Source organism: Morganella sp. GD04133, assembly GCF_029835375.1.
In the GTDB taxonomy this organism is placed as follows: Bacteria; Pseudomonadota; Gammaproteobacteria; order Enterobacterales; family Enterobacteriaceae; genus Morganella; species Morganella morganii_B.
In genome coordinates, this window is the sequence record NZ_JAODZS010000003.1 from 1 (window position 1) to 57,671 (window position 57,671).

49 protein-coding genes and 1 pseudogene (1 of these 50 running past the window's edge) are annotated in these 57,671 nt (G+C 52.2%); 38 read left to right on the forward strand and 12 right to left on the reverse strand.

The window, feature by feature from the left end; translation table 11 throughout:
• The 3 genes and pseudogenes from N7387_RS01635 to N7387_RS01645 all read right to left on the reverse strand — a co-directional run.
• Window positions 1-2,789, reverse strand: a pseudogene (locus N7387_RS01635) (hypothetical protein); the annotation flags it as partial.
• Window positions 2,756-4,549 (reverse strand): hypothetical protein, encoded by a 1,794-nt coding sequence (locus N7387_RS01640; RefSeq protein WP_279796279.1) that lies wholly within the window; start codon window positions 4,547-4,549, stop codon window positions 2,756-2,758. The pseudogene N7387_RS01635 and the gene N7387_RS01640, both read right to left, overlap by 34 nt.
• A 414-nt stretch (window positions 4,550-4,963) precedes the next feature.
• Window positions 4,964-5,893 carry an EamA family transporter gene (locus tag N7387_RS01645; RefSeq protein WP_279796281.1) on the reverse strand — a complete coding sequence of 310 codons (930 nt, stop codon included), beginning with the start codon at window positions 5,891-5,893 and terminating at the stop codon, window positions 4,964-4,966.
• A gap of 101 nt (window positions 5,894-5,994) precedes the next feature.
• Between N7387_RS01645 and N7387_RS01650 the strand changes: the two genes are divergently transcribed.
• The 11 genes from N7387_RS01650 to N7387_RS01700 all read left to right on the forward strand — a co-directional run bounded on the left by N7387_RS01650 (window position 5,995) and on the right by N7387_RS01700 (window position 16,504).
• Window positions 5,995-6,771, forward strand: a complete 777-nt coding sequence (locus tag N7387_RS01650) for a helix-turn-helix transcriptional regulator (RefSeq protein WP_262860033.1) — start codon at window positions 5,995-5,997, stop codon at window positions 6,769-6,771.
• Window positions 6,772-6,915: 144 nt separating this feature from the next.
• Window positions 6,916-8,046 (forward strand): 4-phosphoerythronate dehydrogenase PdxB, encoded by a 1,131-nt coding sequence (gene pdxB / locus N7387_RS01655; protein ID WP_279796287.1) that lies wholly within the window; start codon window positions 6,916-6,918, stop codon window positions 8,044-8,046.
• 72 nt (window positions 8,047-8,118) lie between these two features.
• The gene (locus N7387_RS01660; protein WP_279796289.1) at window positions 8,119-9,129 is read left to right on the forward strand and encodes an aspartate-semialdehyde dehydrogenase; all 1,011 of its coding nucleotides are present in this window, start codon (window positions 8,119-8,121) and stop codon (window positions 9,127-9,129) included.
• Window positions 9,129-9,950 carry a tRNA pseudouridine(38-40) synthase TruA gene (gene truA / locus N7387_RS01665; RefSeq protein ID WP_262881922.1) on the forward strand — a complete coding sequence of 274 codons (822 nt, stop codon included), beginning with the start codon at window positions 9,129-9,131 and terminating at the stop codon, window positions 9,948-9,950. The genes N7387_RS01660 and truA overlap by 1 nt, the downstream gene beginning before the upstream one ends.
• Before the next feature lie 45 nt (window positions 9,951-9,995).
• Window positions 9,996-10,667, forward strand: a complete 672-nt coding sequence (locus tag N7387_RS01670; RefSeq protein WP_025154932.1) for a DedA family protein — start codon at window positions 9,996-9,998, stop codon at window positions 10,665-10,667.
• A gap of 101 nt (window positions 10,668-10,768) precedes the next feature.
• Entirely contained in the window at window positions 10,769-11,719 is a 951-nt protein-coding gene (accD, locus tag N7387_RS01675; RefSeq protein ID WP_025154933.1) for an acetyl-CoA carboxylase, carboxyltransferase subunit beta, read from the forward strand.
• Complete coding sequence (gene folC, locus N7387_RS01680) at window positions 11,712-13,010, forward strand: bifunctional tetrahydrofolate synthase/dihydrofolate synthase (protein ID WP_279796298.1); 1,299 nt, start codon at window positions 11,712-11,714, stop codon at window positions 13,008-13,010. The genes accD and folC overlap by 8 nt, the downstream gene beginning before the upstream one ends.
• Complete coding sequence (gene dedD, locus N7387_RS01685; protein ID WP_274369809.1) at window positions 13,000-13,668, forward strand: cell division protein DedD; 669 nt, start codon at window positions 13,000-13,002, stop codon at window positions 13,666-13,668. The genes folC and dedD overlap by 11 nt, the downstream gene beginning before the upstream one ends.
• Window positions 13,669-13,847: 179 nt before the next feature.
• Window positions 13,848-14,354: a colicin V production protein gene (gene cvpA, locus N7387_RS01690; protein WP_025154936.1), complete on the forward strand. Its 507-nt coding sequence runs from the start codon at window positions 13,848-13,850 to the stop codon at window positions 14,352-14,354.
• Between the two features lie 15 nt (window positions 14,355-14,369).
• Complete coding sequence (gene purF / locus N7387_RS01695; RefSeq protein WP_262860026.1) at window positions 14,370-15,887, forward strand: amidophosphoribosyltransferase; 1,518 nt, start codon at window positions 14,370-14,372, stop codon at window positions 15,885-15,887.
• Window positions 15,888-15,910: 23 nt separating this feature from the next.
• Window positions 15,911-16,504 (forward strand): UbiX family flavin prenyltransferase, encoded by a 594-nt coding sequence (locus tag N7387_RS01700; protein WP_279796307.1) that lies wholly within the window; start codon window positions 15,911-15,913, stop codon window positions 16,502-16,504.
• A gap of 41 nt (window positions 16,505-16,545) precedes the next feature.
• Here N7387_RS01700 and N7387_RS01705 read toward each other — a convergent pair whose 3' ends face one another.
• A complete protein-coding gene (locus tag N7387_RS01705; RefSeq protein WP_274369807.1) occupies window positions 16,546-17,457 on the reverse strand; it encodes a TIGR01777 family oxidoreductase in 912 nt (303 codons plus the stop codon).
• Between the two features lie 257 nt (window positions 17,458-17,714).
• On the opposite strand from N7387_RS01705, the gene yfcD reads away from it, so the two are divergent.
• The 6 genes from yfcD (at window position 17,715) to N7387_RS01735 (ending at window position 22,723) form a co-directional block, all read left to right on the forward strand.
• Window positions 17,715-18,290, forward strand: a complete 576-nt coding sequence (gene yfcD, locus N7387_RS01710; RefSeq protein WP_274369806.1) for an NUDIX hydrolase YfcD — start codon at window positions 17,715-17,717, stop codon at window positions 18,288-18,290.
• A gap of 371 nt (window positions 18,291-18,661) precedes the next feature.
• Window positions 18,662-20,740, forward strand: coding sequence for a M48 family metallopeptidase (locus N7387_RS01715; protein WP_279796310.1), 2,079 nt, complete (start codon window positions 18,662-18,664; stop codon window positions 20,738-20,740).
• A 143-nt stretch (window positions 20,741-20,883) separates the two neighbouring features.
• Window positions 20,884-21,579: an RraA family protein gene (locus N7387_RS01720; protein ID WP_279796312.1), complete on the forward strand. Its 696-nt coding sequence runs from the start codon at window positions 20,884-20,886 to the stop codon at window positions 21,577-21,579.
• 19 nt (window positions 21,580-21,598) lie between these two features.
• Window positions 21,599-22,123, forward strand: a complete 525-nt coding sequence (locus tag N7387_RS01725) for a hypothetical protein (RefSeq protein ID WP_279796314.1) — start codon at window positions 21,599-21,601, stop codon at window positions 22,121-22,123.
• A 22-nt stretch (window positions 22,124-22,145) separates the two neighbouring features.
• A complete protein-coding gene (locus N7387_RS01730) occupies window positions 22,146-22,412 on the forward strand; it encodes a cupin domain-containing protein (protein WP_279796316.1) in 267 nt (88 codons plus the stop codon).
• A gap of 8 nt (window positions 22,413-22,420) precedes the next feature.
• Window positions 22,421-22,723 carry a 3-deoxy-7-phosphoheptulonate synthase gene (locus tag N7387_RS01735; protein ID WP_279796318.1) on the forward strand — a complete coding sequence of 101 codons (303 nt, stop codon included), beginning with the start codon at window positions 22,421-22,423 and terminating at the stop codon, window positions 22,721-22,723.
• Between the two features lie 61 nt (window positions 22,724-22,784).
• Here N7387_RS01735 and pta read toward each other — a convergent pair whose 3' ends face one another.
• Together pta and N7387_RS01745 are read right to left on the reverse strand one after the other, a co-directional pair.
• Window positions 22,785-24,932 (reverse strand): phosphate acetyltransferase, encoded by a 2,148-nt coding sequence (gene pta / locus N7387_RS01740; RefSeq protein ID WP_004239858.1) that lies wholly within the window; start codon window positions 24,930-24,932, stop codon window positions 22,785-22,787.
• A 72-nt stretch (window positions 24,933-25,004) separates the two neighbouring features.
• Window positions 25,005-26,207 (reverse strand): acetate kinase, encoded by a 1,203-nt coding sequence (locus N7387_RS01745; RefSeq protein WP_025154943.1) that lies wholly within the window; start codon window positions 26,205-26,207, stop codon window positions 25,005-25,007.
• A gap of 367 nt (window positions 26,208-26,574) precedes the next feature.
• Here N7387_RS01745 and yfbV point away from each other — a divergent pair, with 367 nt between their 5' ends.
• The 4 genes from yfbV to N7387_RS01765 all read left to right on the forward strand — a co-directional run bounded on the left by yfbV (window position 26,575) and on the right by N7387_RS01765 (window position 30,384).
• Window positions 26,575-27,030, forward strand: coding sequence for a terminus macrodomain insulation protein YfbV (yfbV, locus tag N7387_RS01750; protein WP_004239859.1), 456 nt, complete (start codon window positions 26,575-26,577; stop codon window positions 27,028-27,030).
• A gap of 214 nt (window positions 27,031-27,244) precedes the next feature.
• Window positions 27,245-27,739 carry a YfbU family protein gene (locus N7387_RS01755; RefSeq protein WP_025154944.1) on the forward strand — a complete coding sequence of 165 codons (495 nt, stop codon included), beginning with the start codon at window positions 27,245-27,247 and terminating at the stop codon, window positions 27,737-27,739.
• Window positions 27,740-27,769: 30 nt separating this feature from the next.
• Window positions 27,770-28,438, forward strand: a complete 669-nt coding sequence (locus N7387_RS01760; protein WP_279796356.1) for a sugar phosphatase — start codon at window positions 27,770-27,772, stop codon at window positions 28,436-28,438.
• 116 nt (window positions 28,439-28,554) lie between these two features.
• A complete protein-coding gene (locus N7387_RS01765; RefSeq protein ID WP_025154946.1) occupies window positions 28,555-30,384 on the forward strand; it encodes an SLC13 family permease in 1,830 nt (609 codons plus the stop codon).
• Window positions 30,385-30,638: 254 nt separating this feature from the next.
• On the opposite strand, the gene N7387_RS01770 is transcribed toward N7387_RS01765, so the two are convergent.
• The 4 genes from N7387_RS01770 to N7387_RS01785 form a co-directional block, all read right to left on the reverse strand.
• On the reverse strand, window positions 30,639-30,947 hold the full coding sequence (locus tag N7387_RS01770) for a hypothetical protein (RefSeq protein ID WP_279796360.1): 309 nt from the start codon (window positions 30,945-30,947) through the stop codon (window positions 30,639-30,641).
• 557 nt (window positions 30,948-31,504) lie between these two features.
• Window positions 31,505-32,086, reverse strand: a complete 582-nt coding sequence (gene yfbR, locus N7387_RS01775; protein WP_004235147.1) for a 5'-deoxynucleotidase — start codon at window positions 32,084-32,086, stop codon at window positions 31,505-31,507.
• 121 nt (window positions 32,087-32,207) lie between these two features.
• A complete protein-coding gene (locus N7387_RS01780; protein ID WP_279796362.1) occupies window positions 32,208-32,642 on the reverse strand; it encodes a hypothetical protein in 435 nt (144 codons plus the stop codon).
• A gap of 651 nt (window positions 32,643-33,293) precedes the next feature.
• Window positions 33,294-34,508 carry a pyridoxal phosphate-dependent aminotransferase gene (locus N7387_RS01785; RefSeq protein WP_025154949.1) on the reverse strand — a complete coding sequence of 405 codons (1,215 nt, stop codon included), beginning with the start codon at window positions 34,506-34,508 and terminating at the stop codon, window positions 33,294-33,296.
• Between the two features lie 741 nt (window positions 34,509-35,249).
• Here N7387_RS01785 and N7387_RS01790 point away from each other — a divergent pair.
• The 14 genes from N7387_RS01790 (at window position 35,250) to nuoN (ending at window position 51,756) form a co-directional block, all read left to right on the forward strand.
• On the forward strand, window positions 35,250-36,161 hold the full coding sequence (locus N7387_RS01790) for a LysR family transcriptional regulator (RefSeq protein WP_025154950.1): 912 nt from the start codon (window positions 35,250-35,252) through the stop codon (window positions 36,159-36,161).
• 676 nt (window positions 36,162-36,837) lie between these two features.
• Window positions 36,838-37,284: an NADH-quinone oxidoreductase subunit A gene (locus N7387_RS01795; protein WP_004235150.1), complete on the forward strand. Its 447-nt coding sequence runs from the start codon at window positions 36,838-36,840 to the stop codon at window positions 37,282-37,284.
• Window positions 37,285-37,302: 18 nt separating this feature from the next.
• Window positions 37,303-37,977, forward strand: coding sequence for an NADH-quinone oxidoreductase subunit B (locus tag N7387_RS01800; protein ID WP_004235152.1), 675 nt, complete (start codon window positions 37,303-37,305; stop codon window positions 37,975-37,977).
• Window positions 37,978-38,055: 78 nt separating this feature from the next.
• The gene (nuoC, locus tag N7387_RS01805; RefSeq protein ID WP_279796531.1) at window positions 38,056-39,852 is read left to right on the forward strand and encodes an NADH-quinone oxidoreductase subunit C/D; all 1,797 of its coding nucleotides are present in this window, start codon (window positions 38,056-38,058) and stop codon (window positions 39,850-39,852) included.
• 2 nt (window positions 39,853-39,854) lie between these two features.
• Window positions 39,855-40,403, forward strand: a complete 549-nt coding sequence (gene nuoE / locus N7387_RS01810; protein WP_004235157.1) for an NADH-quinone oxidoreductase subunit NuoE — start codon at window positions 39,855-39,857, stop codon at window positions 40,401-40,403.
• Window positions 40,400-41,752 (forward strand): NADH-quinone oxidoreductase subunit NuoF, encoded by a 1,353-nt coding sequence (nuoF, locus tag N7387_RS01815; protein WP_004239866.1) that lies wholly within the window; start codon window positions 40,400-40,402, stop codon window positions 41,750-41,752. Before nuoE ends, nuoF begins: the two co-directional genes overlap by 4 nt.
• A 49-nt stretch (window positions 41,753-41,801) precedes the next feature.
• Complete coding sequence (gene nuoG / locus N7387_RS01820) at window positions 41,802-44,534, forward strand: NADH-quinone oxidoreductase subunit NuoG (RefSeq protein WP_279796373.1); 2,733 nt, start codon at window positions 41,802-41,804, stop codon at window positions 44,532-44,534.
• Entirely contained in the window at window positions 44,531-45,508 is a 978-nt protein-coding gene (gene nuoH / locus N7387_RS01825; protein WP_004235162.1) for an NADH-quinone oxidoreductase subunit NuoH, read from the forward strand. The genes nuoG and nuoH overlap by 4 nt, the downstream gene beginning before the upstream one ends.
• Window positions 45,509-45,522: 14 nt before the next feature.
• Window positions 45,523-46,065 (forward strand): NADH-quinone oxidoreductase subunit NuoI, encoded by a 543-nt coding sequence (nuoI, locus tag N7387_RS01830; RefSeq protein WP_004235164.1) that lies wholly within the window; start codon window positions 45,523-45,525, stop codon window positions 46,063-46,065.
• Between the two features lie 13 nt (window positions 46,066-46,078).
• Window positions 46,079-46,615, forward strand: coding sequence for an NADH-quinone oxidoreductase subunit J (gene nuoJ, locus N7387_RS01835; RefSeq protein ID WP_072868616.1), 537 nt, complete (start codon window positions 46,079-46,081; stop codon window positions 46,613-46,615).
• On the forward strand, window positions 46,612-46,914 hold the full coding sequence (nuoK, locus tag N7387_RS01840; protein WP_004235168.1) for an NADH-quinone oxidoreductase subunit NuoK: 303 nt from the start codon (window positions 46,612-46,614) through the stop codon (window positions 46,912-46,914). Before nuoJ ends, nuoK begins: the two co-directional genes overlap by 4 nt.
• Entirely contained in the window at window positions 46,911-48,752 is a 1,842-nt protein-coding gene (gene nuoL, locus N7387_RS01845) for an NADH-quinone oxidoreductase subunit L (RefSeq protein WP_262861475.1), read from the forward strand. The genes nuoK and nuoL overlap by 4 nt, the downstream gene beginning before the upstream one ends.
• 19 nt (window positions 48,753-48,771) lie before the next feature.
• Window positions 48,772-50,292, forward strand: a complete 1,521-nt coding sequence (gene nuoM, locus N7387_RS01850) for an NADH-quinone oxidoreductase subunit M (RefSeq protein ID WP_279796380.1) — start codon at window positions 48,772-48,774, stop codon at window positions 50,290-50,292.
• Between the two features lie 6 nt (window positions 50,293-50,298).
• The gene (gene nuoN / locus N7387_RS01855; protein WP_279796382.1) at window positions 50,299-51,756 is read left to right on the forward strand and encodes an NADH-quinone oxidoreductase subunit NuoN; all 1,458 of its coding nucleotides are present in this window, start codon (window positions 50,299-50,301) and stop codon (window positions 51,754-51,756) included.
• 43 nt (window positions 51,757-51,799) lie between these two features.
• On the opposite strand, the gene N7387_RS01860 is transcribed toward nuoN, so the two are convergent.
• Together N7387_RS01860 and N7387_RS01865 are read right to left on the reverse strand one after the other, a co-directional pair.
• Window positions 51,800-52,786, reverse strand: coding sequence for an alpha-xenorhabdolysin family binary toxin subunit B (locus N7387_RS01860; protein WP_279796385.1), 987 nt, complete (start codon window positions 52,784-52,786; stop codon window positions 51,800-51,802).
• A 13-nt stretch (window positions 52,787-52,799) separates the two neighbouring features.
• Window positions 52,800-53,999, reverse strand: coding sequence for an alpha-xenorhabdolysin family binary toxin subunit A (locus tag N7387_RS01865; RefSeq protein ID WP_279796388.1), 1,200 nt, complete (start codon window positions 53,997-53,999; stop codon window positions 52,800-52,802).
• A gap of 184 nt (window positions 54,000-54,183) precedes the next feature.
• On the opposite strand from N7387_RS01865, the gene N7387_RS01870 reads away from it, so the two are divergent.
• The 3 genes from N7387_RS01870 to menH all read left to right on the forward strand — a co-directional run.
• Window positions 54,184-55,515, forward strand: coding sequence for an isochorismate synthase (locus N7387_RS01870; RefSeq protein WP_279796390.1), 1,332 nt, complete (start codon window positions 54,184-54,186; stop codon window positions 55,513-55,515).
• Window positions 55,516-55,641: 126 nt separating this feature from the next.
• Window positions 55,642-57,312: a 2-succinyl-5-enolpyruvyl-6-hydroxy-3-cyclohexene-1-carboxylic-acid synthase gene (gene menD, locus N7387_RS01875; RefSeq protein WP_279796392.1), complete on the forward strand. Its 1,671-nt coding sequence runs from the start codon at window positions 55,642-55,644 to the stop codon at window positions 57,310-57,312.
• Window positions 57,309-57,671, forward strand: partial view of a 2-succinyl-6-hydroxy-2,4-cyclohexadiene-1-carboxylate synthase gene (gene menH, locus N7387_RS01880; protein WP_279796394.1) — the 5' end (the start) only. 411 nt of this gene lie beyond the right edge of the window; 363 of the gene's 774 nt are visible here — the first part of the coding sequence; it begins with the start codon at window positions 57,309-57,311; its stop codon lies off the right edge, out of view. Before menD ends, menH begins: the two co-directional genes overlap by 4 nt.

Below are 57,671 nucleotides of genomic sequence, written 5' to 3' on the forward strand. Positions count from 1 at the left end.
CTTATATCATTGGCGCCAGCAATCCTGCTAAGTAAGACTTGCTGTTCTTGCGCCGTCAAAGGACCTCTGCCAGATCCCTTCATAAGCTCGACTGTTCCATCCGGATGAACAGTAACACCATGAGATCCCGCAATTTCCACAGAAACGCCATTTGTATTGAAAAGATCAAGTATAGGCTGCTCATTGTTGTTATTGTGTTGGCTTATAGTCATATCCAGCGCTGTGTTAGTCTGGCTATTTACGCCTCCAACCCAGATTACTTTTCCACCATTGACTAACTCATCTTTAAGATCTGAAATTAATTCGTCTGCATCAATGCCGTTTTTCAACCCGAACTTCAAGCTACTTCCGGCTAAGTGCATCAAAGTGCGAGTCTCATAGATTTCCCCGTTCCAATCCGATAATACAGCCAGTGCAGAACAATCCGTCAGCCCACTCGTGGACAATACAGAAATAGGATCATTGACAGTTTTTACCTCTGACATTTCCACTTCAATAAAAGTAACTACGTTGTTTATAGCATGGTTTTCTATTGCAGTATTTTCATTCCTTTGCTGTGCTTTGAGTACATCGTCCGGCGGGGCAAAATTATTCAAAACGTTGCGTTGCTCAAGCTTCAAATTATCAAATTCCCCGGATAACGCGCTAATGCCAACCCTCCGCTTATTATCACTCATTTGTTGGTCCGGTGTTCGCTCCGATTTTTTCTTGCTTTCTTGCTTCCTGATTTCCTGGCTCGTTCCTGGTCCGGAGCACAGATTAGGATTATTTCCTCCTCTCTTTACTCTGTTAGACGTTTTTTCAGGCAAACTATGTTTTCCGGGTACGGATGAAAAAAGTTCAAGATTTCCATTTGTGGAACAAAAATATTTAGTACCTCCTGCAACGCCTGTTTCCGGATTTACACGCACGTAAATATCTCTTCCTCTTTGCTTTCCTATAACTTTCACCGGCACTTGCAGCCGTGTTTCCGGTAATATCCCCATAACCTTTGCATCTGCCGGTACACGGGGGAGCCGGTCCAGTACACGCGATGAGACAATCTTCTTAGCCAGCTCTGCCGTTTTTTTATTACCGGACATCCGGACCACCATTTTGTTACCAAACTTCCTGCTTATACCTGCTATCAGCTCAAAACCCGGATCAATTGCCCTGAGTGCGCCTTTCCCGAGCGAAGCCAGCTCAGCGGTTGTTGGCAGGCTGATTTCCCGGAGCAGACTTTTACCGGCTGATTGAATTTCTCCCTTGCCTACGATAACAGCGCCACTGCGAAGTCCCCGCGCCAGCCCCATACCAAACTTTGCGCCCAGGCTGGCTGCCTGCCCGAAAACAGGAATGAGTGCTACGGCATCTATAAGGCATGAAGGAATAGCCTGTACCGGGTCGTTATTTATAGTACCTTCAACACAGTCATAAAAAGGAATGATATGCTTGATCACACTCCATGTTTTCTGGAGGCCAGATTGGTCATTACCTAACTGATAGAGTGTGTCGTATAAGGTGTCACGATGCTTTTTACCGAGAAGATTAACAAGATAATTTATATTATTACTGTTATTATTACTGTTATCTGAAGTTTTATTACCCTCAACAAAAATTGAATACCTGAAACGATCGCCGGCAGATATCACTACTGAGCCATCAACCTCATATTTACCATGAAAATTATGGTTAAGAATACCGCTGTCGATGTATTTACGGATGTCACGATCTACGCGAATCAGCCTGTAACCTTCCCGGCCACCCTGTATTGCCTTTAAGGCGTATATTCTTTCCTGTTCTCCCAAGCGAACGGAAACAAGATCTGTGCAGTCGAGGGAAACGTTTATATCGGTATCATGAGCGTATCCATATGCGAACAGTGGCACGCGATTAGTTCCCATATGCACGCTCGCCGGGTGTATTATCGCACCGGGTGAAGAAATAAAAATCCGCTCTTCTTCGGGCAGACCTCCGATTGCTGAAAGAATAAGATACTTATCAATTTCCCGAAAACTGTCAGCAAAGTCAGAAGTCAGTTTTTTATATTCATCATCCAGACTCCCGGGTGCATTATCGCAGGGTTTTAAAAAACCATTCAGGTAATTTTCCTTTGCAAATTTCTCTGCTTTTTCTCTCCTCTGCTTTGGAGTACGAATAGCATCGGCCCGGCTGAAGAGGCCGGGAAGAAGATCGGGGCACTGTGATATAATATCATCGGCCAGAGCCCCCTTGCTGAGCCATTTCTTTGTTGCTGAAAGATAGTTATCGTATTTCTGTTCTATATCTTTCTTTACGTCACTGGTTTCCTTCCTGTACCGGAGATACCTGTTAATAGCATCAAGATCGTTCACCAGGCCCTGTCTGGTGTTTCCGGATGAAACAGAGGCAGCGAAAAACAGGGCAGGGGCCAGGTGGTAAGCCAGTTTATCTTCTGTGACTCCCTCGTGGACAGCTAAATCCCACATTATCCCGCCCGTCGCCATGGCTTCCCCGGCGGTAAAAGCGTTATCTGAAACTGTTTTCAGAAAACGTGAGCCGGAATAAAGGTTGGCAAAGTCATCACTGCTGAGTTGCATCGTTTTTACTGATTCCTCATTAATATTGAGAAAAGGCATTTCCTCCGTCAGGAATGATTTCCACATTGTTAACAGCATTGTATTCTCAAAAAGAGTCATGCTGTCAGAGTGAATCCGGCTGCCTGCAGGCAATTTATCCACAGGTAAAAGGTGTTGAACGCTACCGATGGTAAAGTAATTCGGATAAGCATCCCTCTTCATCTTTCTTTCAACATATTTATCAGGAGCCATCCAAGAATATTGTCGAATACCCAACGGCGGACTGTAAATTTAGCCTGCTCAGTGGAAAGTGGTTCATTGCCTCTTCCGCCATACAGTCCGCTTGCAGAAAGTATTTTTCCGGCCAAAATCTTCACTTTATTTTCGAGCCCTGCAATGCCATTATTTCCGTAAAAAAGGTAAGCTGATACAGCATAAAGCAGTTTTTCCTTTCTGATTTTTCCCTTTGGTAGCAAAGACTTACTTCGGAACAGCGTTATAACTCTGTGATTTTCCTTTCTCACAGGATTACGGTGCAGTTTCCGCTGACCATGCCTGGCCTTTCTGGTATCTTTACGCATATTGTCATTTTGCTTTTCTTTTATCGGTAAAGCATTTGCTTCAGGGAATCTAAAGGGGTCATGGCGGGATATTAATTTTCCTGTTTCATATAGGGCATTTACAAGCGGACTTAGCATGGTGCTGAAAATATTTCCACCGGTTATTGTATGGACTGTATTTCCGGAAGCTGAAGGAAATAAGTCTCTGCCGGACACGAAGGCAGAGTTGCCGGATGTTGCCAAAAGCGGACTATCGGGGACTTCGCCACTCAGGCTTGTTGCTACTGATGATACCTGCGTTTCCGGTATGTCCGTGTTCTCTGCAAATTTCCTGAGCGATTCCGGATAAACAGTTGCGTCACATTTCGTATTGAAATACGTGTTGGTGATAACCTTTTCGTTTGCCTGCCGGCGGGTTTCAGTTTTGCGGGTGGCACAGTACTGCAGATCTGAGAGCTCACTTTTTTGCCTGAATTTTTCCACTGCCAGGGAATGTATCTGTTCGGGAACAGAGAGACGGTCATTTTCCCCAGGCACAGACGCGGGTCTGTTCTGTACCATAGCCCGGGTGTAAGCCTCAGAGGTAGCGGTTGAATTTGACGAAAATGAGGTAATCCGTGGTTCGGAGGGGAAGCAGGAAACAGCCGCATCGCAGACCTCCCCGGTCATCTCCACACTGGTATCTACTTCAAAAGCCGGAGCTCGCCGGAATGATTCGGTTTTTTCCCGCGTTTCCCTGCCGGACGGGGGAGCACTGCGTGTCATGTTTTCCAGCGCATGCCTGTAATGACTGGCGCGGATGAAAATATTAGCCACAAAGACCGGGACCTTCAGCAGACCACGCTGCGGAGTCCCCTCGTCTTTCATCCGGCGTCCGGCAACAATGGCCGTAACGGCCAGGGCGGTAAACAGGCAGGTGGAAGTGTGATTTTCCTCGCTGCCCAGAAACGTCTGCAAGAACGTTTCATCAGTCCAGCCGGTAACGGTATCCCGGATAAAGGTTGCCAGTCGGGAAACAATATTAATGTTATCAGGAAGGCACCATGATGCCAGTCCGAGAGCATGCAGCACTGCGGAATCGATATTTCGGTGTTCTGTGATAGCGGAATACAGGCTGCCGGCAGCCATAACCAGGCTGCCCGGAGTGCCGGGGAGCATTTTTGACAGGCAGACAGAAAACAGTCTGCTCTCCTCATATTTTCCCAGGGTACGGATGAGCTGTTGAACACCGCGGCGACAGTCTGTAGTAAACGGAACCCGGGAATCTGCGGTTTCTCCGGCAAATACCGGGTCAGCATGATGACTGTCGCAGGCGTCAAACCAGGTTTCGTCCATTTCAACGTGATCGATAGCGTCGAACCAGGCATCCCGATCTTCCGGATTTGAAATATCAGAGGCTCCCGCCGTTCTGCTGCCTGATGAGGAGACTGTAGTTGAGTTGATAAATGGCATGTTTTTTTACGGGTAATGGATGGTTGTCTCCTTTTATACCCAATGGAAGCGTTTCTCTATCAAACAAATACCTTAAAGGGGGTTGAGAACCAATGGAACGAAAACGTACACTAAGAAGATAATCCATTGTTTATATTAAAATTTAATGGTCTCACTTCTCCCTTTAAAATATCCTCCGGAAGCGTAAACGTATAATGCCCCGGCACATATGTTGAATATAATATTGTTTTGTCACTTTGTGACGGATATGAAAAATTGCAAAGATGCTAAAAAATAGCAAATTACAAATAACGTATTGATAAAGCTATTAAAAAAGGGATAACAACAAAAGAAAATTATATGATCCATCAATGAATTAATGCTTTTCATTTTTGTTGGTTATCCCTGAATACCGGGCTCTGATTTTGTTTTTATCTATTCCCCGGCCTTACACCGCTGTGGCTGCGGTTTCCTGTTTTTGCGGCGGATAATCTGCGTCAGCGGTGTGCGCAGACGCTGCGCCATAATGACCCCGATCAGTACCACGCCGCCGCCGATAATATGGTAGCTGTGCAGTTCTTCTTTCAGGAAGACCGCGGCGATAATGGCAGTCAGTACCGGCGCCAGGTTCATAAAGATGGAGGCGGCGTTTGCACCCAAACGGGTGACGCCCAGGATCCACAGCAGCGGCGCAAAAATAGAGGCCGCAATTCCCGCATACAATACCAGCCCGATATTATCGCGGTTCAGTGTCACATCCCCGGCACTGAGGAATACCGGGATCAGCAGCAGCACGCCAAACACAATCTGCATATACAGCGAGTGAATGCTGGACAGCGGGATCGCCCAGCGTTTGGTCAGCACGCCGTAGAAAGCATAAGCCAGACCGGCGATAAACATCAGCATTTCACCCTGTCCCAGTCCCTGATGCAGTAAATCTGCCGGATGTCCCTTGCTGATAAGCCAGGTCAGGCCGCTCAGGGAGAGGATCGTTCCCAGCACAATACCGATGGTCGGCGCGATCCGCAGTACCGGAATACTTAACACCACGGTCAGCAGCGGGATCAGCGAGGTGATGATTCCCATAAAGGTGGCGCTGACAGTATACGCCGCGTAATACGCCAGGCTCTGATACAGCCCCATGCCGAGAAAACCGAGGATAAACAGTTTCCATGCGTGTTGTTTGATCACCGCGCGCTGCTGCCAGACGGGTATGATCAGGAACGGTGTCATCACGGCGAGCGCCAGTGCCCAGCGGTAAAAGGAAATCGCGCCGGGGGCGATGGCGCCGGCAGCCAGTTTATTCACCACGGCATTTACAGACCAGATTAATACAGCCCCGAGGGGCAAAAGCAGGTTTTTCATTCTTAAACTCATTTTCATTATCAGGCAGGTGATGTAGTGTAATATGTCTTAATTATTCTATATAACGATATCCCGCCAATTTATAGAGAGGATCTGACAAGATGGCCCGCAAGTCAGATATTTCATCACTGGGCGTGAAAGACCCGGTGACATTAATCTGCCGTCATGAACAGTTTTATTCGGAAACAGAATTTGCCCTTCATCATCATCCCTTTGGTCAGCTGTTGTATGTTGCCAGCGGTGTGATGGAGATGACCGTTGAGGGACAGCGCTATCTGGCCCCGGCCGGGTTTTGTATCTGGATCCCGCCGGGGACGGAACATGCCAGTTATAACAAAGCCTGCGCCTCTTTCAAAATTATTGATATTTCGCCGCAGTGGGCACCGCAGTTACCGCAGATGGCCTGTGTGATAGAACTGACGCCGGTGTTCAGTGCCGTGATGCAGGATTTGTTCGGGCGCAAAGTCCGGGAGCCGGAAACAGAGGCGGACAGACGGCTGGCGCTGGTGCTGACTGACCAGCTGCTGTTGTCACGTTGTCAGCCGACCTATCTGCCGGTCACGGACGATAAACTGCTGGCACCGGTGCTCAGTGCGCTGGAGAATGATCCGTCCGATAATACGTCACTGGCGGAGTGGGCGGCAAGGCGCTTTACCTCGGAGCGGACATTATCCCGCCGTTGTCAGCAGAAACTGGGGATGTCCTTCAGTGAATGGCGTCAGCGCCTGCGTTTTTTGCGGGCGGTGGCATTATTACAGGAGGGCCGCAGTGTGCAGAATGTCGCGCTGGACGTGGGGTACAGTTCATCATCCGCCTTCATTGCCATGTTTTCCCAGCTGGCGGGTGTCACGCCGGAACGTTTCCGTCATCAGCCTTAATTGCTCTCTTTAGCAACAATCGGTGTTCCGGGCGTAGGTTTTATCCCGCAGAAGTGGCAAAATAGCGGCCATCCGTTTCAATTCCGGTTGTGCCGCCGCACCGACAGGTCTCCGCCGGCCGCCGACAGTATGAAGGTGAAGCCCGTGAAAATCGTTGTAGATGAGAATATGCCTTACGCCGAAACCCTGTTTTCCCGTCTCGGGGACGTGGTGGCGGTGCCGGGACGTCCGTTGCCGGACGGGGTGCTGGATGCTGCTGATGCACTGATGGTGCGTTCTGTCACGAAAGTGAATGCACAGCTGCTGGAAAATACCCCGGTGAAATTCACTGGTACGGCAACCGCCGGTTTTGACCATGTGGATAAAGCCTGGCTGGCAGAGCAGGGAATTGGTTTCTCCTCAGCGCCGGGTTGTAACGCGATTGCGGTGGTGGAATATGTCTTTTCCGCCCTGATGCTGCTGGCGGAACGTGACAGTTTTCAGCTGACGGATAAAACCGTCGGGATTATCGGGGCCGGGAATGTCGGCGGGCGTCTGGCGAAGCGGCTGGAGGCACTGGGTATTAATATTCTCATCTGCGACCCGCCGCGCGCGGATAACGGTGATGCCGGGGCATTTTATGATATCGATACCCTGGTGGCACAGGCAGATATCCTGACATTCCATACCCCGCTGAATAAGTCCGGGCCGTACACCACACTGCATCTGATGGATGAAACCCGTCTCAATGCCATGAAAGATAACGGCATTCTGATCAACGCCAGCCGTGGCGCAGTGGTGGATAATCAGGCTCTGCTGTCGGTACTGGCCGGCGGCAAGCCGCTGAGTGTGGTGCTGGATGTGTGGGAGCCGGAGCCGGATCTGTCAACTGAACTGCTTTCACTGGCGGATATCGGTACGCCGCATATTGCCGGTTATACTCTGGAAGGCAAGGCGCGCGGCACTACGCAGGTCTTTGAAGCCTTTGCGGAATTTACCGGACAACCGCAGCAGGTTGCGCTGGCGGAACTGTTACCGGCACCGGAATTCGGCGGTATCACACTGTCAGGTAAAGTAACGCAAAGTATTCTCAAACGTTTAATGCATCTGGTTTATGATGTCCGCCGTGATGATGCGGCATTACGCGCGGTGGCTGGTGTGCCGGGTGAGTTTGATAAACTGCGCAAGTTTTACCCTGATCGCCGCGAGTGGTCATCACTGACTGTTATTTGTGATGATGCGCAGAGTGCGGCGCTGTTGTCTGACCTGGGTTTCACGGCAGAATACCGCGCATAAAATCATTTTTTCATCATTCTTTTTCTGGCTGTACCGCGCTGACGCGGTGTAGTCTTTGTTCCGGAGATAACTATGTCAGAAGGCTGGAATATTGCCGTATTGGGTGCGACCGGTGCTGTCGGCAGCGCCGTGGTGTCATTACTGGAAGAGCGTGAATTTCCGGTGGGAGAGTTGTATTTACTGGCCGGAGAGCGCAGCGCGGGAGAATCGGTTCGCATGAACGGCAAAAGCTATCTGGTTACCGAAGCCCGTGATTTCGACTGGTCACAGGTACAGCTGGCCTTTTTCATGGCCGGTGCGGACGCCACCGCCGCGTATTATGAAGCGGCGACTGACAGCGGCTGTATTGTCATTGACAGCAGCGGCCTGTTTGCACTGGAGCCGGATGTGCCGTTGGTGGTGCCGTCGGTGAACCCGCAGGCACTGAGCGAGTACCGCAACCGTAATCTGATTGCGCTGGCAGACAGCACCGTCAGTCAGTTACTGACGGCTATCCGCCCGCTGACGGAAAACGCCGGGTTATCGCGTATCAATCTGACCAACCTGTTCTCTGTTTCCCGTTTCGGGAAAAGTGCGGTGGAAGAGCTGGCCGGTGAGTGCGGAAAACTTCTCAACGGTATTCCGCCGGAAGCCGGACGCTTCAGCAAACAACTGGCATTTAACCTGCTGCCGCTGCTGGCTGATGAACAGGGCAGTGTGTCAGAAGAGCGCCGTATCGCGGAAGAAACCCGCAAAGTTCTGCAGGATGCCGGTCTGCCGATCAGCGTGAGTTGTGTGCAGTCCCCGGTGTTCTACGGCAACGCGCAGATCGTGCAACTGGAAACGCTGCGCCCGCTTGGTAGTGAGGAAGCCCGTGATGAACTGGAACGGGCAGAGGATATTGAGCTCTCTGACGAGCAGGAGTTCCCGACTCAGGTCACGGATGCTTCCGGCAATCATCTGCTGAATATTGGTTGTCTGCGCAATGATTACGGTATCCCGGAAATTCTGCATTTCTGGTCAGTGGCGGATAACGTGCAGTTCGGCGGCGCACTGATGGCTGTCGAAATTGCCGAACGTCTGACGCAGGAGCAGTTTTACTGATGTCAGCGGTGATTTTACCGGCGGAAGAGGGTAAAACCACGGTCGCGCTGGGCATTGAGTATGACGGCAGCCGCTATTACGGCTGGCAGCGTCAGTCAGACGTCGCGAGTGTACAGGGTTGTCTGGAAAAAGCCCTGTCAAAAGTGGCTGCAGAGCCGGTCTCGGTCTTCTGCGCCGGGCGAACCGATGCGGGGGTGCATGCTACCGGCCAGGTGGTGCATTTTCATACGGCAGCTGTCCGTAAAGATGCCGCCTGGACGATGGGTGTGAATACTCACCTGCCGCCGGATATCGCGGTGCGCTGGGTCAAAACCGTGCCGGAAAATTTCCACGCACGGTTCAGCGCCACAGCGCGGCGTTACCGCTATGTGATTTTCAATCACCGCTTTCGTCCGGCTATCCTCAGTAAAGGTGTGACTCACTTTCATTATCCGCTGGATGAAAAGCGAATGCATGAAGCGGCACAGAGCCTGCTGGGGGAGAATGATTTTTCCTCTTTCCGTGCGGCGCAGTGTCAGTCCAGAAGCCCGTGGCGTAATGTAATGCATGTGAACGTCACCCGTCAGGGGCAGTATGTGATTGTGGACATCAAAGCCAATGCTTTTGTGCATCATATGGTGCGCAATATCACCGGCGCTTTGCTGGAAGTCGGCTGCGGTAATTTACCGGTCAGCCGGATGGCAGAACTGCTGGCACTGAAAGACCGGACACAGGCACCGGCGACAGCACCGGCGGAAGGCTTGTATCTGGTTTCAGTGGATTACCCGGAAGAATTTGCCCTGCCGTCACCGGCAATGGGGCCGCTTTTCCTGGCAGATTAATTTATTAGCCGGATAAGCAGAAGCCTGCATCCGGCGGGGTGAAATATGGAATATATTAAATTTCTGATTGATTTTATTCTGCACATTGATTTGCATATGCAGGAGATGGTCGCGGCATACGGTATCTGGGTTTATGCGATTTTATTCCTGATCCTGTTTTGTGAGACCGGGCTTGTGGTCACGCCGTTCCTGCCGGGCGATTCGTTGTTGTTTGTGGCAGGGGCACTGGCGGCACTGCCGACTAACGACCTGAATATTCATATCATGGTACTGCTGATGATTACAGCGGCAATTATCGGTGATGCGGTTAACTACACTATCGGGCACTTTTTCGGGGAGCGGCTTTTCCGCAATCCGGATTCAAAAATCTTCCGTCAGAGCTATCTGCGCAAGACCCATGCGTTCTTTGAAACCCATGGCGGTAAAGCGATTATTCTGGCGCGATTTGTTCCGATCGTGCGGACATTTGCCCCGTTTGTTGCCGGTATGAGTAAAATGTCCTACCGCCACTTTGCGATGTTTAACGTTATCGGTGCGATTGTATGGGTGGTATTATTTGCCTATGCAGGGTATATCTTCGGGGAAACGAAGATTGTACAGGAAAACTTGAAATTACTTATCGTGGCGATTATTTTCATCTCCATATTACCCGGTATTATCGAGGTATGGCGTCACCGCCGTGCGGCGAAAAAAGCACAGAAACGTGATGACGCCTGAGTGGTTTGAGTAGTTTTTTGTCCACAGTGCATAAGCAATGTGGTTTAATGGCAGATAATAATTACACTGGCTGAGCCAGATTTCAGACGGAAAGGTCATTAATGAGCTGGATTGAAAAAATTCTGAATAAGACCCCAATGAACCAGACACGCAAGGCGAGCATTCCTGAAGGTGTCTGGACGAAGTGCGACAGTTGTGGTCAGGTACTGTACCGCCAGGAGGTGGAACGTAATCTTGAGGTGTGTCCGAAATGTGATCATCACATGCGGATCCCTGCACGTGCGCGCCTGCTGACGTTTCTGGATGAAGGCAGCACCACGGAACTGGGCACTGATCTGGAACCTAAAGACGTCCTGAAATTCCGTGATTCCAAAAAATACAAAGACAGACTGGTGTCCGCCCAGAAAACCACCGGGGAAAAAGAAGCCCTGATTGCGATGAAAGGCACTCTGAAAACCATGCCGGTTGTCGCGGCGGCGTTTGAATTTGCCTTTATCGGCGGTTCAATGTCTTCTGTGGTCGGCGCACGGTTTGTCCGCGCGGTTGAACAGGCACTGGAAGATAACTGCCCGCTGGTCTGCTTCTCCGCAAGCGGCGGTGCCCGTATGCAGGAAGCGCTGATGTCGCTGATGCAGATGGCCAAAACCAGTGCGGCGCTGGCCAAAATGCAGGAGCGCGGTCTGCCGTATATCTCTGTGCTGACTGACCCGACCATGGGCGGTGTCTCCGCGAGTCTGGCTATGCTGGGTGATATCAATATCGCCGAGCCGAAAGCCCTGATCGGCTTTGCCGGTCCGCGTGTTATCGAGCAGACTGTCCGTGAGAAGTTACCGCCGGGATTCCAGCGCAGTGAGTTTCTGATTGAAAAAGGGGCGATCGATATGATTGTCCGCCGCCCGGAAATGCGTGATACCGTTGCGGAAATTCTGTCAAAACTGACGAACTATCAGTTCCCGCAGGAAGATGAAACCATTGAAATCCTGACTGCGGATGAACCTGATACCGACTTATCTTCCGAAACAGAGACTGATGTCAAAAAACACGATGTCTGATAAGCGAGAAAGACCGACAGCCGCGTCATCGATGATGACGTGGCTTTCTTATCTGGGTGATCTGCATACGCAGGTTATTGATATGGGACTGGAGCGTGTCGGTGCGGTGGCGGATATCATGAATCTGCGCTATCCCGCCCCGAAAGTCATTACCGTTTCCGGGACCAACGGCAAAGGCACCACCTGTCACACACTCGAATCCATCCTGCTGGCTGCGGGGCTGCGGGTGGGGGTGTACAGTTCCCCGCATCTGGTGAATTACACCGAACGGGTGCGGATTCAGGGACAAAACCCATCGGAAGCCGATTTTTGCCGTGTCTTTGCGGATATTGACGCGCAGCGCGGCGATATCACGCTGACCTATTTTGAAGCGGGCACACTGGCGGCACTGCAGCTGTTCCGCGAAGCCAGCCTTGATGTGGTGATTCTGGAAGTCGGCCTCGGCGGGCGTCTGGATGCCACCAATATCGTCGATTCTCATATCACCGCGATTACCAGTATCGCGCTGGATCACACCGACTGGCTCGGGGCTGACCGCGAGCATATCGCCCGCGAGAAAGCCGGGATCTTCCGCCCGCACTGTGTGGCGGTGATCGGTGAACCGGATGCCCCTTATACCATCGCGGATGTGGCAAACAAGCTGGAAACCCCGTTGTTCTGCCGCGCCGATGACTGGTCTTATAAAGAGCAGGGCGACCACTGGACGTGGCAGTGTGAGGATGAAACGCTCGATAATCTGCCGCTGCCGAATGTGCCGCTGGCAAATGCCGCGACCGCTCTTGCGGTGATCCACAATCTGCGTCAGGTGAAAGACAAAACCGGCCGCGCCATCACCCGTGAGGCGATTGATACCGGGCTGCGTCAGGCACAACTGCCGGGCCGTTTCCAGATTGTCTCGCAACAACCGCTGACCGTGCTGGATGTGGCGCATAACCCGCATGCCGCCGGTTATCTGGTCTCGAAACTGGCACAACTGCCGCGCACTGCGCACAGCCGTGTCCGGGCGGTGATCGGTATGCTGGGTGACAAAGATATCAAAGGCACTCTGGCGGTGCTGGATGAGCAGGTGACGGACTGGTATGTCGCGCCGCTGACGGAACTGCGCGGCGCTCCGGCAGAACAGCTGGCGGAGCACCTGACTGACCCGCAACAGTTTACGGATGTGGAAAGTGCCTGGGAACAGGCGTGCCGTGATGCGTCACCGGAGGATATCGTGGTGGTGTGCGGGTCATTCCACACCGTGGCGCATGTTATGGACGTTTTAGCGAAGGAAGGTGCGGGTGGCCAGTAAATTTCAGAATCGCTTAGTCGGAACCATTATCCTGGTGGCGGTGGGGGTGATTGTCCTGCCGGTGCTTTTGGACGGCGATAAGAAATATAACGAAGACCAGTTCGCAGCCATCCCGCTCATCCCGAAAGAAGGGGAGCAGGATGAGATTGATGCGGTGAATCCGATCAATCAGACCATGCCGACGATGCCGTCAGAAGGGGCATCCAGTGCCATGATTAGCGAAGCGGCACAAACCGGAACGGAAGACGCACCGGAAGAAGCGTCTGCGGGCGGCAGCACAACCTCTAATGTGCCGCCGGGTGCGGATCCGCTGCCACCGGTGGTGGTGCCGGATAAACAACCGCCGCCGAAACCGGAACCTAAGCCGGAGCCTAAGCCGGAACCAAAACCTGAGCCGAAACCGGAACCCAAACCGGAAAAAGCGCCTCAGGGACAGGCTTATGTTGTGCAGCTGGGGGCGTTATCCAATGCCCGTAAGGTGGAGGAAATTGTTGCCACCCTGCGGTTATCCGGTTATCAGGTGTATACCGTGCCGCGCGGCAAACTGACGCTGATTATGGTCGGGCCGTCAGCCTCTCAGGCAGAGCTGAAATCCTCGCTGGGGGAACTGAGACAGCTTACCGGGCTGGATGGCCGGGTGCAGTCTTATAAACCGTAGCGAATTTAAGGAATTAGCAATATCTGTTAATAAAATCAGTTAACTCTTTGCGGCGATTATAAATTTTTATTTCGCCGCAATTTATTTTCAGACAGAGCAAAAATCCGTTACGCAAACGTTTTCGTTTTCTGTTAGAATGCGCCCGTCACTGATGCCGGGGCATCAATTTGGATAGTGATATGGTTTGGATTGATTACGCAATTATTGCAATTATTGCTTTCTCGGCATTAGTCAGCCTGGTTCGTGGTTTCGTTCGCGAAGCCTTATCGTTAGTGACCTGGGTCTGCGCGTTTTATGTGGCCAGCGAGTTTTTCCCGCTGCTGGCGGATTATTTTACGCGCTTTGATGACCCGCTGGTCCGCAACGGGATCGCCATTGCGATTTTATTTGTTGCGACACTGATTGTCGGCTCGGTGATTAACCATGTTATCGGTTCACTGGTTCAGCGGACAGGCTTATCAGGCACAGATCGTGTTCTCGGGGTTTGTTTTGGTGCTCTGCGCGGGGTGCTGATCGTGGCGGCAATATTGTTCTTCCTCGACAGCTTCACGCAGATGAATCAGAGCAGCGACTGGCAGCAGTCACAACTCATCCCCCAATTCAGTCATGTTATCAGGTGGTTCTTTGACTACCTCCAGAATGCGTCAAGTTTCCTGCCGGAGAATTTTCCTTCTCCGCCCGGCTGATGAGGAAAAAACTACATGTGTGGTATTGTTGGTATCGTTGGTTTTACGCAAGTCAATCAATCAATCTATGATGCGCTCACGGTGTTACAGCACCGGGGTCAGGATGCAGCCGGTATCGCAACCATTGACAGTAATAATGGTTTCCGGCTCCGTAAAGCCAACGGACTGGTGAAAGATGTTTTCGAAACCCGCCATATGCTGCGTTTGCAGGGCACACTCGGGATTGGCCATGTCCGCTACCCGACCGCAGGCAGCTCCAGTGCATCGGAAGCACAGCCGTTTTATGTCAATTCACCGTTCGGTATCACCCTTGCGCATAACGGCAATCTGACCAATGCGCACACGCTGAAACATCAGCTGTTTGAAACAGCACGGCGTCATGTCAATACCACCTCTGATTCTGAAATCCTGCTCAACGTGCTGGCGTATGAGCTGGATCGCTTTGATGCGCACCCGCTGGAGCCGGACAATATTTTTGCTGCGGTCAGCGCGATGCACACCAAAATCCGCGGCGCGTATGCCTGCGTGGCGCTGATTATCGGTCACGGCCTGCTGGCGTTCCGTGATCCGAACGGTATCCGTCCGCTGGTGCTCGGCAAGCGTGCCCTGGATGATGGCCGCGAAGAGTATATGGTGGCGTCTGAAAGTGTCGCACTGGATACCCTCGGTTTTGACTATCTGCGTGATGTGGCGCCGGGTGAAGCGGTGTATATCACGGAAACCGGGCAGCTCTACACCCGTCAGTGTGCGGCAAATCCGTCACTGACACCGTGCCTGTTTGAGTTTGTCTATTTCGCCCGTCCGGATTCCGTTATCGATAAAGTCTCTGTTTATAACGCCCGGCTGCGCATGGGGCAGAAACTCGGCGCGAAAATTGCCCGCGAGTGGGAAGATCTGGATATTGATGTGGTGATCCCGATTCCGGAAACCTCGATGGACAGCGCACTGGAAATCGCCCATATGCTGAATAAGCCATACCGCCAGGGGTTTGTGAAAAACCGCTATGTGGGACGTACCTTTATCATGCCGGGCCAGCAGGAGCGCAAAAAATCCGTCCGCCGTAAACTTAATGCCAACCGTACTGAGTTCCGGGGCAAAAACGTGCTGCTGGTGGATGACTCCATTGTGCGCGGCACCACCTCGGAGCAGATTGTGGAGCTGGCACGGGAAGCCGGGGCGAAGAAAGTCTATTTTGCCTCTGCGGCACCGGAAGTGCGTTTTCCGAACGTCTACGGCATCGATATGCCGAATGCTAACGAGTTAATTGCTCACGGTCGCGAAGCGGATGAAATCTGCCGTCTGATTGGCGCGGATGCCCTGATTTTCCAGGATCTGAGTGACCTTATCGATGCGGTGCGTGAAGAGAACCCGGATATCCGTGGTCTTGAGGCATCGGTGTTTGATGGTATCTATGTCACCAAAGATATCGACCAGGATTATCTCGATTATGTGGAAAACCTGAGAAAGGATGATGAATTAAAGTTGCGGGATCATAACGAAATTGAGAACCTTGAGATATATAATGAGGGTTAATCTCTTTTTTGTCAGGTGATGTTATGAAAAAACTGATTGTGGGACTGACCGGCGCAAGTGGTGCTGTCTATGGTGTGCGGTTGCTGGAGGTCCTGCAAACGGTGCCGGAAGTGGAAACCCATCTGATTGTCAGTCAGGCGGCCCGGCAGACACTGGCGCTGGAAACGGCATACAGCCTGCGGGACGTGCAGGCACTGGCGGATGTGGTACATGATGAGCGTGATATCGCCGCCTGTATCTCTTCCGGCTCTGTCAGAACCCTGGGGATGGTTATCCTGCCGTGTTCGGTGAAAACCCTGTCGGGGATTGTTCACAGCTACACGGACACCCTGGTGACCCGCGCGGCGGATGTGGTGCTGAAGGAAGGGCGCAAACTGGTGTTGGGTGTTCGCGAAACACCGCTGCATCTGGGACATCTGCGGCTGATGACACAAGCGGCGGAAATCGGCGCGGTCATTATGCCGCCGATGCCCGCGTTTTATCACCAGCCGGAAACCGTGCAGGATATTATTGACCAGACGGTTAACCGTGTACTTGATCAGTTTGATATTGCATTACCGGAAGATTTATTTACCCGCTGGCGCGGGGCGAAAAATTCCCGTTCCGGGCAGCCGTAATCCGCAATCACCCGGTCGTTTGTTTCCGGCCGGGTGCTGCCTTAATACTCCGCGGGACTATCCAGCAGATCCCGCAGTGCTTCTTCCAGATTGATAAACCGGCAGCCGAACCCGGCTTCCTCCAGCCGTTTCGGCAGGGCATTCTGACCACCCAGCACCAGCACTGCCGCTTCTCCCATCAGTGTCTTTACCACAAACGCCGGTACACGCAGCAGATGCGGACGGTGCAGGATCTGCGCCAGTACCGCCGCAAACTGCTCATTATGGGACGGATAAGGCGCGGTCATATTGAACGGGCCGTTCTGCGCGGGGTCATCGAGCAGAAACAGAATGGCGCTGACCATATCATTGATGTGGATCCACGGCATATACTGACGACCGTTACCAACAGGGCCACCGAGACCGGCGCGGTAAGCCGGCAGCAATTTTGCCAGTACCCCGCCTTCCGGGGAGAGTACAATCCCGGTGCGCAGCAGACAGACGCGGGTTTTCTCACTCTGTGCCTTCATCGCCAGAGACTCCCAGCGGTCGCACAGAGTATGGGTAAATTCCGGGTGCGGCTCGTCATCCTCCGTCACCACGGTTTGCCCCTGATCACCATACCAGCCCACGGCAGAGCCGGAGAGAAATACCGCCGGTGGCGTTTCACTGGCATTGATAAGCTCACTGAGCCGTTCGGTTATCTGCCAGCGGCTCTCACACAGCAGCTTTTTCTGCTCTTCACTCCAGCGTTTATCCGCGATAGGCTCACCGGCGAGGTTAATCACCGCATCGATGTCGTTCAGATGTGTTATATCATTGAGTGAATTAAGGTTTTCTGCGGCTGAGCAAAAACGGGAATAGACTTTCTGCGGTGAGCGGCTCAGAACCACCACCTGATATTTCCGGGCAATCAGTGCCTGCACCAGCGGGGTGCCGATAAGCCCGGTGCCGCCTGTGATCAGAATACGCATAGATGCTCCTTCTGCCGGTAGGTTTCTCTGACTATAGCAGTTTTTGCTGCCGGTGGATGTGATCAGCAAGAAAGAAAAACAATCATAGAACCGCTATCAATTCTTGATATACTGATTCAAAGACCATAATGACCACTATCATTATTAGTTTGGTATATAAAGCGGTATAAAGCAGGGGCCCGCGGATTAACTGCGTGTGCCCCTGAAAAAAACAGAAACAGTATCCGTAATACTGATAAAAAAGAAAAGGTTAGAGGATGGAACAAGATAGCGCTATCGAGTGGGTGGACGTGGTCGATGAGAATAATGATGTTATCGGCCAGGCGACCCGCGAGCAGATGCGGGCGGAAAACCTGCGTCACCGGGCAACCTACATCGTTGTGCATGACGGCATGGGAAAAATTCTTGTCCAGCGCAGAACTGAGCATAAAGACTTCTGTCCGGGCCTGCTGGATGCCACCGCCGGTGGTGTGGTGCAGCAGGGCGAACTGATGCTGGATTCTGCGCGGCGCGAAGCAGAGGAAGAACTCGGGATCGCCGGTGTGCCGTTTGCCGAGCATGGCCTGTTTTATTATGAAGAACCTATCTGCCGTGTCTGGGGCGGGTTATTCAGTTGTGTGACACACGGTCCGTTTGCGCTTCAGGAAAGCGAAGTATCGGAAGCCACCTGGCTGACCCCGGCTGAAATCACCGCCCGCTGTGATGAATTTACGGCAGATTCACTGAAGGCCCTTTCACTCTGGCTGACGCGGAATAATCAGAATTATACGCCGGCAGAGCGACAGAAGCCGGTTACAGCGACTGAAGCTGAAATAAGCAGCGACAGCGAATAAAAACCGGATAAGCCTGCAAATATGCGGGCTTTTTTATATTTAAAAACCGGTAAGATAAAACGCAGACAGTAAATATTCCGGCAGAAGGAATATCATTGGATATAAGCCGGTATTATTTCCGTTATTCCGGTTTTGGTATTGACTTTTTTCCTGCAGACTCTTCGTTTATCTGGTATTGTTTCTGCCGTTTTTCCGGAAACGGCCCGTTTATACAGTAAAAATTAAAAAAGACCAATACATTGAAATAGGGTCATTTTATCTATTTACACGAATGGGTTGTTAACGGAGGCTGTAATATAGGGCCGCAGGATAATAAGAATTATCCTGAAATGAACGGAAGATAATAAAATAAAACCTGAACGAGAATAATAATGAGAAATAAATTAGCAGGATGGCTGTTATTATTACCGCTGATTCTCACCACCTGGGGTGCTATTCAGTATTGGCGGGTCAGTGATGCATATCAGTCTTACCAATCTGTCATGGCAGAGAAAGCGGATCTTCAGCATCTGATCGCCAAAAACCCGGATACTCAGATTATCTATGATGACGGGCAAACGGTATCTGCCGGTCAGCAGCTGGGAATGATCAACCGTGAGCTGAATAAATACAGCAGCGAAATTACGATGATTCTGGCCAGGGTGGGTATCAGTCAGGGGACTGTCGCCACCGGGATTTTATCATTGCTGTCCGGTGCCGGGGCGATTTACCTCTGTATCAGCAGCGGCCGTGCTGCCCGGCGCTCCCGCGACACACTGCTGAAGGTCTTTGCCCGCTGCCGCAAAATGCTGCCGTTTATCCTGACCGGGCAGATGACGCTGGTCGGCCTGAGCATCATTTGTGTGATGGCCTATGAAGCGTTGTGGTTCGCCGGTAATTTCGCCATGAGCGGCGGCGGTGCAAAAATCATGGTTTTTATCCTGATCAGTATTGTGCTGATTATCTGGTACATCATCAAAGGGCTGTTTAAGCTGCGTAAGAGTTTTACAATGTTCCGCAGCGAACCGTCTGATGTGGCAGGGCATGCTGTCAGCCGTGAGGAAGCACCGGGGTTGTGGCAGTGGGTGGATGAGATTGCCGCGAAAGTCGGCACAACGCCGCCGGACCATATTATTGCCGGTATGATGGAATGCTTCTATGTGACATCTCACCGCATAATGCTGAATGAAAATCAGCTGATTGAAGGGAAAACCCTGTACTTCCCGCTGCTCTATTCCGCACTGCTCAACCGTGAGGAAGCCAGTGCGGTTATCGGGCATGAACTGGGGCACTTCACCGGCGAAGATACCACCTACAGCCTGAACTTTGCGCCGATCTATGCCGGTATGAGCCACAGTATTTCGCTGGTGGCGAATGAGGTGGAAGATTACTACAGTAAAGTGATCATGAGCCCGTCGGTGTATCTCGGGATCTTTTTCCTTGAGCAGTTTGATTTCGCGGTCAGTCACTGGAGCCGTATCCGTGAACTGGAAGCGGACAACGCCGGGGCATCGGTCAGTTCAGCGGCGGCGGTGGCGTCATCACTGCTGCGAATCTCCGCTGTCAGTGAGGTGATTTCGGAAACGCTGGGTGAGTTGTATGAAGGCATGCTGAAAACGGATGATTTATTACCGGTGGTGATGGCGCGCCTGCGCGAGCGTGGTGTACCGGAAGCCGGTCAGTTTCTGAATGAGGCAACCAGCCACCCGAGCGACAGTCACCCGCAGACCCGGGCCCGTATTGAAGCGTTGTCTCAGGATATCAGTGATGAGTTGCTGGCAGCTGCTTCCCGTGAGGTACAGTCGGATGATTACGCCAATATTGCGGATCTGTTTACGGATGCCAAAGCACTCTCGATGATGCTGACAGCGTCACTCTCCGGCATTGTTACCGAGTGCATCACACAGCGGACAGAAGCACTGGAAACCCTGCTGCATGAATCTGTGGTGGCAGATGAGGTGGTTATCAGTGAGGGGCGGAGAACATTCCGCGTGATGTTCACCCTGGGTCTGGTGGTCGTGGCCGGGATGGGGATTGCCGCCGTGAAACTCGGTGCGGAAAACCTGATAAGCTCCGGTGCGGTTCACGGCTTGTGGCTGCTGTTGTTGTTCTGGGGGGCGGCGTTTATGTACCGTGACAGAGGAAAAGCACCGCTGTTTGCTTTTCGTCACGGGCAGCTGGTCAGTGATAAGCTGGTACAGGCGTATCCGCTGCACTACATTGTTGATTATGACATCACGGATGTCTCCGGTATGGCGACGCTCACACTGCATGTGGCTGACGGGGCACCTGCACCGGACATGGCAGTAAAAAAACGTTTCTTTAAATACGATGCCAAAAAGCAGAAGCTGATGATTATGATAGCGGGTGTCCGCATCTGGCAGGGAAAATCGTTATCGCCGCAGGATTTATCGGAGCTGGTGCATGGGCAGTTGCAGATGGCACATGTGAAGCACGAGTTGCGGCAGTAATTTTCTGCTGAAATACAGGGAACCGCCGTAAGGCGGTTTTTTTTCGTTTATATTCTGATTAATTATCTTTTAAATATAGCGTAATAATTAATAGCAATTACAACTGTCTCTGTATTTCTTATGGTGTATTCCGGAGGTAAGGAATGAATAAGATAAATACAGATTTATCAGAGAAATTAAAATTGCTGAAAATAAGTACATCAACGTTTGTTGATATTATGGATGGACTTAAAACCGGCAGTGTATTAAGCCATAAATTACAATCACAGAATCTGACAGATTATTACTTTGCCGGACAGGCTTACACCGTACAGTGGAAAATTGTCCGCAAGAGTAACAATATTCTTGAACCGTTTCCATCAACCTGGGAACAGGTAAAGGATTTTCTGGTGCCTGAATTACATACAGCAGAAAGCCTGGTGTATGTTGCCGGCAGCGGGGAGTGCATTTGTGACGCGGCATTAGCCGGCGGGATGAGCTGTACCTATTTTGAAAAGCTCGGTTTTGCCGGTGTGATAACCGGCGGCGCAGTCAGGGACGGACAGGATCTTAATGCATTATCCATGCCGGTTATTGCCACGAATTTAACGCCGACGGATACACAAGGTGCATATTATGTGTCTGAAACCGGGGGCAGTTGCCGGATAGAACAGACGACCATTCACACCGGTGACCTTATTGTGGCGGATATTAATGGTGTGGTGGTGATCCCTTACCGGGATATTGATGCTGTCATCAGTAAAGCGATTGAAATAACAGAGGTTGAAAATAACATGCTGGATAAAATACGGCGCGGGGAGCGGTTGCCGGATTTAATCAGTGTTACCGGAAGAATATAAACTGAGAAGGAAATGAAACGTGTTAACCATTCATACACTCGGCCCGAACGGAACGAACTGCGAAAAAGCAGCATATCACTGGTTGAGTGAAAATAATATTAAAGGCAATGTGAAATTATACCCGACATTAGAAACAGCGATTGAACATGTCAAAAAGGATAATGACGGCGTTCTGCTCGGCTGTATTGTATATCCTGATCTGCACAATATTGTTTTTCAGAATTTAACCTGGCTGGAATTAAAAGCCTGTTTTGTTCTGGACACACACAATATGTTATTTGCCTCGCGCCATACGGATTATAACAATATCCGCCATGTGGGGTCACATCCTGCTCCGCAGCATTTATTTGATGAACTGCCATTGCTGAATAAAAATGTGCGGAAGACCTTATTTACCTCTAACAGTGAATCCGGTGTGCAGTGTGCGCACGGTGCGGTGGATGGCTGCATTACCACACTCAGCACGGCACAAAAATATCATCTGCATATTCTGCATGATTTTGGCCCGGTACCGATGGGCTTTTCCATTCATGCCCCTAAATAATCTGTTAACACAGGAGTGTATTATGAGTTTAATTCCGGGAAATGAACTGCTTTCTTATGATATGGATTTAACCCGCAATGAAGGGGAAGAGAGTAAGGCGCAGGCTAAATTTATTCACGGCACTGCTTTTACCATGACGTTCTGGTCGTTTAAACCGGGTGCGGTGATCCCGCAGCACCAGCATGAACACGAAACCCTGACAACGGTGCTGTCCGGCTCTCTGCGCCTGACGGTGGACGGTAAAATATCCGCGAAGTTTCCGCGCGGCAAAGCCCGGTTGTCTGGCTGACCGACCCGATGCACGGTAATACCCGCAGTACTGCAGAGGGACTGAAAACCCGCGATTTCCCGGTCATTTGTGAGGAGATCAGGTTGTTTGTGCAGCTTCTCAGGGAAGCGGATCTGTATCCCGGCGGTCTGCATCTGGAAATGACGGGGCAGGCGGTGACGGAATGCACCGGCGGGCCGCAGGCACTGACTGATAAGGACATCGGGCAGTGTTATGAATCGCTCTGTGATCCGCGGCTGAACCGGGAGCAGTCAGTTGCCCTGGCGCGGGTGGCGGCAGGATACCGGCAGAGTGATAAACAGGAAGGATAAAAAAATCCCGGCGGGGAAACCCGGCCGGGATTATTGTCTGTCACTTTTCAGTCAGCAGAACTTATTTTTTCTTCGCTTCGTCCTGCGCTGCCTGAATAGCAGTCAGTGCGATGGTGTACGCGATATCATCAACTAACGCACCACGGGACAGGTCGTTAACCGGCTTGCGCATACCCTGCAGCATTGGTCCGATAGAGACCAGGTCTGCTGAACGCTGAACCGCTTTGTAAGTGGTGTTACCGGTGTTCAGGTCAGGGAAGATGAAGACGTTTGCTTTACCTGCAACCGGCGAGTTAGGTGCTTTGGTTTTCGCAACGTCAGCCATCACAGCGGCGTCGTACTGTAACGGACCGTCGATGCACAGGTCAGGACGTTTTTCCTGAGCAATGCGGGTCGCTTCGCGGACTTTCTCAACATCGTCACCCTGGCCGGAGGTCCCGGTAGAGTAAGAGATCATCGCAACGCGCGGGTCGATACCGAATGCTTTCACAGAGTCAGCAGACTGAATTGCGATTTCTGCCAGCTGTTCAGGGTTCGGATCCGGGTTGATTGCGCAGTCACCGTAGACCAGCACTTCTTCAGGCATCAGCATGAAGAACACGGAAGATACCAGTGAGCTGCCCGGTGCGGTTTTGATTAACTGTAACGGCGGACGAATGGTGTTCGCGGTAGTGTGAACCGCACCGGAAACCAGACCGTCAACTTTATCCTGCTCCAGCATCATTGTACCCAGTACAACGTTGTCCTGTAACTGCTCGCGGGCAACGACTTCGGTCATGCCTTTGTTTTTACGCAGTTCAACCAGACGCGGAACATACAGCTCGCGGATATCAGCCGGGTTAACCAGCTCGATACCGGTGCCCAGCGTCACGCCCTGTGCAGCAGCCACGCGGCGGATTTCTTCCGGATCGCCTAACAGTACGCAGGTCGCCAGACCACGTTCAGCACAGATAGCCGCTGCTTTGATAGTACGCGGCTCATCACCTTCAGGCAGTACAACGCGTTTTTTCGCTTTGCGTGCCAGTTCGGTTAACAGGTAACGGAATGCCGGTGGTGACAGACGGTTCGGACGCTCGGAATCCGCAACCAGAGAATCGATCCATTTGGTATCGATGTGGCTTGCCACGTAGTTCTGAACCAGTTCGATGCGCTCACGGTCATCAGCAGGGACTTCCAGGCTGAAGCTTTGCAGGTTCAGCGAGGTCTGCCAGGTGTTGGTGTTCACCGTGAAGATTGGCAGGCCGGTTTCGAACGCACGTTCGCACAGCTTGGCAATGCTGTCGTCGATTTCATAACCGCCGGTCAGCAGGATCGCACCGATTTCCACGCCGTTCATCGCTGCCAGGCAGGCAGAAACCAGCACGTCAGGACGGTCAGCTGAAGTGACCAGCAGAGAACCCGGACGGAAGTGCTCCAGCATATGCGGAATGCTGCGTGCACAGAACGTCACCGATTTCACGCGGCGGGTTTTGATGTCGCCTTCGTTGATGATTTTTGCACCGAGGTGGTTCGCCATGTCGATTGCACGGGTGGCAATCAGTTCGAAGTTCCACGGTACACTGCCGACAACCGGCAGAGGCAGGGATTTCAGATCATCCGCGCTCAGGTGAGCGATAGTCGCTTTGGATGAGTCATCAAAGATTTCAGACAGGTCAGGACGGGTACGGCCCTGCTCATCAACCGGTGCGTTAACTTTGTTAACGATCACGCCGGCGATGTTGGTGTTCTTGTGACCACCGAATTCATTGCGGATCAGTTCCAGACGCTCTTTGATTTCCGCTGCGGTGTCATTGCCCGGTGCTGTCACGAATACGATTTCCGCACCCAGAGTCTGGGCGATATCGTAGTTCAGGGACTGCGCATGCGGGTAGTTGCGGGTCGGTACCAGACCTTCGATCAGGATCACTTCCGCACCCTGAGTATGCTCGTGGTAACGGGCAACGATTTCTTCCATCAGAATATCTTTCTGATTGGTGGTCAGCATGGTTTCGACATAATCCATATCCAGCGGCTCTGCCATCTTCAGGGAAGAGTGAGCGCGTAAGATCTGGGTGGTCTGATCTTCAATACCTGCACGGCGCGGCTGTGCAACCGGTTTGAAGAAACTCAGGCTGACGCCTTTTTGTTCCATTGAGCGGACAACCCCGAGGCTGACGCTGCTTAAGCCGACACTGGTGCCGGTAGGAATGAGGATAATAGTACGGGACACATGAACCTCTTATTTTTTCACAATTCGGTGTTCAAAATAAATCCGCCGGCGGGGGCCGGCGGAGAGCAAAGATTATGCAGTCAGACGGGCTGCATCCTGTGCGATGACTAATTCTTCGTTAGTCGGGATCACCAGGGCAATGCTGCTGTCGTCAGTGGTGATTTTGCCTGCGTTACCGAAACGGGCAGCTAGGTTACGTTCGTGATCCAGTTTGAAGCCCAGCAGAGCCAGTTTTTCCAGAGTATGTTCACGAACCATTGCTGCGTTCTCACCGATACCGCCGGTGAAGATGATAGCATCCAGACGGCCTTCCATCAGTGTCGCGTAACCACCGACGTATTTCGCCAGACGGTGGCAGAATACATCCATTGCACGGGTCGCGTCAGCTTGTTTACCGTAGTTTTCTTCAACATAGCGGCAGTCGCTGGTGACTTCAGTCAGACCCTGCAGACCGGATTCTTTGGTCAGCATTTTGTTGATGTCTTCAACGCTCATGCCCATTGAATCATGCAGGTGGAAAATGATAGCCGGATCGATATCACCGGAACGGGTACCCATGACCAGACCTTCCAGCGGAGTCAGACCCATAGAGGTGTCCACACACTCGCCGTTAACGATAGCGGCAACAGAACCACCGTTGCCTAAGTGGCAGGTGATCACGTTCAGTTCTTCAACCGGTTTGTTCAGCATTTTAGCGGCTTCACGGCTGACGAAGTAGTGGCTTGTACCGTGGAAACCATAGCGGCGGATACCGTGGTCTTTGTACAGGCTGTACGGCAGGGCATACAGGTAAGCTTCTTCAGGCATGGTCTGATGGAAAGCGGTATCGAAAACACCGACGTTTTTATCAGCCAGGTGAGGGAAGGCTTTCAGTGCTTCTTCCACGCCTAACAGGTTAGCCGGGTTGTGCAGAGGAGCAAAGGCAGAGCACTCTTCCATTGCTTTGATAACTTCGTCAGTGACGATAACAGAGTGAGCAAATTTCTCACCGCCGTGAACCAGGCGGTGGCCGATGCAGCCGATCTGTGCGGACAGCTCAGGTTTTGCACCCATGATATCTTTCACGATGAAACGCAGTGCTTCGCTGTGAGCAGCGCCCGCGCCTAATTGTGCTTCGTGTTTAGCACCATCCATTTTCCACTTGATACGTGCTTCCGGCAGGTTAAAGCATTCTGCCAGACCCGTCAGATATTCATCACCAGTTGTAGGGTCAATGATCGCAAATTTCAGTGAAGAACTACCGCAGTTAAGTACCAGTACCAGCTTACTTGACATGGAATTACCTATAATCTTGTTGTGGATAAGTCTTATGTATTAAGACAGTGGTTAAAACGTAATCTAACTAAGCGTAGCGCAATATTTCAGCGCCGTTCATGATTAACATCATGCAATTTTTATATTGAACGATAAATCATCGCTGCAATCTGTTGTCTGAGGCGTGATGGCGTAAAAACACACATTTTGCCCTTGAAAAAGGCCGCACCAGACAAAATAATTAACTCAGGATTATTTCACCGTGATTAAACGGGCGTAGCATACCCGCAGATGACAGCAATTTCAAAATATACTTAATCCTACAAAAATATTTTGACTGAATGTAGCCATATTTTAATTATTATGTTTTTTATTGATTGAGGTCATAATGCCTGATAACACACCGGCAAAACCGGGTTTGTTCCGCGCACTGCGTCTCGGTAAACGTTACGCCGCCACCTGGCCGGCCGTGAAACAACTCGCCCCGGTTTTCCCGGAGAATCGTGTCATAAAATCGACACAGTTCGGTATCCGTTTTATGCCGCCGCTGTCGGTGTTTACCCTGACATGGCAGATAGCCCTCGGCGGGGCACTCGGTCCCGCAGTCGCCACCGCACTGTTTGCCTGCTCGCTGCCGCTGCAGGGGTTATGGTGGCTCGGACGGCGAGCCGCCACGCCTTTACCGGCCGGGCTGCTCAGCTGGTTTTATGAAATCCGCGCTAAGTTTGCCGAAGCCGGGATTGCGATTGCACCGGTTGAAGGCACACCGGATTATATGGCACTGGCGGAGTTACTGAAACGTGCTTTTAAGCAACTGGACAACTCTTTCCTGGATGACCTGTAAGTACCGCTGTTTTCCGCCCGTTTCTGCGGGCGGTATAAATCCTTCTTTTATTAATCGATTCAGCTTTTGTAACCCCCTGTTTTTCCTTTCCGTAAAATTACCGGTACGAAATTCCCCGCTGAGATCAAAAAAGGTGTGTATTTCACTATCTTATAGATTTGAGTAATGCGATGATTCTGACCATACCTCGGATTACTTTTTCAGGAGATACACCATGGAAATGACCAACGCACAACGCCTTATCCTCTCTAACCAGTATAAAATGATGGCTATGCTGGATCCGGATAATGCCGAGCGCTACCGCCGCCAGCAAACCATTATTGAGCGCGGCTTCGGGCTGCAGATGCGCGAACTGGATCGCGATTTCGGCGAGCTGCCGGAAGAAATCTGCCGCCGTGTGATTGATATGATGGAAATGTACCACGCACTGCGTATCTCCTTCGATAATCTGAAAGAAGCAAAAGATATCGACGCGCGCCGTATCCACTTCTTAGGTTTTGATGCGGCGACCGAAGCACGTTATTTAAGTTATGTGCGTTTTCTGGTAAACACAGAAGGGCGTTATACTCACTTTGACAGCGGCAGCCACGGCTTTAACTCCCAGACGCCGATGTGGGATAAATATGTCCGTATGCTGGGTGCATGGCATAACTGCCCGCGCCAGTATCACCTGAGTGAAGTGGAAATTAATCAGATCCTTAACGCATAATATTCCGGTATCCGCAACGGCGAGGCACGCATGACACTGACTGCAAAAGGTTTTTTGTTTGATCTGGACGGCACACTGGCTGATTCTCTGCATGTGGTGGAGCGTGCCTGGCTGGCGTTTGCCCGCCGTATCGGGGCGGATGAGGATGAAGTAAAACATTTTATTCACGGCAAACCGGCGGTTGAGTCCATCCGCCATTTTCTGCCGGATGCGGATGAAACTGAAATCGCCGCGCAGCTGGCGTGGGTGACAGAGCAGGAAATCAGGGAGAGTGACCAGGTCACCGATCTGCCCGGTGCGCAGGCACTGCTGGCGCGTCTGGTTTCTCTTGAAATTCCGTGGGCGATAGTCACCTCCGGTTCTGTGGCGATAGCCCGTCCGCGTCACCGTGCGGCAAATCTGCCGGAGCCGGATGCCTGGGTGACGGCGGATACTATCACCCGCGGTAAACCCGACCCGCAGCCTTATCTGCTGGGTGCGGAAAAGCTGGGGCTGGCTCCCCGCGACTGTTTTGTGTTTGAGGATGCCACCGCCGGTCTGCTTTCCGGGCTGGATGCCGGTTGTCAGGTGATTGCCGTGCATGTTCCTGCCGGAACACCGCGCACGGATGAACTGGCCATGCGGGTGGATTCACTGACAGACATTGAGGTTGAGAAAGCGGCGGACGGTACGGTAACACTGACCCGCCGTCCCGGCTGACAGCCGGAACACCGCTGCACAGCACCGGTCAGACAATGAGGGAAAACGGGCTGTGCGTTAACAAAAACGATGAGACAGGATGTTCACTGTCCGGGCATTGACGAAAGAGGACGTTGGTGAATACGGAACTCGTGTGGGTGCTGACCCTGCTGTTTATCGCCATTGTTTTATTTACCACCAACAAAGTCCGGATGGATGTTGTGGCGTTGCTGGTGATAACCGCCTTTGTACTGAGCGGCACGCTGACCGTTAATGAAGCCGTTGCCGGGTTCAGTGATCCCAATATTCTGCTGATTGCCGCCCTGTTTGTGATCGGGGAAGGGCTGGTACGTACCGGGGTTGCCTATCAGATGGGGGACTGGCTGGTGCGGGTGGCCGGTTCCGGCGAAACCCGTCTGCTGGTCTTCCTGATGGTCAGTGTTGCCGGGCTCGGCGCGTTTATGAGCTCGACCGGCGTGGTGGCCATTTTTATCCCTGTCGTGCTCAGTGTCTCCGCACGTATGAAAATCTCCCCTTCGCGGCTGATGATGCCGCTCGGCTTCGCCGGGCTTATCAGCGGCATGATGACGCTGGTGGCGACACCGCCGAACATGGTGGTGAACAGTGTCCTGGAAATGGAAGGCATCAAAGGCTTTCATTTCTTCTCGGTTACCCCAATCGGATTATTGATCCTGCTGGCCGGTGTCGGCTATATGCTGATTGCCCGCCACTGGCTGGGCAGCAAACAGCCGGAGAAAGCAGGGGATAATGTACAGCGTACCTTTCGTGATCTTATCCGCGACTACAAGCTGAGCGGCCGTGCGCGGCGTCTCGCTGTCCGTAACGGCTCACCGCTGATCGGCAAAACGCTGGATGAACTGCATCTGCGCACCCGTTATGGTGCCAATGTGGTGGGGATTGAGCGCTGGCGGCGTTTCCGGCGGGTAATGGTCGGTGCGACCGGCGGTATGGAACTGCGTGACCGCGATGTGCTGCTGATCGATATGTCTGCCAGCGATATGGATTTACGCGAGTTTTGTGCCGAGCAGATGCTGGAACCGATGATCCTGCGCGGCGAATATTTCTCTGAACACTCCCGCAACGTGGGAATGGCGGAAGTCTCCCTGAACCCGGAAAGTGAGCTTATCGGCAAAAGTCTGCGGGATATCGGTTTCCGTACCCGCTACGGGCTGAATGTGCTGGGTCTGCGCCGGGGCGGGGCCGCGCTTGACGGTAATATTGTCGATGAACCGCTGCAACTCGGGGATATTCTGCTGGTGGTCGGGGACTGGAAAATTATCCGCGTGCTGGCGACCAAACGGCGTCACTTTATTGTGCTGAATCTGGCGGCGGAAGCGGAAGCCGTGGTGCCGGCGGCCTCCCAGGCACCGCATGCGCTGTTTTGTCTGGCGCTGATGGTGGCGATGATGGTCACCAACGAAATCCCGAATTTTATCGCGGCACTGATTGCCTGCCTGCTGATGGGGAAATTCCGCTGCATCGATATGGAAAGTGCTTACCGGTCGATCCACTGGCCGAGCATCATTCTGATTGTCGGGATGATGCCGTTTGCCCTGGCGTTACAGAAAACCGGCGGGATCACGCTGATTGTCAGCGGGCTGATGGATGTCGCCGGTGATCTGGGCCCGCATGTGATGCTGACCGCCCTGTTTGTGCTGTGTGCGACTATCGGGCTGTTTATCTCGAATACCGCGACAGCGGTGCTGATGGCACCGATTGCCATCCAGGCGGCACATGAAATGCAGGTTTCGCCGCTGCCGTTTGCGATGGTGGTGGGCGTGGCGGCATCGGCGGCCTTTATGACGCCGGTGTCATCACCGGTCAATACGCTGGTGCTCGGGCCGGGAAATTACACCTTCGGGGATTTCGTCAAAATCGGCGTGCCGTTTACGCTGGTGGTGATGGCAATCAGTATCGCGGTGATCCCGCTACTCTTTCCGTTCTGATGTTACTGGTATGGCAGATGATAGTAAATATTCCGATCACTAAATTTTGTACTATTTGATAAATGAATTGTATTTTTTGGTGATATCTAATTTTTAGTGTTTGTTTGAAGTAAACTTTTATTACTATAGATGTACCTTAATAAAGGTAATATCACAGAGGTAATATTCTAAATAAAAAATATGAAATGGCACTTACTAAGTAATAACTTAATTCATGCCAGAAAAAGGATATGGTTGAGATGTGATTAGTTATATCATTGTCTTTTAGACTTTATCTGAGAAAACGATATCAGTGTTTGGCAAAATGCAACAACATCACCCATTGATCTCAGTGAGTGTAATGCCGGACCCCAGTTTTCAGGTTCACCTTCATAATGATGAACTTGTAGCCATTTTCCCTCTTGTGCAGATGGATGTGTTGAATGCCTTATTTGAAAGGCAATACCATGCTTTTCTCTCTTGAAATATACATCGAAAACTGTATCTTCAGCATTTCCTGAGACTGTATACTCGTATTCTTCACCTATTGTTCGGATTAGTTTTTTTGCTAAGCTACGGTTCATTTATATAATACCATGTGTGTGAATATGTCAGTTAATTGTCCGGTAATTTTTTGAGTGATATCAGAGGGTAATGTTAGATAGGTAAACATCACTTTCCTGAACCTCAAAAATTACATACAATGATATTAACACAAAAACACATGGTTATTATATTATTTATATGGTAATGCATCACCAGTGTTATTACATCATTCATAGCGTAAGGCACAAAAGGAATTATTGAATAATATATTGATATTATCACTATTTTATCGCAGCAGGGATATGGATGTTTGAACATGGATACCCTCTGGAGATGGAAAAGCAAAATTTATTAGCAATAATCCAAAGTTTACTTGTAACTAGTGTAAGTCATATAGCTATAATGGTACGTCGTCTATTGGAGCAAAATGATAATTTGCGGAGGTACGGGAATGACAAAGTTTGAAAAATACAGGGTGAAGCAGGATTGAGCGCGTCTGATAATCCCCTCTGTACCACGGACGGTGCAACTGTTTCTCCTGACGAATCAGCTTTCTGAATAATTCTGTTTCATGCATAAACAGGTATCCCGTTCGTTACTGACTGATTTCATCCAGTGACAGACTGAATCCGGGAATAAAGACGTCGCGGAAATAGTCCATTTCCGGGCTGCGGCGTTCTTCGAGGGTTTTTTCCAGCCGCGCTTTTGCCAGATGGAACTCGGTATTACCCGCCCCAATTTCTTCCAGACACTTGAGATAGGCACACAGGGCATCGGCCTGTTTGACGATTGCCGCGTCTTCCGGCGAATGGGCGTCTTCATCAATCAGCGGAGCAAAATCCGCCTGTAACTCTTCAGGGATCATGGCAATCAGTTTCTTTTGCGCCATGCGTTCGATTTTTTTGTACTCATGGGCTATCTGCGGATTGTAATACTTGATAGGTGTCGGCAGGTCACCGGTGATCACTTCACTGGCGTCATGGTACATCGCCAGCAGGGCAATTTTTTCCGGATTGAGTGTGCCGCCGAATTTGCGGTTTTTAATCACCGCCAGCGCATGCGCCACAAACGCCACCTGAAGGCTGTGTTCAGAGACGTTTTCCTGAATCACATTGCGCATCAGCGGCCAGCGGGTGATCAGTTTCAGACGGGAAAGGTGGGCAAAAAAGTAACTCATAGACAACATTCCTGACAGCAATTTGTTGATAATAAGGGGCTTGTCGCAACAAGCTCCTTTGACATAGGTTTCACCGGGCTGCCGGGAGGAAACAACCCGAATGATGGACAGGCCCGGATCCTCAAAAATGCTCTGCAAAAAAAGCAACCGCGCCTTTTTTGTCAGCACAATCCAGACCGCCTTCAGCCGTAATTTTAGCAGCATAGTAAGCTGCAAAACGACCACAATCATTCCCGTTTAACAGAGATTGATCCCCGCGATGCTCGACAGTGACAGAAAAATCATCCCCGATTAAATTTTCCTTCCGCAAGATCGCTGTTAAACGTCCCGCGCCGCCATAGAACATATCAACAAAGCCACCTTTAGGATCATGAAGAACTGCGCTTTGTATAATGCCATTATCGATGTCTGCTTCTAATAAGGTAAAATGTCCGCGCGGGCCAAATGGACCATAAGTATTGCTCTGAGCGACAGGAATCAGCGCCTTTGCCGGACCTTGCTGATACGCGTCAGCTAACGCTGTAAATGTCTGGAGAAGCGATCGGCCCCCCGCCATATGTGCGGCGACAGAATCAGACTCCGGCAGGTCATGTGTAGTGGCACAAACGATATAGGCAATCCCGGCAGATTCTTTTACTCTGAAGACAGTCTGTTCTACTCCCCACGCATTGGCGTCTCTGTTTTGCCGCCACCCCTTATCTTCTGAAAAAATGCTATCCAGGCTCTGATTTAATTGACCCGGAGACAGCTTTTCACCAAAAATACCCAGGAGCCTGTTGATGAATGAATGCAGCCATGAACAAAAACCTGCGCTTTCCGGGGCGCTGATGATGTCAGCAAACTGCTCATGATCCTGTGGCTGGAGAGGTCTGTTTCACTATAAGAGATCTCTGTAAAATAACACAGTGCTGACATCTCTGCTGCTGATGGAATCCGCATAATAAACTCCGCTGATAGCACTCCCGGAACCGTATATCTGATCGGTATTGCCGGAATACATAAAACAACCAGTCCGCAGGAGGGTCTCCCGGAACCAGCATGAAGTGATTGATGCTATTATCTGTCCCTGACCTTTAATTTTGCAATAAGGCTATCGGCTGATTCATCATTTGCAACAACCCCATAATAAGAGCGGATATTCTGTGGTGTTCCGGGGGGATGTAAATGAAAACGGCTTCCCGGGGGAAGCCGCTGACAGCAGTAACGATTACTGGCGGTAATGGGAGAGGAAGCGCCCGAAGCGGTTAATCGCCATCTCCAGCTCGTCCTCACGCGGCAGTGTCACGATACGGAAGTGGTTCGGTTCCGGCCAGTTAAAGGCAGTCCCCTGTACCAGCAGTACTTTTTCCTGTAACAGCAGGTCGAGGATCATTTTCTGGTCATCGTGAATATTGAAGCGTTTGGCATCAAATTTCGGGAACATATAGAGTGCGCCCATCGGTTTGACACAGGAGCAGCCCGGTATCTGGTTAATCAGTTCCCAGGCTTTGTTGCGCTGTTCATACAGGCGACCGCCGGGATGAATAAACTCATTAATGCTCTGATATCCGCCGATAGCGGTCTGGATAGCATGCTGCATCGGCACGTTGGCACACAGACGCATGGACGCGAGCATTTCCAGCCCTTCAATATAGCCTTTGGCATGTTTCTTCGGCCCGTTCAGAACCATCCAGCCCTGACGGAAACCGGCGATACGGTAGGTCTTTGACAGGCCGTTGAAGGTCACGGTCAGCAGATCCGGTGCCATCGCGGCGATAGAGTGGTGGACAGCATCGTCGTACAGAATTTTGTCGTAGATTTCGTCAGCAAAAATGATCAGGTCATTCTGACGGGCGAGTTCGACAATTTCCTGTAACAGATCTTTACTGTAAACAGCGCCTGTCGGGTTGTTCGGGTTAATCACCACGATACCGCGGGTACGCGGGGTGATTTTCTTTTTGATGTCTTCAATATCCGGCATCCAGCCCTGTTCTTCGTCACACATATAGTGGACGGCAGTACCGCCGGAGAGGGAGACCGCACCGGTCCATAACGGGTAATCCGGTGCCGGTACCAGCATTTCATCCCCGTTATTCAGCAGCGCCTGCATGGACTGCACAATCAGTTCAGACACCCCGTTACCGATATAGACATCTTCCACCGTCATATCGCGCATGCCGCGTTCCTGATAGAACTGGACAATGGCTTTACGGGCAGAATAGAGGCCTTTTGAATCGCTGTAACCCTGGGAGCTTGGTAAATTACGGATAACATCAACCAGAATTTCGTCCGGGGCATCAAAACCAAACGGCGCCGGGTTACCGATATTCAGCTTGAGAACTTTCTGGCCTTCCTCTTCGAGACGTTTAGCCTCTTTGAGTACCGGCCCGCGAATGTCATAACAGACATTATCGAGTTTGCCGGATTTCTTTATTATATTCATCTGTTCAGGACCTTAGCGCGTTAATCTTATACTTTATCAGGTAAAACCCGTTATAACCCACTCTACTCTTACCGTCCGGGGTTTTGAAGACAGTAAACGTCTTTTGGTTAAAAACAACAGGATTTGTTTTAGAAAGGATCAGGAGTACCGGTTTATTATGGATATGCCGGATTATCATGCTTAATGTTGTGTTTAATCCGGAACTTATGACTGACAAGGGGGAGGTGTGCTGAATTTTGTAAAGTTATCTATCGGAAGATCATAATTGGTAAAGTAATACCGTGTTTTTACTAAATAGCAAGCAGTTGTTGAAATTGTATAATCTTTTCTTATATATTAAACCCTGAAGTTGGTAATTATTAGTAGTATAACTAATAAAAATTTACGGCATAATGTGATTTTCAGAGTATTTAACCTTAAAGTTGCAAAATAATCAGGTTTATCTTGCAGCAGGACGTATTCACAGCATGCATTTTCGTTATTTTACAATCTGTATTATTTCGTCATATCCGGAAAACAGTGCGGCAAGATACGTAAAATTTGTGTGTTTGTATAGCAGGCCTGCTGTTTTAGTATGCAGCATTACATAATGGAGTTACTCACTGTTACGTATTTTTGTTAGTGTTAGTTATGTTTTACTCTACCCTGTTGTATAGGGTAATGTCTTCGTTGGCGATGCCATTTTTCACGCCAATAAACACCAGGTAGTTATTAAAAATCAAAATTAGTGAAGAAAAAACAATGATAAATTCAAATCGTCCAGTGCTAAATCTGGATCTCGATCTGCTGCGGACGTTTGTGGCAGTCGCGGATCTGAATACCTTCGCGGCGGCAGCTGCGGCAGTATGCCGTACTCAGTCTGCCGTCAGTCAGCAAATGCAGCGTCTCGAGCAACTTGTCGGGCGCGAACTGTTTGCGCGTCATGGCCGTAACAAATTACTGACCGACCATGGGTTACAACTGTTAGGTTACGCCCGTCAGATCCTGCGGGCAAATGATGATGCTACCGCATCACTGGCTTATAACGATGCAGAAGGGGAGTTACGTATCGGTGCATCCGATGATTCCGTGGACTCACTGCTGCCTTTCTTACTCAACCGTATTGCGTCGGTATACCCGCGTATGGCCGTTGATGTCCGCATCAAACGCAGCCAGTACATTGAAGGTATGCTGGATAACCATGAAATTGACCTGGCACTGACCACCGCGCGTATTGCCCATCACCCGCGTACCGCTCTGCGTACCGCACCGGTGCTGTGGCATTGTGCGCCGGATTTCCAGTTACAGCCGAATGAGCCGATTCCGCTGGTGGTGATGGACGAAACCAACCCGTTCCGCCATCTGGCGGCGGAAACCCTGGATGAGGCAGGTGTTCCGTGGCGGATTGCCTATGAGGCCGCATCACTCTCTGCTGTCCGTGCGGCGGTGAATGCCGAGGTCGGGATCACCGCCCGTCCGCTGGAAATGCAGAATGCTGACCTGCGCATTCTGAGTGTCAGTGAAGGGGTGCCGCGTCTGCCGGAAATTCAGTACTGGTTATACCGTAACATTGACGAGCAGAGCGAGTCAGTGCTGACGGTCTACCAGGCGATTGAAAACAAAAAGACGCCGTATACTGTAACACCGGCGGATGATGACAAAGCCGCAGAGTAAGCAGTTATACTCTGATACAGAACCGACATACTTTGTGACAATCAGGCACACAGCCGGGGGATAAATTCCCCCGGCTTTTTTGTATCCTCTCCGCCGGTACGGAAATATCATATAAATGTTAACAGCATCACGCCGTGTTCCGGTTTTTGATGTCATTTTAAGCGTCATATCGCAGTTTTGTTTACTTGTTTGTTACAATGTTAACAAAACACATGTTCTGTGATTGCCAAAATTAACCGTGCTCATTACATTGCAATAAAACTTTGTTAAAAACCTGACTGATTTTCTCAGGTTTTAAGAAATGATGATGAATTAATCATTTGTTAAATAATTTTCAGCCAAACTGTGACTGAGATCAAAAATATTGCCCCTATTTACCGATGGAAAGACAGGTTTTTCCTGAGATAATGGGTTAGTAAAAGCGATCTATCCGTTAATATAATAAAGTTAATTTTCAATTTAGTTACTTACTGACTCGTTTTAGCGATAAAGTCGCATAACGGGTTAATCTTAAGTTGACGGTTTGTAACAAAATTGGGAAGAGCGGGGAACAATCCGGGTTACCGGCTTTCTCATCACGATAAGTGTTGTATCCGCCACTGAGTTGTTCCTCTCGTGTGTCGCTGTGGTGCTGTATGCAGGTACGGCAGGCAACACCACCTTTAATGAGTAAGCAATGAGTATGTCAACAGCCACTGAAGTTCTGGCCCATAACTGGGCATTTGCCATCTACCTTTTAGGTGCTCTCGGGTTATGTGCATTTATGTTGCTGGGCGCCCGTTATCTCGGGGGCCGTGCAAAAGCACGCGCCAAACATCTCCCTTACGAATCAGGTATTGACTCGGTCGGCAGCGCACGCCTGCGGATGTCTGCAAAGTTCTACCTGGTCGCCATGTTTTTCGTGATTTTCGATGTTGAAGCCTTATACCTTTTCGCCTGGTCTGTTTCGGTCAGAGAATCGGGCTGGATAGGGTTCACCGAAGCCGCGATCTTTATTCTGGTGTTATTGGCAGGGCTTTTCTATCTGGCACGTATCGGCGCGCTGGACTGGACGCCTGCACGTTCACGCCGCGAGGTGAAACACCCGAGCGTTGTGAACAAAATCAATAACAATCAACCGTAGTCAATAGTGAGGCACAAGATGGATTATACGCTCACCCGCATCGATCCAAACGGTGAGAATGACCGTTATCCCCTGCAAAAACAAGAGGTTGTCAGTGACCCGCTTGAGCAACACGTTCACCGCAGCGTGTATATGGGGAAACTCGAACATGCATTACACGATATGGTTAACTGGGGCCGTAAAAACTCCCTGTGGCCGTATAACTTCGGTCTTTCCTGCTGTTATGTAGAGATGGTGACCTCCTTTACGGCGGTGCACGACGTTGCCCGTTTTGGTGCGGAAGTGCTGCGTGCCTCCCCGCGTCAGGCGGATTTTATGGTTGTGGCCGGAACCTGCTTTACCAAAATGGCCCCGGTAATTCAGCGCCTGTATGACCAGATGCTGGAACCGAAATGGGTTATCTCTATGGGCTCCTGTGCCAACTCCGGCGGTATGTATGACATTTACTCTGTCGTGCAGGGTGTGGATAAATTTATTCCGGTGGATGTGTATATTCCGGGCTGCCCGCCGCGTCCTGAAGCCTATATGCAGGCATTAATGCTGTTACAGGAATCTATCGGAAAAGAGCGCCGCCCGCTGTCCTGGGTAGTCGGTGATCAGGGCGTTTACCGCGCCAATATGCAGTCAGAAAAAGAACGAAAACGCGGTGAACGGATTGCGGTGACCAACCTGCGCTCTCCGGACGAAATTTAAGGCTTTCGGGCCACCGGGCGCAATATTTGCAATGTGTTGCGTCCATTGAACCCTGAACAACTGTTGTGGTGAAGAATGATGACAGAAAGTAATACGCAGACCGCACAGCGTCCCGCGTGGCAGACTCATGATTACCTGGATGATCCGGTCATTGAGGAACTGCGCCGTAAGTTCGGTCCTGACGCATTTACGGTTCAGCCGACACGCACCGGGATGCCGGTCGTCTGGGTGAAGCGTGAGCAGCTTCTGGAAGTGCTGTTTTATCTTAAATCGCTGCCGAAACCGTATGTGATGCTGTTTGACCTGCACGGGACGGATGAGCGTCAGCGCACCCACCGCGAAGGTCTGCCGGCGGCGGACTATTCCGTGTTTTATCACCTGATTTCCATTGAGCGTAACCGCGATATCATGCTCAAAGTGGCGCTGAATGAAAACGACCTGCATGTACCGACGGTGATTTCCGCATTCCCGAATGCGAACTGGTATGAGCGTGAAACCTGGGAAATGTTCGGTATCATTATCGACGGACACCCGAATCTGCGCCGTATTATGATGCCGCCGACCTGGGAAGGGCATCCGCTGCGTAAAGATTACCCGGCGCGGGCAACGGAATTTGATCCGTTTGTTCTGACCAAACAGAAAGAAGATCTGGAAATGGAGGCGCTGACCTTCAAACCGGAAGAGTGGGGCATGAAGCGCGGCAACGAGAACGAGGACTTTATGTTCCTGAACCTCGGCCCGAACCACCCGTCTTCTCACGGTGCGTTCCGTATCATCCTTCAGCTCGACGGTGAAGAGATTGTCGATTGTGTGCCGGATATCGGCTACCACCACCGTGGTGCGGAAAAAATGGGTGAGCGCCAGTCCTGGCACAGCTACATTCCGTACACCGACCGTATCGAATACCTTGGCGGCTGCGTTAACGAAATGCCGTATGTGCTGGCGGTGGAAAAACTGGCGGGCATCGAAGTTCCGGCGCGTGTGGATGTGATCCGCGTGATGCTGTCAGAACTGTTCCGCATTAACAGTCACCTGCTGTATATCAGTACCTTTATTCAGGATACCGGGGCGATGACGCCGGTCTTCTTTGCCTTTACCGATCGCCAGAAAATTTATGATGTGGTGGAAGCCATTACCGGTTTCCGTATGCATCCGGCCTGGTTCCGTATCGGTGGTGTGGCGCACGATCTGCCGAAAGGCTGGGATCGCCTGCTGCGTGATTTTCTCGACTGGATGCCGAAACGTCTGGAATCCTATGTCACTGCCGCACTGAAAAACTCCATTCTCAAAGGCCGTTCTGTCGGCGTAGCTGCTTACAACGCGAAAGAAGCCCTCGACTGGGGTGTGACCGGTGCCGGTCTGCGTGCCACCGGGATTGATTTCGACGTGCGTAAATGGCGTCCGTATTCCGGTTATGAGAATTTCGATTTTGAAGTGCCTGTTGCCGCCAACGGCGACTGCTATGACCGCGTGATGCTGAAAGTGGAAGAAGTGCGCCAGAGTCTGCGCATTTTGGAACAGTGCCTGAAAAACATGCCGGAAGGGCCGTTTAAAGCAGATCACCCGCTGACCACGCCGCCGCCGAAAGAGCGCACGTTACAGCACATTGAAACCATGATTAACCACTTCCTCCAGGTGTCATGGGGTCCGGTGATGCCGGCTCAGGAATCGTTCCAGATGATTGAGGCCACGAAAGGGATTAACAGTTACTACCTGACCAGTGACGGCAGCACCATGAGTTACCGTACCCGAATCCGTACACCAAGTTATGCCCATCTGCAGCAGATCCCGTCGGTGATCAGCGGCAGCCTGGTCTCTGACCTGATTGTGTACCTCGGAAGTATCGATTTCGTTATGTCGGATGTGGATCGCTGATTATGCAAGAACTGAACCCTGAAGCAAAAAAAGCACTGCAAGGCGCAGTGAATGCGGCGCAGCCAGCCGGAAAACAACCTGATTTTGTGCTGAGTGACGAAGAGCGCGCCGAAATCGAAGCGGAAAAACACCATTACGAAGATCCGCGTGCCGCCTCCATCGAAGCGCTGAAAATTGTGCAGAAGCACCGTGGCTGGGTGGAAGACGGCGCGATTTACGCCATCAGCGATGTGCTGGGCATCCCGGCGAGTGACGTGGAAGGTGTGGCGACATTCTACAGCCAGATTTACCGCCAGCCGGTCGGCCGCCATGTGATCCGTTACTGTGACAGCGTGGTGTGCCACATCACCGGTTACCAGGGGATCAAGGCGGCACTCGAGCGCAAACTGAATATTCAGCCGGGACAGACAACCGCCGACGGCCGCTTTACGCTGCTGCCGACCTGCTGCCTCGGGAACTGTGACAAAGGGCCGACCATGATGGTTGATGAAGATACCCACAGTCACGTGACGCCTGAAGCCATTGAAACGTTACTGGAGCAGTATCCATGACAGTGAAAACGGTTTGCCGTACTGCGGAAACCCATCCTCTCACCTGGCGGTTGCGCGATGACCATCAGCCGGTGTGGCTGGATGAATACCGCAGCAAAAACGGTTATGCGGGGGCGGAACGCGCCCTGAAAGGCATGGCACCGGATGAGATCACCAGTCTTGTCAAAGATGCGGGTCTGAAGGGCCGCGGCGGTGCGGGGTTCTCCACGGGTCTGAAGTGGAGCCTGATGCCGAAAGACGAGAGCATGAATATCCGTTACCTGCTGTGTAACGCCGATGAAATGGAACCGGGCACCTACAAAGACCGGCTCCTGATGGAACAACTGCCGCACCTGCTGGTGGAAGGGATGCTGATCAGCGCCTTCGCCCTGAAAGCATACCGGGGCTATATCTTCCTGCGCGGCGAGTACATCGAGGCAGCGAAACACCTGCGTCATGCCATTGAAGAAGCGAAAGCCGCCGGTCTGCTGGGGAAAAATATCCTCGGCAGCGGGTTTGATTTCGAGCTGTTTGTGCACACCGGTGCCGGGCGTTATATCTGCGGGGAAGAAACCGCGCTGATTAACTCCCTGGAAGGCCGCCGCGCTAATCCGCGCTCCAAACCGCCGTTCCCGGCCAGTTCCGGTGTATGGGGAAAACCGACCTGTGTCAACAACGTCGAAACCCTGTGTAACGTACCGGCGATTCTGGCACACGGCAAAGAGTGGTACATCGGTCTGAGTGAAGGCAAAAGTACCGATGCCGGGACCAAACTGATGGGCTTTTCCGGCCGCGTGAAAAATCCGGGGGTCTGGGAACTGCCGTTCGGCACCACCGCCCGTGAAATCCTCGAAGATTACGCCGGGGGCATGCGCGACGGACTGACCTTAAAAGCCTGGCAGCCGGGCGGTGCGGGAACCGATTTCCTGACACAGGATCACCTTGATTTACCGATGGATTTTGAGCATATCGGCAAAGCGGGCAGCCGTCTGGGAACGGCGCTGGCAATGGCGGTGGATAATGAAATCAACATGGTATCACTGACCCGTAACCTCGAAGAATTTTTTGCCCGCGAATCCTGCGGCTGGTGTACACCGTGCCGTGACGGACTGCCGTGGAGCGTGAAAATTTTGCGCGCAATAGAAAAAGGGGAAGGCCAGCCGGGAGACATTGAGACATTAGAGCAATTATGTCGTTTCCTGGGACCGGGTAAAACCTTCTGCGCACACGCGCCGGGCGCGGTAGAGCCGTTACAGAGTGCGATCAAATATTTCCGTGATGAATTTGAAGCGGGGATCGTACAGCCGGTTTACGGCAACGTGCAGACCATTGCCGGGATCCAGCCGAACCTGCTGAAGCAGCGCTGGTGATCCCTTACGGATTTTCGTTTAACGCCTGCATAGCAGGCCTTTTGGAAGCATGCTGACTATGGCTACAATACATGTAGACGGCAAAGAATATGAAGTCGACGGCGCGGATAACCTGCTGCATGCCTGTCTTTCGCTCGGACTTGATATTCCGTATTTTTGCTGGCATCCGGCGCTGGGAAGCGTCGGCGCTTGCCGCCAGTGTGCGGTAAAGCAATATCAGAATGCCGATGACACCCGTGGTCGTCTGGTAATGTCATGTATGACACCGGCACAGGACGGCACCTTTATCTCAATTGATGATGAAGAAGCCAAACAGTTCCGGGAAAGTGTGGTGGAGTGGCTGATGACCAACCACCCGCACGATTGTCCTGTCTGTGAAGAGGGCGGTAACTGCCATCTTCAGGATATGACCGTCATGACCGGGCATTCCGTGCGCAAATACCGCTTCACAAAACGTACCCATCAGAATCAGGAGCTGGGGCCGTTTGTTGCACATGAAATGAACCGCTGTATCGCCTGTTACCGTTGTGTCCGTTACTACAAAGATTATGCGGACGGTACAGATTTCGGGGTTTACGGCGCACACGACAACGTGTACTTCGGGCGTCCGGAAAGCGGCACGCTGGAAAGTGAATTCTCCGGTAACCTGGTCGAAATTTGTCCGACCGGGGTCTTTACCGATAAAACTCACTCTGAACGTTATAACCGCAAATGGGATATGCAGTTTGCACCGGGCATCTGCCAGCAGTGCAGCGTAGGCTGTAACATCAGCCCGGGCGAGCGTTACGGCGAACTGCGCCGTATCGAAAACCGTTATAACGGCACCATCAACCATTACTTCCTGTGTGACAAAGGCCGCTTCGGTTACGGTTATGTCAACCGTGATGACCGTCCGCGTCAGCCGCAGCAGCGCCGTGGTGATGACTGGATCACCATCAATGCAGAGCAGGCGGAACGTGCGGCGGCAGATATGCTGTATCACGCGAAACGTACCATCGGTATCGGTTCGCCGCGTGCCAGTGTGGAAAGCAACTTTGCACTGCGTGAACTGGTCGGGGCGGAAAACTTCTTCAGCGGCCTGTCCGCCGGTGAACAGCACCGCCTGGAAATGATGCTGGAAATCTTACAGCAGGGCGGAATCTATACGCCGTCACTGCGTGAGATGGAAAACTATGATGCGGTGCTGGTGCTGGGTGAAGATCTGACCCAAACCGCTGCCCGAGTGGCACTCTCTGTCCGTCAGGCTGTGAAGGGCAAAGCCCGCGAAATGGCCGCTGCACAGAAAGTGGCGGACTGGCAGATTGCCGCTATCCAGAATATCGGCCAGCGTGCGAAATACCCGCTGTTTGTCACGGCGGTGGATACCACCCGTCTGGCAGATGTGGCGGCACTGCATTACAACGCCCCGGTGGATGATCAGGCGCGTCTGGGCTTTGCCGTTGCCAATATCATTGATAACACGGCCCCGGCGGTGACGGATTTACCGGCTGATGTGAAAGCGCAGGCAGAAATGATTGCACAGGCACTCAGTGGTGCGAAAAAACCGCTGATTATCAGCGGCAGCAACCCGGGCAGTGACGCACTGATTCAGGCGGCGGCAAATGTGGCCTGGGCACTGAAAGATAAAGGCATTGACGCCGGGCTGACTTTTGTCGGCGCGGAAGCCAACAGCTTTGGTGTCGCCATGACAGAAGCTCAGCCGCTGGATAAAGCACTGGCTCTGCTGGCAGACGGCAGCGCGGATACTGTGGTGGTGATGGAAAATGACCTTTACCGCCATGCGGATAAAGCCGCTGTTGACTGTGCGCTGGATGCCGCCGCAAATGTGATTGTGCTGGATCATCAGCGCACTGACATCATGGATAAAGCGTCACTTATCCTCTCCGCCAGCAGTTTTGCGGAAAGTGACGGCACACTCATCAACCACGAAGGCCGCGCACAGCGCTTCTTCCAGGTGTATGAGCCATCCTTCTACGATAAATCCATCATTATGCATGAAAGCTGGCGCTGGCTGACGGCGCTGTACAATGACCTGAATGAAAACACCCGTGACTGGTCACAGCTGGATCATGTGATTGATGCCTGCATTGAGCAGATGCCGCACCTGGCCGGTATCAAAGATGCCGCACCGGATGCCGCATTCCGTATCCGCGGACAGAAACTGGCCCGTGAGCCGCACCGCTACAGCGGGCGTACCGCGATGCTGGCGAATATCAGTGTTCATGAGCAGCGTCAGCCGCAGGACAAAGACACGGCGTTTGCCTTCTCGATGGAAGGGAACAACAGCCCAGCAGCACCGCGCCAGCAAATTCCGTTTGCCTGGGCGCCGGGCTGGAACTCACCGCAGGCATGGAACAAATTCCAGGCGGAAGTGGGTGGTCATCTGCGTTTCGGTGATCCGGGTGTGCGTCTGTTCAGCGAAAAAGACGGCGGTATGGATTATTTCAGCGCCATCCCGGCGGCATTTGCGCCGCAGCAGAATGTCTGGACGGTTGCGCCGTATTATCACCTGTTCGGCAGTGAGGAGTTATCACAGCGGGCGCCGGTGATTCAGGAACGTATGACGGACAGCTATGTGATGTTAAATGCACAGGATGCACAGCAGCTTAATGTGGCGGAAGGTCAGATTCTGTCGGTACAGCTGTCTGACGGCACACTGACACTGCCGGTGCGCATCAGCACGCAGCTGACAGCCGGACAAATCGGTCTGCCGCTGGGCATGCCGGGCATTTCGCCGGTACTGGCGGGTGCGGCGGTTAATCTGCAGGAGGTGGCACAATGAGCAGCTGGTTTACACCTGAATTAATCGATGTGCTGATTAATGTTCTCAAAGCCGTTGTGATCCTGCTGGTGGTTGTGACCTGCGGTGCCTTTATGAGCTTCGGTGAACGCCGCCTGCTGGGGCTGTTCCAGAACCGTTACGGGCCGAACCGTGTGGGCTGGGGCGGGTCGCTCCAGCTGGTCGCGGACATGATCAAAATGTTCTTTAAAGAGGACTGGACACCGAAATTCGCTGACCGCTTTATCTTCACCCTGGCACCGATGGTGGCATTCACCTCGCTGCTGCTGGCCTTTGCGATTGTGCCGGTCAGCCCGGACTGGGTGGTGGCGGATCTCAATATCGGGATCCTGTTCTTCCTGATGCTGGCGGGACTGGCGGTGTATGCCGTGCTGTTCGCGGGCTGGTCGAGTAACAACAAATACTCACTGCTCGGCGCAATGCGTGCATCGGCGCAGACGGTCAGTTATGAAGTGTTCCTCGGACTCTCGGTTCTGGGTGTGGTGGCGCAGGCGGGTTCCTTTAACCTGCTGGATATCGTCAACTCGCAGAGCACAGTCTGGAACGTCATTCCGCAGATTTTCGGCTTTATCACCTTTGCGATTGCGGGCGTGGCAGTGTGTCACCGTCACCCGTTTGACCAGCCGGAAGCTGAACAGGAACTGGCGGACGGTTATCACATTGAATATTCGGGGATGAAGTTCGGTCTGTTCTTCGTCGGGGAATATATCGGTATCGTGACAGTTTCCGCCCTGATTGTGACGCTGTTCTTCGGGGGCTGGCACGGACCATTCCTGCCGCCGTTTGTCTGGTTCGCGCTGAAAACCGCTTTCTTTATGATGATGTTTATCCTGATCCGTGCGTCGCTGCCGCGACCGCGTTATGACCAGGTGATGTCATTCGGCTGGAAAGTGTGTCTGCCGCTGACACTGATAAACCTGCTGGTGACAGCAGCCGTGATCCTGATAGCTCAATAAGGGGTGATTGAACCATGACATTGAAAGAGTTAGTGGTTGGTTTCGCCACCCAGGTACGCAGTATTTGGATGATAGGGCTTCATGCCTTCCATAAACGCGAAACCCAGATGTACCCGGAAGAGCCGGTTTACCTGCCGCCGCGCTACCGCGGCCGGATTGTGCTGACGCGCGACCCGGACGGCGAGGAGCGCTGTGTCGCCTGTAACCTGTGCGCCGCGGTCTGTCCGGTCGGCTGTATCTCTCTGCAGAAAGCAGAGCATGAGGACGGCCGCTGGTATCCGGAATTTTTCCGCATCAACTTCTCACGCTGCATCTTCTGCGGATTATGCGAAGAAGCCTGCCCGACCACCGCCATCCAGCTGACGCCGGATTTCGAACTGGGTGAGTTTAAGCGTCAGGATCTGGTGTATGAGAAAGAGGATTTATTAATCTCCGGTCCGGGTAAATATCCTGACTATAATTTCTATCACAAAACCGGGATGGCGGTTGCGGGCAAAGCCAAAGGCGAAGCCGACAATGAAGCCAAGCCGATTGATGTGAAAAGTCTGTTGCCATAAGGGGAGAACATACATGGAAATTACCTTTTATGTCGCCGGACTGATCGCCATTCTGGCTACGCTGTGTGTCATCACACAGACCAACCCGGTGCATGCGCTGCTGTATCTGATTACCTCGCTGCTGGCACTCTCTGCGGTCTTTTTTGCCCTTGGCGCGTATTTCGCCGGGGCACTGGAGATTATCGTCTACGCGGGTGCCATCATGGTGCTGTTCGTGTTTGTGGTGATGATGCTCAACCTCGGGCGGGCGGTTGTCGATCAGGAACGAAAATGGCTGTCCCCATCTGTCTGGATGGGGCCGGGCCTGCTCTCGGCAGTTCTGCTCGGCGTGATGATTTACGGCATCAGCTCTCTGAAAGATAACGGTATCGCCGGTGAGGTGGTTACCGCGAAACAGGTGGGTATCAGTCTGTTCGGCCCGTATGTTCTGGTGGTGGAACTGGCCTCCTTCCTGCTGCTGGCGGGTCTGGTGGTGGCATACCACATCGGGCGTGACGAAAAAGCGGGCGGCGATCTTGTCAGTCAGCGCAACACGGAGGAAAAAGCATGATCCCTCTGCACCACGGATTAATTCTCGCGGCTGTGCTCTTCATCCTCGGTTTCACCTGTCTGGTGATCCGCCGCAATCTGCTGTTTATGCTGATTGGTCTGGAAGTGATGATTAACGCGGCGGCTCTGGCGTTTGTCGTCGGCGGCAGCTACTGGAACCAGCCGGACGGACAGGTGATGTATATCCTGGCCATCAGTCTGGCGGCGGCTGAAGCGAGTATCGGGCTGGCACTGTTGCTGCAATTGCATCGTCAGCGTCAGGATCTGGATATTGATAAAGTCAGTGAGATGCGCGGATGAACTTACTCTTTTTAACCATTTTGCTGCCGCTGATTGGCTTTCTGTTATTAGCCTTTTCACGCGGCCGCTGGTCAGAAAATGTGTCAGCCACCATCGGCACCGGGTCGGTGGGACTGGCGGCACTCACGGCGCTGTGGGCGGGGATGGATTTCTTCGCCAACGGCGGCGGGGTGTATCAGCAGACACTGTGGACATGGATGGATACCGCTTCCTTCTCCATCCCGGTTACCCTGGTACTGGACGGCCTGTCGCTGACCATGCTGGGCGTGGTCACCGGGGTTGGTTTCCTGATCCACATGTATGCCTCCTGGTATATGCGCGGTGAAGAGGGCTACTCCCGCTTCTTCGCCTACACCAACCTGTTTATCGCCAGTATGGTGATTCTGGTGCTGGCCGATAACATGCTGCTGATGTACCTCGGCTGGGAAGGGGTGGGGCTGTGCAGTTATCTGCTGATCGGCTTCTATTACACCAATCCGGCCAACGGCGCGGCGGCAATGAAAGCCTTTATCGTCACCCGTATCGGTGATGTGTTCCTGGCGATCGGCATGTTTATCCTGTGGGATAAACTGGGCACCCTGAGCTTCCGGGAACTGGCGGTTCTGGCACCGCAGCATATCGCAGCCGGTTCTGACCTGATTTTCTGGGCGACACTGATGATCCTCGGCGGTGCGGTCGGTAAATCCGCGCAGTTACCACTCCAGACCTGGCTTGCGGATGCCATGGCCGGTCCGACACCGGTTTCGGCACTGATCCACGCCGCGACCATGGTCACCGCGGGTGTGTATCTGATTGCCCGTACCCATGAGCTGTTCCTGTTATCACCGGAAGTGCTGCATTTAGTCGGCGTGGTCGGTGCTGTCACCCTGGTGATGGCCGGTTTTGCCGCGCTGGTGCAGACGGATATCAAACGTGTTCTCGCCTACTCCACCATGAGCCAGATTGGTTATATGTTCCTGGCGCTCGGTGTGCAGGCGTGGGATGCGGCGATTTTCCACCTGATGACCCATGCATTCTTCAAAGCCCTGTTATTCCTGGCCTCCGGCTCGGTGATCCTGGCCTGCCACCACGAGCAGAACATCTTTAAGATGGGCGGACTGCGGAAAAAAATTCCGTTTGTCTATCTCTGCTTCCTGGTCGGTGGTGCCGCACTGGCTGCGCTGCCGCTCATTACCGCCGGTTTCTACAGTAAAGATGAGATCCTGTGGGGTGCGGTGGTTCAGGGGCAGAACCCGCTGTTTATCGCCGGTCTGGTCGGTGCCTTTATGACATCGCTCTATACCTTCCGGATGATTTTCATCGTGTTCCACGGCAAAGAACATACACAGGCGCATACGGTGAAAGGCTTTACCCATACTTTCCCGTTACTGGTGCTGATGGTGCTCTCCACTGCCGCCGGTGCTTTTATCCCGCAGCCGCTGCACGGTGTGTTCCCGGCGGAAACCCTGACCGGTTCTGCTGACGGCAAACTGACTACCGAAATTATTTCCGGTGTGGTTGCTGTGGCGGGGATTGTGCTGGCCGCAATGCTCTGGCTGGGACGCCGCACGCTGGTGACAGCGATTGCAAACTCCGCGCCGGGACGTTTCTTCTCGGCCTGGTGGTTCCGCGCATGGGGCTTTGATGACCTGTATGATGCGATTTTTGTTAAGCCGTTCAAAGCGGTGGGCTGGTTGCTGCAGAGTGACCCGCTGAACAGCCTGATGAATCTGCCTGCGCTGTTTGCCCGCTGGAGTAACAAAGGACTGAGCCTGAGTGAAAACGGACAGGTCCGCTGGTATATCGCCTCTATGGGGCTGGGTGCAGTGCTGGTTCTCGCTCTGCTGTTTTTGGTTTAAATAAGGGACACATTGCGCCATGCTATTACCCTGGCTGATTTTACTTCCCTTCATCGGCGGCCTGCTGTGCTGGCAGGCTGAGCGCTTCGGCACAAAGCTGCCGCGCTGGATCGCGCTGCTGGCGATGGGGATCACGTTATTTCTTTCTCTGTATCTGTGGATGCAGGGGAACTACAGCTTAGTTAACCCGAAAGGTATTCCGGACTGGCAGGAGCAGTATTTCCTGGAGTGGATCCCGCGTTTCGGCATCAATATTCATCTGGCTCTGGATGGTCTGTCGCTGCTGATGGTAGTGCTGACCGCGCTGCTCGGCCTGCTGGCTATCCTCTGTTCCTGGGGTGAAAACCAGCCGTATCAGGGCTTCTTCCATCTGAACCTGCTGTGGATCCTCGGCGGTGTGATGGGCGTGTTCCTGGCGATGGATCTTTTCCTGTTCTTCTTCTTCTGGGAAATGATGCTGGTGCCGATGTACTTCCTGATCGCACTCTGGGGACACAGCGGTTCCGACGGCAAAACCCGTATCGGGGCGGCGACCAAATTCTTCATCTACACCCAGGCGAGCGGTCTGGTGATGCTGATTGCCATTATGGCACTGGCGATTGTTCATCAGAACGCCACCGGTCAGTGGAGCTTCGCGTATGAAGATCTGCTGAATACGCCGATGAGCTATGGTGTGCAGTATATGCTGATGCTGGGCTTCTTTATCGCATTCGCGGTCAAGATGCCGGTGGTACCGCTGCACGGCTGGCTGCCGGATGCACACAGTCAGGCACCGACAGCCGGTTCTGTCGACCTGGCGGGTATTCTGCTGAAAACCGCGGCGTATGGTCTTCTGCGTTTCAGTCTGCCGCTGTTCCCGGAAGCCTCTGCCGATTTCACACCTATCGCCATGTGGCTGGGTGTCGTCGGTATCTTCTACGGCGCGTGGATGGCGTTTAAACAGGCGGATATCAAGCGTCTGATCGCCTACACCAGTGTGTCGCATATGGGCTTCGTGCTGATTGCGATTTACTCGGCGAGTATGCTGGCGTATCAGGGCGCGGTAGTGCAGATGATTGCACACGGTCTGTCTGCGGCGGGTCTGTTTATTCTGTGCGGTCAGTTATATGAGCGCCTCGGTACCCGTGATATGCGCCAGATGGGCGGCCTGTGGAAGCGGATTAAGTTCCTGCCTGCACTGTCACTGTTCTTTGCGGTGGCAACGCTCGGGATGCCGGGCACCGGTAACTTCGTCGGTGAATTCATGATCCTGTTCGGCAGTTTCGGCAACTACACCCTGATCACCGTGATTTCCTCGGCGGGTCTGGTGTTTGCCTCCGTTTACGCGCTGTGGATGATGCAGCAGGCGTATTACGGCGCACCGAAGTCTGAAGAGCCTATCGCGGGCATGAATCTGCGTGAATTTTCCATCGTGATGCTGCTGGTGGTCTTACTGGTGATTCTGGGTGTTTACCCGCAGCCGGTGCTGGATACTTCGTCAGCGGCGATGGCAAACATTCAGCAGTGGTACACTGCTTCAATTTCAAATACAGGGTTGTAACGCGCCATGACAATAACTCCTCAACAACTGATCGCACTCTCACCACTGCTGATTATCGGGTTGACAGTGGTGGTTGTGATGCTGTCCATTGCGTGGCGACGCGATCACTTTATTAATGCCACACTGACTGTCGTCGGTCTGAACCTTGCGCTGCTGTCGCTGTACTTTGTCGGGCAGCAGCAGCCGATGGATGTGACACCGCTGGTGCACATCGACGGCTACAGCATGTTTTACACCGGGCTTATCCTGATGTCGTCACTGGCCACCACGACCTTTGCGTATTCGTGGCTGGAGACCTATCCGGATAACAAAGAAGAGTTCTATCTGCTGGTACTGATTGCCACACTCGGCGGCATCCTGCTGTCGGGAGCGGATCACCTGGCGTCCTTCTTTATCGGGATTGAACTGCTGACGCTGCCGCTGTTCGGGCTGATCGGCTATGCCTTCCGTCAGAAACGCTCACTGGAAGCCTCTATCAAATATATGCTGATGTCTGCGGCAGCCTCGTCTTTCCTGTTGTTCGGGATGGCGCTGCTGTACGCGGAATCCGGTGATTTATCCTTTGCCGGTTTAGGCCGCAGCCTGGCGGACAGTCAGATTCACCGGCCGCTGGTGCTGACCGGTCTGGGCATGATGATTGTCGGTATCGGCTTTAAGCTGTCACTGTTCCCGTTCCAGTTATGGACACCGGATGTGTATCAGGGTGCCCCGGCACCGGTCTCCACCTTCCTGGCAACCGCCAGTAAGATCGGGATTTTTGCCGCAGTACTGCGCCTGCTGGTGCTGGCACCGATGGCGGATTCCGGGACATTGCAGATTGTTCTGACGGTGATTGCGATTGCCTCAATCCTGTTCGGTAACCTGATGGCGATCACCCAGAACAGCATCAAGCGTATGCTGGGTTACTCTTCGATCGCACACCTCGGGTATCTGCTGGTGGCCTTTATCGCGGTGAATGATCCGAAACTGGCGGAAGAGACCGCCGGTATCTATCTGGCCGGTTATCTGTTTGCCAGCCTCGGTGCGTTCGGTGTGGTCAGTCTGATGTCCAGCCCGTACACCGGGCCGGATGCGGATTCCCTGCATGCTTATCGCGGTCTGTTCTGGCGCAAGCCGGTTCTGGCTGCGGTCATGACGGTGATGATGCTGTCTCTGGCGGGGATCCCGATGACCTTCGGCTTTATCGGTAAGTTCTTCGTGGTGGCAACCGCCGTGAATGCGGAACTGTGGTGGCTGACCGCCGCAGTGGTACTCGGCAGTGCAATCGGTCTGTACTACTATCTGCGTATGATGATCAGCCTCTATATCCGCGGTTCGGCGTCACCGGCCCGTATGGCACCGTCCAACTGGGCAATGAGTGCCGGCGGTATTGTGGTACTGCTCTCCGCGATTATTGTGATCGTGCTCGGTATCTGGCCGCAGCCGTTTATCACCCTGACCGGATATGCGGTACTGAGTTACTGATATTTGTACTGAGAAAAACCGGGCCGCAATCAGCCCGGTTTTTTTATGCCATCCCGATAAATACCGAGAAATAGCGGCGCTGCGCAAGGATAAGGGTATCCAGCCCGGGAAGAGGAACATTCTGACTGAAATACGGTTCATACTGGCGGACACTTTGCAGCCAGAATAATAATACCGCACTGATCAGGTTGTTAAATTCCCGCAGTTTCGGAAGCAATGTCAGGGCGCTGCTGATTTCCTGCATATGATCCTGCAACTGCTTCAGGTCTTTTTTCAGATTAAGGATAAGTTTACTGAGGTCATAGATCCGCTGACTGAGTGTCGTCCGGGTTTCGACCAGCTGAACATAACTCAATCCTTCGGTTAATGTATTGATAACCGCTGAAATAATCCGGTGGAGCTCATCCATAATAAACCGCTCGGAAGAGGACATCTCCACATTCTTCAGTTGTTCGGTTGTCGGCAGCGTGGTGGTACCGAAAAGTGACTGGAATCCGCGCTGATGAATAATTTCCTCAGACTGAATAATGACTGCCAGTTTTTCCTCCCAATAGCGTTTATCGCATTTAAATTTATCAATATCCGGCAGTGCATTGCTGATAGCCTTGTCCAGATAAGACTGATGGTGCAATAACCCGCCTTGTAACAGCGGAATAGCGGTGGCATCAAATTCAGTATTAAACAGGGTATTAATGTTGTTCACCGAATGATAAATAGTATTCATCTGGCTGGTCAAAAATTCATAAATTTGCTTTTCATGGGGAAGTGAAAACAGATTCATCCCTGTATCCGGAGAAAATGTGCCGAGTAAATTTTCAAGATCAAAATTATGAAGATGAGAATAAATAATCGCGGACTCAGCGGAAATCATATTCAGTATTCTGGTCTGCCATTTTTTTATATCACGGATCTGAAAATGCAGGTCGGCTGCGGGCAGTGATAATGTTTCGGCATTGTTATTGATATCATGATTTTTAGCTCTTAAGTGTGCCAGAGTAATATGTTCAGGATTAATGTCAGAATGCGTCATGTGATTTTCCTTATTATGCAGCCAGATTAGCGGTATCAAAAATAGCAACGAGTTCTTTTGCATAACCCCGGACCCGCTGCCACGGAAGCGTGATTTTTTTCAGTTGCAATGAAAACTGTAAAAGGCTGTATGCATCATTTATCTGCATAAACGTATTCAGCGATTCACTGATTTCAGTCAGCATGACCTGCCACATAAAATCCAGATGATCGAGCGCAATATGCGCGTCAGTGAAATAACCGTCCAGCGTATTGAGTTCTTTATCCAGCTTAATAATCAGTTGCTGTATGTTTTGCTGAGTGACAATTTGTTCCTCCAGTTCCGCTACTTCCTCAATCATTTTATTTTTACGCCGCCTTACCTGTTCGGCCCGGTAGCCGAAGATCCCCCCGGTGATGATAAGTCCGATTATCCCGCCGACCAGGCCGGAAAAAGACAGCTTCACAAACTGGTTGTACTCCCGTTTCAGGATCTCAATTTCTTCTCTTCTGACTTTGATCTGTGACTGCAAATCGGCGGTAGTATCGTCGCTCCGGCTTTTTAACAATACTTTTTGCTTGCGCTTTACTTCATAAATCAGCGACGGGATCTCATTACCGGAATCATCCAGTCCCCCGATCAGCTCCAGCCGGAAGCGGGCGATACTATTTTTTACCCGCTGTGTTTTTTTCCTTTCTTCAGTGATGTCATCCCGCATGACGGTTAATATTTTTGTCAATTCACCGGAAATAATCTGATCCTGCCGTTTATAGATAATATCTTTCAAATTTGGTAGTGGTGTATCCTGCATCATTATGTTTGCCTGAGTAATAACCGGCATCTCATTTATTGCATTAAGAATATAATTCCCGGTCGTTGTGATACCGGCACCGGCAATTTCAAGATCAATCGCCTGTTGTTTAGTCATGGATTCAACCTGTTCCCAGCTCAGCGCGTGCTGATAAATATGAGAAAACAGACGCTGAATATTATGAGGTTCAAATCCCGGCAGTTCAGTATCGCGGTAGCCGATAAACTCAATAACATCGTCTGTTTCCCGGGGCAGCATCATTCCGTAATTGATATAACGTTTGATCTGAACCAGATCATTGTGTGTGAATATTCCTGCTGGCCGGAAAGTATCCTCCTCGTCATTCAGGAGTAATTTTAATGTGGCCGGGCCTATTTCATCAGCTGTAATAAGCCGGTCAGCCGGCATGGTTTGTGTGTGCATAAATATCTCCCTGTAATGAGATACATAACTCCGTAGTGAATGGGGCCGAAACAGCATCGGTTTCCGCATTAATGGCTTAAAATGCACAGCGGTGACAAGGATAAAAAAGAAGGATGGTTTTAATAATTTTTATCTCACCGTATAATCACAGTGACCCGCGCATTTTGCATATCCGGAGCAAGCAGTGACTCTTTTTTCTGATTTTATTTCTCAGGTCTGTACTGAATTAACGAATAACAAAAATAAACCCGATGGTATTTATCAGTACGCGGTGACGTTACCGCCGTCACTGGCTGATGCATTATCCCCGTCAGCTCTGACCGGCTGGCTGAATGCCCAGACCTGCTGGCCGCAGTTTTACTGGCAGCACCGTGACGGCACAGAAACAGCAGCGGTGTGCGGGGAAGTGTGCCGTTTCACACATATCAGCGAGGCACAGGCACTGCTGGATACGTTGCCTGCACAGAGTCAAATCCGGATCTGGGGGCTGAACAGCTGGCAGTTTGATACCCCGTCTCCGGCACAGGGCACCGGCGGCAGTTATCTGTTTGTTCCCCGCGCCGAACTGCGGATATCCGGCAATGAAACACACTTTCTGGTCAATATTGACAGCCGCCGCCCGGCGGAAGAAACCCTGACATTTTTACGTTCGCTGGTCTGGCAAACCGCGCTTCCGGCGCTGCACAGCACGATTATCAGTGCCCGGCATCAGCCGGATGAAGCAGGCTGGATACAACTGGTGACAGATGCGGTAACGGCTATCACCGGCGGCGAAATGGAAAAAGTAGTGACGGCCCGTAAAACCGCGCTGGAACTCTCCGCACCGGTCTCTCCGGCGGCCTTTATGCAGGCCAGCTGTGACTGTAATCACCACTGTTTTCACTATATGCTCGCCACCGGACCGGACACGGCTTTTGTGGCCTCGCCGCCGGAGCGTCTCTACTTCAGGGCAGGGGCTCAGTTGTATACCGAAGCGCTGGCGGGAACCGTGGCGAATTACCCGGAAGATGACCGCGCGGCACAAGCCGCGCAGTGGCTTCTTTCTGATAAAAAAAATGTGCATGAAAACAGTGTGGTGGTTGATGATATTTGTCAGCGCCTGCAGGGGGCGGTCAGTGCGCTGGATGTGAGCGCAGCAGCCGTTATCCGCCTGCGCAAAGTGCAGCATCTTTATCGCGTTATTTCTGCCGCGTTATATGCCCCCCGTGACAGCGATTGTTTACAGCGCCTTCAGCCGACGGCCGCTGTTGCCGGTCTGCCGCGCAGTGCCGCGCTGGCCTTTTTGCGGGATAACGAACCGTTTGACCGTGACTGGTATGCAGGCAGCGGCGGTTATTGCAGCCCGTCACGCAGTGAATTTGCGGTGTCGCTGCGCTGCGCGAAAATCAGCGGCAGCCGGGTGGATTTGTATGCCGGCGCGGGGATTGTCGCCGGTTCGGATCCGCAGGCGGAGTGGAGCGAAATTGAAAACAAAGCCGCCGGGCTGCGAACCCTGCTGGAGAGCGACGCTCACTGATTGTGCCATTTTCTGCTTACCGGGGCAGAAACCGTGAAATAATCTACCGGTTTATTGAACTACATTAAGGTATTTCCTGAGTCAATCCGTAGACTACGGAGAACTACAGGTCAGGAAAGGTGAGCTATGTCAAACAGTGCATTGAACCGCCGCTGGGCGGAAGTGATTTTGGAGGCGCTCAGCCGTCACGGATTGCGTCATATCTGTATCGCGCCGGGATCCCGGTCAACACCACTGACACTGGCTGCCGCCGCCGATGACAACTTTATCTGTCACACTCATTTTGATGAGCGCGGGCTTGCGCATCTGGCGCTGGGACTGGCGAAAAGCACCCGGCTGCCGGTGGCGGTGATTGTCACGTCCGGTACGGCGGTGGCAAATCTTTATCCGGCTCTGATTGAGGCCGGACTGACCGGCGAACGCCTTGTTTTTCTCACCGCCGACCGCCCGCCGGAACTGATTGACTGCGGTGCAAACCAGGCTATCCGCCAGCCCGGTATTTTTTCCTCTCATCCGTTTGCCGCACTGGCATTGCCGCGTCCGGTTTTTGATATCCCCGCGTCCTGGCTGGTCTCTTCCCTCGATGACATCATGAACCGTCTGCAGCACGGCGCGGCGCATATTAACTGCCCGTTTGCCGAGCCGCTGTATGATGATGACGGACAGACCGGTAAGGAATGGCAGGCACAGCTCGGCAACTGGTGGCAGAGTGATAAACCCTGGTTGCAGCAGACCCGTTGTACCCCGGTGATCAGCGTGGATGACTGGTTTTTCTGGCGGCAAAAAAAAGGTGTGATTATTGCCGGACGTATGCAGGCCGCCGAAGGTAAACAGTTGCGCCAGTGGGCGGAATGCCTCGGCTGGCCGCTGATCAGTGATGTGTTGTCCCAGACCGGGCAACTGCTGCCGCATGCCGATCTCTGGCTGGCGTCCCCGCGTTACCGCGACGTACTGGCTCAGGCCGATGTGGTGATCCAGTTCGGCTCAAGTCTGACCGGCAAACGGCTTTTACAGTGGCAGGCTGCGTGTACACCGCCGGAATACTGGATTGTGGATACCATTCCGGGACGGCTGGACCCGGCAAATCACCGGGGCCGAAAATTTGAGTGCAGTGTCAGCGAATGGCTGGATGACCATCCGGCACAAAACCGTACGCCGTGGGCGCCGCAACTGGCAGAGTGGACGCAGACACTGAACACCCGTGTCACGGAAACCCTGGGTGATGGCTGGGGCGAAGCGCAGATTGCCTGCCGCCTGCCGGAACTGCTGCCGCCGCAGGGCGTATTATTTGCCGGTAACAGTCTGATTGTCCGGCTGATTGATGCATTTGCTCAGTTGCCGTGCGGCTATCCGGTGTACAGCAACCGGGGGGCGAGTGGTATCGACGGCCTGATTTCCACCGCAGCCGGTGTTCAGCGCGGCAGTGCCAAACCGGCACTTGCTGTCGTCGGGGATATCTCCGCGCTGTATGATCTCAACAGCCTGGCGCTGCTGCGTTATACCTCCGGGCCGTTTGTGCTGCTGATCGTCAACAACAACGGCGGACAAATCTTTTCCATGCTGCCGACACCGGAGCAGGAGCGTCAGCGCTTCTACTGTATGCCGCAGTCGGTCCGTTTTGCCGGTGCGGCGCAGATGTTCGGCCTCAGCTACAGTGCCCCGCAGGACTGGCCGTCACTGAAAGCCGCGGTCAGCAAAGCCTGGTCACAGCACGCCGCGACAGTGATTGAGGTGGTGACAAACGGTGACGAAGGGGCAAAATACCTTCAGCAGCTGGTCTGTGAGGCAGCACAATGACGGTTCTGGCCGCACAGCGCTGTTATGCGGAGAGGCCCGGCCCGTGGCTGGTCTGGCTGCACGGCCTGTGGGGAAATAAGGAAGAGTGGCTGTTGGCGGCAGAAGAAGCCGGACACTATCCCTCATTACTGATTGATTTACCGGGCCACGGCGGCTCGCAATCCGTCCGCGCCAACAATTTTCCGCATGTCAGTCAGTTGATTGCTGATACCCTGGCTGCGCATCAGATAGACGATTACTGGCTGATCGGTTATTCACTCGGCGGTCGGCTCGCCATGTATCACGCGGCATACGGCGACCAGGCAGGATTGCACGGGCTGATTATCGAAGCCGGGAATCCCGGGCTTGCCACACTCGAT

Bases quoted from the DNA above. Each gene is read 5' to 3' on its own strand.
- nuoC (WP_279796531.1), top strand. From the start codon at position 38,056: ATGACAGAAAGTAATACGCAGACCGCACAGCGTCCCGCGTGGCAGACT.
- folC (WP_279796298.1), top strand. From the start codon at position 11,712: ATGTCTGATAAGCGAGAAAGACCGACAGCCGCGTCATCGATGATGACG.
- N7387_RS01780 (WP_279796362.1), bottom strand. From the start codon at position 32,642: ATGGCGGGGGGCCGATCGCTTCTCCAGACATTTACAGCGTTAGCTGAC.
- N7387_RS01760 (WP_279796356.1), top strand. From the start codon at position 27,770: ATGACACTGACTGCAAAAGGTTTTTTGTTTGATCTGGACGGCACACTG.
- menD (WP_279796392.1), top strand. From the start codon at position 55,642: ATGTCAAACAGTGCATTGAACCGCCGCTGGGCGGAAGTGATTTTGGAG.
- N7387_RS01755 (WP_025154944.1), top strand. From the start codon at position 27,245: ATGGAAATGACCAACGCACAACGCCTTATCCTCTCTAACCAGTATAAA.
- N7387_RS01800 (WP_004235152.1), top strand. From the start codon at position 37,303: ATGGATTATACGCTCACCCGCATCGATCCAAACGGTGAGAATGACCGT.
- N7387_RS01670 (WP_025154932.1), top strand. From the start codon at position 9,996: ATGGAATATATTAAATTTCTGATTGATTTTATTCTGCACATTGATTTG.
- N7387_RS01705 (WP_274369807.1), bottom strand. From the start codon at position 17,457: ATGCGTATTCTGATCACAGGCGGCACCGGGCTTATCGGCACCCCGCTG.
- yfbV (WP_004239859.1), top strand. From the start codon at position 26,575: ATGCCTGATAACACACCGGCAAAACCGGGTTTGTTCCGCGCACTGCGT.
- nuoH (WP_004235162.1), top strand. From the start codon at position 44,531: ATGAGCAGCTGGTTTACACCTGAATTAATCGATGTGCTGATTAATGTT.
- N7387_RS01795 (WP_004235150.1), top strand. From the start codon at position 36,838: ATGAGTATGTCAACAGCCACTGAAGTTCTGGCCCATAACTGGGCATTT.
- N7387_RS01735 (WP_279796318.1), top strand. From the start codon at position 22,421: ATGCACGGTAATACCCGCAGTACTGCAGAGGGACTGAAAACCCGCGAT.
- cvpA (WP_025154936.1), top strand. From the start codon at position 13,848: ATGGTTTGGATTGATTACGCAATTATTGCAATTATTGCTTTCTCGGCA.
- nuoI (WP_004235164.1), top strand. From the start codon at position 45,523: ATGACATTGAAAGAGTTAGTGGTTGGTTTCGCCACCCAGGTACGCAGT.
- N7387_RS01730 (WP_279796316.1), top strand. From the start codon at position 22,146: ATGAGTTTAATTCCGGGAAATGAACTGCTTTCTTATGATATGGATTTA.
- nuoJ (WP_072868616.1), top strand. From the start codon at position 46,079: ATGGAAATTACCTTTTATGTCGCCGGACTGATCGCCATTCTGGCTACG.
- N7387_RS01865 (WP_279796388.1), bottom strand. From the start codon at position 53,999: ATGCACACACAAACCATGCCGGCTGACCGGCTTATTACAGCTGATGAA.
- nuoK (WP_004235168.1), top strand. From the start codon at position 46,612: ATGATCCCTCTGCACCACGGATTAATTCTCGCGGCTGTGCTCTTCATC.
- N7387_RS01660 (WP_279796289.1), top strand. From the start codon at position 8,119: ATGTCAGAAGGCTGGAATATTGCCGTATTGGGTGCGACCGGTGCTGTC.
- N7387_RS01770 (WP_279796360.1), bottom strand. From the start codon at position 30,947: ATGAACCGTAGCTTAGCAAAAAAACTAATCCGAACAATAGGTGAAGAA.
- nuoF (WP_004239866.1), top strand. From the start codon at position 40,400: ATGACAGTGAAAACGGTTTGCCGTACTGCGGAAACCCATCCTCTCACC.
- N7387_RS01650 (WP_262860033.1), top strand. From the start codon at position 5,995: ATGGCCCGCAAGTCAGATATTTCATCACTGGGCGTGAAAGACCCGGTG.
- N7387_RS01700 (WP_279796307.1), top strand. From the start codon at position 15,911: ATGAAAAAACTGATTGTGGGACTGACCGGCGCAAGTGGTGCTGTCTAT.
- N7387_RS01720 (WP_279796312.1), top strand. From the start codon at position 20,884: ATGAATAAGATAAATACAGATTTATCAGAGAAATTAAAATTGCTGAAA.
- nuoG (WP_279796373.1), top strand. From the start codon at position 41,802: ATGCTGACTATGGCTACAATACATGTAGACGGCAAAGAATATGAAGTC.
- N7387_RS01640 (WP_279796279.1), bottom strand. From the start codon at position 4,549: ATGCCATTTATCAACTCAACTACAGTCTCCTCATCAGGCAGCAGAACG.
- truA (WP_262881922.1), top strand. From the start codon at position 9,129: ATGTCAGCGGTGATTTTACCGGCGGAAGAGGGTAAAACCACGGTCGCG.
- N7387_RS01645 (WP_279796281.1), bottom strand. From the start codon at position 5,893: ATGAAAAACCTGCTTTTGCCCCTCGGGGCTGTATTAATCTGGTCTGTA.
- purF (WP_262860026.1), top strand. From the start codon at position 14,370: ATGTGTGGTATTGTTGGTATCGTTGGTTTTACGCAAGTCAATCAATCA.
- nuoL (WP_262861475.1), top strand. From the start codon at position 46,911: ATGAACTTACTCTTTTTAACCATTTTGCTGCCGCTGATTGGCTTTCTG.
- nuoN (WP_279796382.1), top strand. From the start codon at position 50,299: ATGACAATAACTCCTCAACAACTGATCGCACTCTCACCACTGCTGATT.
- N7387_RS01745 (WP_025154943.1), bottom strand. From the start codon at position 26,207: ATGTCAAGTAAGCTGGTACTGGTACTTAACTGCGGTAGTTCTTCACTG.
- yfcD (WP_274369806.1), top strand. From the start codon at position 17,715: ATGGAACAAGATAGCGCTATCGAGTGGGTGGACGTGGTCGATGAGAAT.
- accD (WP_025154933.1), top strand. From the start codon at position 10,769: ATGAGCTGGATTGAAAAAATTCTGAATAAGACCCCAATGAACCAGACA.
- nuoE (WP_004235157.1), top strand. From the start codon at position 39,855: ATGCAAGAACTGAACCCTGAAGCAAAAAAAGCACTGCAAGGCGCAGTG.
- N7387_RS01860 (WP_279796385.1), bottom strand. From the start codon at position 52,786: ATGACGCATTCTGACATTAATCCTGAACATATTACTCTGGCACACTTA.
- N7387_RS01785 (WP_025154949.1), bottom strand. From the start codon at position 34,508: ATGAATATAATAAAGAAATCCGGCAAACTCGATAATGTCTGTTATGAC.
- N7387_RS01715 (WP_279796310.1), top strand. From the start codon at position 18,662: ATGAGAAATAAATTAGCAGGATGGCTGTTATTATTACCGCTGATTCTC.
- N7387_RS01790 (WP_025154950.1), top strand. From the start codon at position 35,250: ATGATAAATTCAAATCGTCCAGTGCTAAATCTGGATCTCGATCTGCTG.
- nuoM (WP_279796380.1), top strand. From the start codon at position 48,772: ATGCTATTACCCTGGCTGATTTTACTTCCCTTCATCGGCGGCCTGCTG.
- yfbR (WP_004235147.1), bottom strand. From the start codon at position 32,086: ATGAGTTACTTTTTTGCCCACCTTTCCCGTCTGAAACTGATCACCCGC.